We start from the raw sequence: 57,671 nt of genomic DNA, 5'->3' as shown, positions 1-57,671 counted from the left end.
GCGCATGCACGGCGGCGAAATCTTCGTGCCCAAGATTCCTTCGGTCCGTGTGGTGGATCTGGCCACGGCCATGGCGCCGGAGCTGGAGCAGCATGTCATCGGCATCCGCCCGGGCGAGAAGCTGCACGAAATCATGTGCCCGGCGGACGACAGCCACCTGACCCTGGAGTTCGATGATCACTATGTGCTGTCGCCGACCATCCGGTTCCACCGGGGCGACATCGACTATGCCGTCAACCGTATGGGTGAGAAGGGCACGCCGGTCGCGCAGGGCTTCGAATACAATTCCGGTTCGAACGAGATTTTCCTGACGCCGGAACAGATCGTCGAATTCAACCGCGCCGCCCTCGCGCGGGGCGCCTGATCGAATCCCTGTCACGCGGTCGAAGTCGGGCGGGGCGTGACGCCATTACCTGGCCGGATCCCGGGCCGGCTGGACTGCATCCAGCCGGCCCGGTTTTCTGTCTGACCGTTCCACGCCTGAGCGGAAGGCTCAGGCCGCGGGCTTGATGAACTCGAGGTGGTACAGCGAGGACGGGTTGAAGATGTTGCCGATGGCGGCGAAATCGTATTCCCGGCGCACCACGCGGATCTTCTTGTTGCGGTAGGCCTGACTGATGATGCTGGTCAGGTTGATGTTGTAGTCCAGCCGCCAGGACCACCAGGCCGCGTTCTCCAGCTGGCGCCGGGCGCTGAACACGTCCTGGGCGTTCAGCTTGCCGAGGTCCTCGAAGAAGGAGCCGTCCTTCTGCTTGCGCCGGGTGATCAGAATCGGGTCCCGCTGCCAGCCGGTCGGTTCGATGTGCACCAGGGTCACCTTGGCGCCCAGCTTGTGCAACATGTCATAGAGCTTCGGATCGATCAGATCGACCTGCTCGATGGAGTGCCGGGTGAAAACCAGCACGTGGCCCTTGGCCTCCTTGAGGAAGGAGATGTCCGGCTTGCGATAGTCGAAGCTGTGCGCGTGATAGTCGATGGCGCCGTCATGGGCGGCCAGGCGTTTGGCGGCTTCCTGCCCTTCATCCGTATATTCGGCGCCGTGGTAGGCGATGGTTCTGGAGCGCGTCCGGCCCAGGCCCACATAGATCTGGAACAGATTGACCGACCAGCCGCTGCCCAGTTCGACGATGGCGGTGGTGTCGGGCCGCACGCATCCCATCAGGTAGCGGATCGGGCTGATGGTGGAGGTGGAGTAGCGCCCGGCGATCACGTCCGGATAGTGGAAATTGTCGTCGTAGGTGCGGTCGATGGCGTCGAGGATGGCCTTGCCCAGCGGCTGCACCAGTTCGCGGGTCCGGTAGAAATGGTTGGGGTCCTTGCGGCCGATGTCCAGTTCGCGCAGGTCGGCCAGAAACGTGGCCAACTGGTCGTCGGGCCGCTTGGTGATGAACTCGTCGATCTTGTCCGAGATTTTCTGCCAGGCGACGCCCTGACTCTTCTTGGTCCTGCCTTTCGGCGCCGGGGCGGGCGTCGGCGTCGGGCTGACCTGCGGCGTCGGGTCGATGGTCTCAGTCACGAACGTCTCCAGCATGCGGATGTGGCGAAGGGCTTGCAGGGTCGGCGCCGGTCAGGTCGCGAACCCGCGCGGCGGTGATGACCGACGAGAAACAGGGAGGGCCGTACGGTGTGGTCATGGCGCGTGCGCGTTTTCCATACGGAAGCGGCCTCCCGCACCCCTTAACCGTTGAAGCTGTAGTTTAGGGCTTCCTCGCGCGTCAAGAACGGCGGGGACCAGAAGTCCCGGCGGGGCGGAAAATTCGCCTCGCTTCACCGCCGTTTACCCTGTATTCCCGCCTCGTCTCGCAATCCACCAGAGGGAACCTCATGTCGCGCTTTGTCGAGCTCACCCACGAAAACGGCAGCCCATTGTCAGTGAACGTGGATCTGGTTGTTTCCTTCGCGCCCCTGGGCGGCGACACCCTGCGCGGGACGGTGATCAGCTTCGGCTACAGCGCCGGCGACAAGAACATGACGCGCAACGTCCGGGTCGTCGATCCATACGAAGAGGTGACCGCCAAATTCTCGCAGGCTCGCTGACCCTGACGGATGGCCCCGCGCCAAGGTTACGGTTGCAAGCACGTCTGCCCCGTGCATCCTGAGCGAAACCCATAGGCGGTTCTGAATGGTGCTGACGGATCGGTTCAGGGATGACTTGCGGCAGGTTCAGGACGCCGGCCTGTCCAGCCTGCGCACCATTCACGGTCTGCTCCTTCGTGAGTCCCGCACCCGCTATGGCCGCCGCTCGGCCGGCTATGTCTGGGCGCTGATCTCGCCCATGATCCTGCTGGTGGTCATGATGGTGGTGTTCAGCGCCATCGCGCGTCCGGCGGGCGCGGGCGAAAGCCTGGTGGTGTTCTTTCTGACCGCCATCATACCCATCTTCTTCCTGCGCAACGGCATCACGCGGGGCGGGAACGCCATCCGGGCCAACCGGGTGCTGATGCAGTATCCGCAGGTGAACGCGTTCGAGGTGATCACCGCGCGCACCCTGCTGGAGGCGCTGACCTACTTCATCGTTCTGGTGCTGTTCGTCCTGATCATGTTCGCCTTCTTCGGCCTGCCGTTCACGGCCTGGATCGACCAGCCGCTGCCCATGCTGCAGGCGGGCGGGACCCTGCTGCTGCTGTGCTACGGAGCGTGTTTCCTGAGTTCGCAGATCGGGCGCGCCTTCGATCCCTGGAACGAGCTGACCGGCCCGATCGGCCGCATCCTGCTGCTCACCTCGGGCCTGTGGTTCACCCTCGGCAGCTTGCCGCCCGAGTTCCTGGCGATCGTCCAGTACAATCCGCTGGCGCATGTGGTCGAGTGGATCCGCGACGCCTCGATCCGCGATTTCCAGAGCGAACTCTACAATCCCTGGTATCCGCTCTCGTTGGGGGTGCTCTTTCTGGCCGCTGGTCTGTTCATCGACTGGCTCTACCGCATCAGCGGTTATGACCTGCAGCCCTGAGCCCGCGCCATGATCGAACTCATCGACGTCGAAAAGTCCTATCGCACCCGGTTCGGCAAGCGGCCGGTCATCCGCCCCACCAATCTGGTGTTCTATCGCGGATCATCGACGGCGGTGCTGGGCCTGAACGGGGCGGGCAAGTCCACCCTGCTGCGCCTGATCTCGGGCGTCGAGCGGCCGGATCGGGGCGAGATCCGGCGTTCGGTGACCGTGTCCTCGCCGCTTGGGCTGACGGGGGCGTTCCACCGCACCATGACCGGCGCGGAGAACCTGAAATTCGTCTGCCGGATCTATCGCAAGGACGTGGAGGAGGTCACCGCCTTCGTGCGCGAGTTCACCGAACTGGGCCCTTATTTCTACGAGCCCATCGACAACTATTCCTCGGGGATGCGATCGCGGCTGTCGTTCGCGCTCAGTCTGGCGGTGGACTTTCAGGTGTATGTGATCGATGAAGGATTGAGCGTGGGCGACGCCGCCTTCCGCAGAAAGGCGCAGGAAGCGTTCGCCGAGCGGCGGGCGCGGTCCGACATCATCATGACGTCTCACAGCATGTCGACAATTCGCGAATTCTGCACCCGCGCCGTGGTCATGGACCGGGGCGAGGCGGTGCCGTTCGAGAGCCTGGACGCGGCGGAGGATTACTACATGGAAATCGTGGCCAGAGGGCGCGCCGCATGACCACCATCGAGGTTCCGGCCAACAAGGGTCTGGACAAGACCCGCCGCAGACGGACGATCCTGGCGCGCTCGGCGATCCTGTTCATACTGGGGCCGACGATCCTGTACGCCCTGTATCTGCTCCTGCTGGCGCCGGCCCAGTATCAGACCTCGACCTCCTTCGCCGTGCGCGGCGCCGAGGCGGCGCCAATGGACGCCCTGGGCGTGCTGGGCATCTCGGCCCCCACGTCCAACACCCTGGATGCGCGGATAGTGGAGGAATACATCCGGTCCCACGCCATGGTGGAGGGCCTGCGCGAGCGCTACGCCTTCAACGAGGCCTACGCCCGGTTCAGCCTGGATCCGCTGTCGATCCTGCCGCCGGGCGCGGACCGCGAGCGGGCCACCCGCTTCTGGCGCGACAAGGTGCGGGTGCGCCACGACCCGGCGTCCCAGTCCGCCCATGTGGAGGTCAGCGCCTATACGCCGGAAGACTCCCTGCGCCTCAGCCAGGGCGTGCTGACCCTCAGCGAGGAACTGGTCAACCGCATGTCGGACCGGGCCATGACCGACCTGATCGAGGCGGCCGAGCGCGAGATCGAGCGCAAGCGCGAGGAATACGAGGCCGCCCGAGACAGACTGGCGGAATATCAGGGACAGCGGTTCTCGGGCGTCGATGTCGCCACCCCGGCCCAGCAGGCCATGGCCCTGGTGGGCAGCCTGGACAGCCAGCTGGCCCAGAAGCGCACTGAACTGGCCACCATGAGCCAGACCTACCAGCCCGACGCGCCCCAGCTGACCGGTCTGCGCCGCGAGATCGCCGCCCTGGAGGCCGAGCGCGCCCGCGCCGTGCAGCGCGCCATGTCCACGCCGGGGGAACAGGCCTCGGGCCGTCAGATCGAGGCCCAGGCGGTGCTGATGGACTATGAGTTCGCCCAGCAGGCCTACACCACGGCCCTTCAGGCGGCCGAGAGCGTGCGCCGCCAGTCCATCAACGACCGCAAATACGTGGTCGCCTATGTGCCGCCGCGCGAGCCGGAGCAGTCCAACTGGTGGCGGCGTCTGGGCAATGTCTTCGCCGTGCTGATCGGTTCGGCCCTGCTCTGGGGCGTCGGCGCCCTCATCTATTCGATCATTCGGGATCACATGGAATGACCGGTTCTCGCTTGCTGAAGATCGCGGCCCTCGTCGCCGCCCTCATGGCGCCGGCCGGTCTGGCCCAGGCCCAGACCGGCGCGGCGGCGCCGACACGCACGGCGCCGGAGCAGGCCGCGCCCCAGGGGCCCGAAGCCCTGGTCATCCAGGACCGTCGCGGCGAACGCCCGCCGCCGCTCGGCGCCGACATGTTCGGGGGCGAGGCTCCACAGGCCTCCTCCGCGGTGGTGGACCCCGACTACATTCTGCAGCCCGGAGACACGGTCCAGGTCACCCTGTGGGGCATGGTGGAGGGAAGCCACGAGCTGACCATCGACGCCCAGGGCAATGTGGTGGTGCCGGGGGTCGGCCCGATCCGGCTGGCGGGCGTGACCGCGGCCCAGGCGCCCGTGGTGGTCGAGCGCGCCAGCCGCCGCATCTACAATGAAGGCGTCCAGGTCTACGCCACGCCCATCACGACGGCCTCGACCCGGGTTCTGGTCACCGGCCCCGTGGAGCAGCCCGGCGCCTTCCCCGGCGCCTCGGACGACGCCCTCATCGTCTATCTGCAGCGCGCAGGCGGCATCGATCCGACCCGCGGCAGCTATCGACGCATCCGGGTGCTGCGCGGGGGCGAGGTGATCGCCCGCGCCGATCTCTATGACTTCCTGCGCGAAGGCATGCTGCCGCGGGTCAGCTTCCGCACCGGCGACGCCATCGTGGTGGAGGAGCAGGGCTCCATCGTCTCGGTCAGCGGCGACGTGCGCGCGCCGTTCACCTTCGAACTGGCGGGCCAGACCGGCCAGGGCGGCGAACTGATGCAGTTCGCCCGGCCCCAGCCCGGCGCCACCCATGCGGCGGTGTTCGGCGTGCGCGACGGCCAGCCCATCAGCGCCTACATCCCTCTGAACCAGTTCTCGGCCTTCACCCTGATGGACGGCGACCGGGTCCAGTTCGAATCCGACGCCCGCCCCGCCAATGTGCTGGTGCGGGTCGAGGGCGCCCATGGCGGCCCGTCGGTCTTCACCGAGGTGCGGGGGACCACGGTGGCCCAGGTCCTTGCCCAGGTGGCCATCGACGCGGACGCGGACATGGAGGCCATCCACCTGCGCCGCCAGAGCGTGCGCGAGGCCCAGCGCCAGACCCTGAACGAAGGGCTGGAGCGTCTGGAGCGCACGGTGCTGCTGTCGCCCGCCCGTTCGCCCGCCGAGGCCCAGTCCCGGGCCACCTCGCTGGCGTTCGTGACCGAATACATTCAGCGCGTCCGGCAGGTTGAACCGCTCGGCATCCTGGCCCTGGACGGTCAGGACCTGAACCAGGTGCGGGTGGAGACCGGCGACGTGATCGTCATTCCGCGCCGCTCGCAGGTGGTGACCATCGCCGGCGAGGTGAACGCGCCCCAATCGATCCTGGCCCAGTCCGGCCAGTCGGTGTCGCAATATGTGCGGGCCGCGGGCGGCTACACCCCCCGCGCCGACCGCCGCAATGTGCTGGTGTTCCGTCAGGACGGGCAGCTGCGCGAGGGCGGCCGGGCCATGCCGGGCGACCGCATCCTGGTCATGTCCAAGCCGGATTCGACCCTGCTGCCGTTCCTGCGCGACCTGACCCAGACCATCTTCCAGATGGCCGGCGTGCTGGTGGCGGTGGACCGGTTCAGCGACTAGGCCGGAGCGGCCGGGACACAGCGCCCGGCCGTTTCAGCCCGCCTTCTTCTTGCGCGCGCGGCGCTGGTCGCCGAATGCGCGCAGGGCGTCCAGCTCCCAGGACTCCCACGGCCGGACCAGGCGCAGGTGCATCTCGGCGGTCAGCCGTTCGTCGTCGGAGGCCTGGGCCAGATGTTCGGCGGCCAGGCCCTGTTCGGCCGGAGTGCGCCACACGCGCCGCCGGTCCGCGATCTCGAAGCCTGCGCCCAGCATCAGGGCCGTCCAGGCCGTAGGGGTCAGGAACCCGTAGCCGGGGGCGTCGGGTCGGGCGCTTCCGTCCCCGCAGCGCAGGCGCACCAGCATCTCGCCGCCGGGCCGCAGCAGGCCGTAAAGCTGGGCCAGGCGATCCTCCAGCCCCGCGAGCGGAACAAGGCCGTCCAGCTCGCGCCCCAGGATCAGATCGACCGAGCCTTCGTCCAGGGCGTCCAGGGGGGCGAGGCCGGTCTGAAGGTCCAGGCCCGGGATGTCGCGCGGCCGCCAGGTCGCCCCGTCGCCTTCGCCGCTCCAGTAGGCGTGCTGGTCGAGGCCGAGGGCGGACCGCGCCCGTCCCGTGGCCGCCAGCGCGCCCAGCAGGCGACCGTCGCCGCATCCCACCTCGAGCACGTCCGCGTCCTCGATCAGGGGTGAGAAGGGCGCGAACAGCGCGTTCCAGAGGGCTACCGCGTCTTCCCACGCGGCCTGGTCGGCCGGGTCCCTGTCCTCGGGCCGGGGCAGCACGACCTGACGGCCGGTGCGCAGGACTTTCTTCGCCTGGTCCAGCAGACTCATGCCTCGTCTCCGGATTTTCGCAGGATCAGCCGCAGGGTTCCCGTGGCCAGTTCAACCGGATCGTAGGCGGCCAGGCGGGCGGCATGCAGGTCGGCGTAGTCCCGGGGCAGGCTCTGGCCGCCGAAGCCGTCGGCGGCCTCCAGCGTCAGCCCGGAGGCGCGGATCAGCAGCATCCAGGCGGCGGCGGGCAGAGGCGCCCGGATCGGCAAATCCTCGCCCAGCTCCCCGGTGCGGGCCAGATGGGGAAACAGAAGCGAGTCGAACTCGGCGGCCACCGGGGCGGCGAGGGTGTCGATCGCGACGGCCAGAACGCCTGCGGGGGCCAGAAGATCGACCAGGGCCTCGAGGCGGTCCCGGACATGGGACAGGTCGCCGGTCTCCAGGCCTCCGCCCGCAAGGATCAGGTCGAAGGCGCCGGGCCGGGCGGCCGCGAGATCCGCCAGGGAGTCCGGCGCGGTGTCGAAGCGCGCGCGGGGCGGCGGACGGTCAGGGTGCAGCAGGGTCAGGGACCCGGGGGTCAGGGCCTCCTGGGCGGCGCGGGCCAGGTCCGGTCCCTGCGGGCCGAACGCCAGAACGACGCCGGCCCCCGAGGGCGCGCCCAGCGATTTCCAGGTCCTCACCAGCGCCTTGACGGGAGACAGAGCCGGGCTCATGCGGGCGTCGCCTTCAGGGCTTGCAGCAAGGCGGCGTCATAGCGTCTGACGGCCGAGGGGCGGAACCGTCGGGGGCCGCGCCTCTGCTCGACCAGCGGCTCAAACGCCTCCCGGGTCTCTGCCCAGGACCGAAGATGGCCGGGCGTGAAGGCCGAACGCGGATTGATCGCGGCCACGCCGGCGCGGCCCAGCCCGGCGATGAGGGCGGTCATCATCTCGACCTTGATCTCGTCCCGGTCGGCCAGAACCGGGAACCCGTGCGGACTGCGCTCCCAGCCGGCCTCGGCCCAGGCGGGCAGGCGGTCGGCCATGGCCTGGTTCCAGGCCTCCGCCTGGGCCGCCGAGCGGACCATGGACCTGCGCAACAACTCAATGGGTTCGATGCGGGCCGTGATCAGGCCGTCCGGGCGGGCCAGGGCCGCGGCTGCGGTCAGGTCCGAGGCCGCATCCGCCGCCATGGCGTCCGCGGCGTTCAGGGCGTGGCGCACCACCCGGTCCCTCTGATGGGCGGGGGTTGAAAGCGCCATGGACGCGGGAATGACCAGCAGGTCGTCATAGGCCGCGAAGGGGGCCGTTCTCCAGCGCATCCAGGCGGGCAGGCCCAGCTGTTCCGCCCGGTCCGCCAGCACCACCTTCACGCCCAGACGCCTGGCCTCGGCAAGGGTGTCCGCGCCCAGCAGTCCGGGGCCGAAGCTGAGGGCCCCGGGCGCCTCGCCGACGATGGATTCGTAACGGGCGCAAGCGACAGATGTGGCGGCGACGTCGTTCATCTCCGCCAGGTCGCCGGACAGGCCGCGCCACGGTTCGGGATTGACCATCAGCCCCAGCCCATGGCCCCGCTTTTTCAGGGTGTCCGTGAGGCGCCGGACCAGGTCGTCGCCCAGCGCTTCTCCGGCCAGGACATCAATGAAGAACAATCCCTTGAGAGCGTTCGCCTCGAGGGCGAGAACGACGCTTTCCACAGCCGCCGTTCCGTCTCCCGCCCACCACTGGCGCGCCGCCACGTCGCGAGGATCGGCCAGGGGCGCCAGGTCGGGCCGGGCCGTGACGTCCACGGCGATCAGGAGGGTGGAGCCGGTCGACACCGCCTCGGAAGCCAGCCGGTCCGGCCGTCCGGGCGCGTGACGCGCGGGCGCGCCCCGGATCGTCCTGGTCTCGTCGGCCGGCAGAGGCACGGGGCGCTCGGCGCGCTCGTCCGCCGCCACGATCATCGCGGTCCTGACCGCCAGGCCCTTGCGGTTGCGCCATCGGCCGCGAACCCTGGGCAGGATGTCGTACTCGAACTGACCGTCCCTGAGCTGGCCCGGAGGCAGCAGGAAGCGGGGCTCGGCCCGGACCATGTCCACCAGCGGGCGATCGACGTCGGGCTTTTTGACCAGCAGGCGATACTGGTCGGCGCCCGGCGCCGCATCGCCGATCAGCAGATCCTCGGCGGGCGTTTCGAAATCGTCGCCCAGCCGCGGGATCGGCGCATAGTCATGCAGCCGCGCGAAGCGCGCCTCAGGGTCATCGACGGGGCGGACCATGACGCGAAAGGCCAATTGGTCCGGCGTCAGACGGAAGTCGGGCGGCAGGCGGCATTCGGTGCGAAAGCCGTCATAGATCGACCGCCGCTCGCCCGTGTCCTGATTGCGGACAATGACGCGATACTGCTGGTTGGGCCCGGCGGGCTCCCAGCGAAGGACGGGATTGGCGGCGCGTCGACGGATGGTCTTCAAGCGGCCGGCTCCTGGGCTGGCGGACGCTGAGCACGCTCAGCGCCCGGCATGGCTGCGTCCAATGCGGATATCGACGGCCGCGCCCGGGGTCAATCAGAGCGACCCTGCCTCAGGCCGCCTTCAGCGCCCATTGGGCATAGAGATCGTCCAGGCTGGCGGCGGCCCGGGACCAGGTGAAGCGCCGCTCGACGTCGCGGCGGGCGTTGCGGGCGACGGCCATGGACCGGTCCGGCGTTCCCATCACCTCGCCCAGCAGGTCGGTCAGTTCGCCCACGTCGCCCTTGTTGAACAGGAAGCCGTTCTCGCGGTGGATCAGGGTTTCCGAGATGGCCGAGACGTTGGAGGCCACCACAGGCAGCTCCATGGCCATGGCCTCCAGCGGTTTCAGCGGCGGCACCAGCTCGGTGACCTGCGCCGGGCGCCGGGGATAGACCGCCACATTCATCAGCGAATACCAGCGCGGCGCATCGGTGTGGGGCACGCGGCCGGGCATGATCAGGTGGTCGGACACCCCCATGACGCGCGCGGCCTCGCGCACCTCGCGGAAGGCCGGTCCGTCGCCGACCAGCAGGGCGCAAACGTCCAGGCCGTCCTGACGCAGATGGGACAGCGCCGTGATCAGATCGACCAGGCCCTCATAGCCGGTCATGGAGCCCAGGAAGCCGAGCACGCGCCGGTCATCCAGGCCGATTTCGCTGGCCAGGGCCTGATCGCGCGGGCGCGGGCTGAAGACCTGAGGGTCCACGCTGTTGGGCACGACGGTGATCTTGCGGCCGTCGACCCCGCGGGAGATCAGCTCGTTCTTGAGGCCGTTGGAGATCGCCACGACCGCGTCGGCCTCCTGGGCTACACGGGTTTCCTGGCGGCGCTGGAACTCGAACCGTTCGGAGCCTTCCCAATGCGGCGTGCGCGCCGCGCTGGTCAGTTCCCAGAGCCCGCGCACTTCATAGACGAAGGGCAGCCCGGCCTTGCGTGCGGCCATCAGGGCGGGCGCCGCGTTGACGTGGTTCGAAGCGGCCTGGACCACGGACGGCCGGACCTTATGGATATGCTCCAGCAGGGCCTGACCCGCGTCGTCGCAATAGCGATCGAACGGCGTGGCGTTGGACGGCGGCCCGGCAAGGCGGGAATAGACGACGCCGTCGACTTCCTGTGCGCCCAGCCGCCCGGTCACATGCTGGGCGTCGTTGCGGTCGGCGGGATAGCCGGGCCGGGTCACGGCCTCCACGCGCCAGCCCTGGCGGCTGACCGCCTTGATCAGGGAGTGGGTCCGCGCGGCGTAGCCGGTGACGTGATGGGGAAAGGAGCTGGCCGCCACATAGAGCAGGGAACGGTCCTTGACCGGCTTGATGGCGCGTCGCGCCGGGACCGCCAGGCCGGACCGCTGGATGCGGGCCAGGCCTTCGATCAGATCGCGACGCAGCCGGGCGTTGGCCGGCATGGTGACGTGGGCCTCGTCGAGCCGGCGGTACAGCGCCAGCGGCTCCTCGATCATGCCCGCATTGTAGAGGATTCCGGCCAGCCACAGAATCCGGTGCGGGCTGGGATCGTGCTCCACCGTACTGCGCGCGAGGGCGATGCTCTTGTCGAAGTCGACCAGCTGCAGCGACATGGACAGGTCCGCGACCAGGCGCATGGCGACCTTGGGATCGCGGCACTCCGCCAGGGCGGCTTCGATGATCTCGTCGGCGCGCATGTCGAACACACGCAGGCTCAGCTGCTGGAGGCGCACCGCCGTTTCGGGATTCAGATTGGGGTCGCGGACCGCTGACCGGCCGCGCCGCTCCAGCGACTGGCGGCGAAGACGCAGCAGTCCGGCCGGCAGATCGACCAGCCCCCGCCAGGTCTTGGCCCGGATCAGCAGATTGCCCAGCTGGAACGAGATGGTGTCCTTCAACCGCTCGTTCTCGGCGGACAGGGTCATCACCTTCAGGCGAAGCTGAGCGGCCTCGGCCGCCAGTTTCATCATGTGTTCGCTTGAAACGTCGATGGACGGACCCGCGGCAGCGCCTGACACCGATTCAGGGAGCCGATCTCTCACGAAGGCCGCAGAACGGTGAATGCTGTCGGGCAAGCCGCGCCTCGCAGGAAAAGTTCTTAACGTATCGGTTGTGTCACACGAAAGCGTGATTGACCACCGGCAGACGGCCCCGGGCCTGTATTGGCTTCCGGCCTGTGCCACCCACGCCACGCCGTTGGCGAGCAAAACCGTTCAGGAACAGGATGTCCTAAAAGGTTCCTGAGGCGGCAAGCCAAATTTCAGCGGGTTTCGTCCGCCGTTTCGAGCGTGATGGGCCGGGGCTCTCCAAGCGGACGCACCTCAGCGTAAAGACCCGCGCCACGACCCTGGTCACCGTAAAAGCGATCCCCCGAACGCTTTTCCCTGAACCGCTGGTTGGCTCCAGGCCCCTTGAGGTCCTGACTGGTTTCCATCGTCACGGCTTCCCCTCCCTCTGACTCCGGATCCGACGGGGCCGGACTCTTAGTGATCTGGTAAGGATGCGCAAGCATTTATCGCGCCACCGCAAGTCTTCGTCAGGCAGGCGAATCCGAAATCAGGATTTCAGGATTTTTGCGGCCCGGTCGAGGTCGTCCGACGTGTCTACGTCCACCGACCGATGCTGGTCCATGACGTGATAGGCCGTATCCGGAGCGATGAAGGCGCCGCCGATATTGAGGTGGTCCCATTTCAGCACATAGACCGCGCCATTGAGGATGAGGGGGTGTCCATATTCGGACGCGGGGCGCAGCACGCCGCCCTGACCGATCATGAGCACATCCGGCTTCGGCGCGGGGGTCACGCTGACGGCCGTCGACCGGTCCTGATCGCGGCACAGGGTCAGGGTCTGGTCGATGTCCCCGGCGGTGCGTAGCGGCGAAGTGGGCTGGAGCAGGACCAGATGGGAGAAGGCGCCGGGCTCGTCCTGGTCCGCCCAGTCCATGGCGTGGCGCACCACGTCCAGGGAGGACGCCTCGTCCGTGGCCAGTTCGGCGGGCCGCAGGAAGGGAACCTCGGCGCCGCCCGCGCGGGCCGCCTCGGCGATGGCGGGATCGTCGGTGGAGACGATCAGGCGGTCTATGCCTCGGGCCGCCAGCCCCGCATCGATGGCGCGCTGAAGCAGGCTGCGGCCGTGCAGGTCGGCCAGGTTCTTGCCGGGCAAGCGTTTGGAGCCGCCGCGCGCGGGGATCAGGCCGAGGACGCGGCTTCGGCTCATGTGGCCGCGGCGGCGAACACCGCCTCATAGTCGCTGCGCGCCAGCTCGAAGTCCGGCGGACGGCCGATGTCGATCCAGTATTCGTGAATGGGGAAGGCGCCGACGGTGTCGCCCCGGTCCGACAGGGCGGCCAGCAGGGTGGGCATGTCATAGTGGCCGGTGTCGGGCACCTGTTTCAGGGCGTCGGGGCCCAGCACATAGATCCCGGCGTTGGCGAACCAGCGGAAGGTGGGCTTTTCGCGGATGGAGACCAGACGGTGGCCTTCGGTCTCCACCACGCCGAAGGGGGCCTCGAACCGATGCTCCCGCACGCAGACGGTGGCGGCGGCCTCGTGATCGCCGTGGAAGTCCAGAAGCTGGGCGAAGTCCAGCCGGGTCAGCACGTCGCCGTTCATGACCAGGAAGGGCTCCTCGATGGGCTCGTCCAGCAGGGCCAGGGCTCCGGCGGTGCCGCGCGGTTCGGTCTCGCGCAGATAGGAGATTTCGACGTCAAAAGCCGAGCCGTCGCCGAAATGGCCCTCGATCACCTCGGCAAGATAGTTGACCGCCAGACGGAAGCGTCCGAAGCCCTGATCGCGCAGGCGCTCGATGATGGTCTCCAGCAGGGGCCGCCCCGAAATGGTCAGCATGGGCTTGGGGGTGTGGCGGGTCAGGGGGGCCAGCCGCGCGCCGCGTCCGCCGGCCATGATGACCACCAGATTGTCGCGCCGGCCCGCGTCGCCGTAGTGCTCGGGATACAGGCCCACCACCCGGCCCGCCCGGTCGATGACGGGGGCCTGGGTCGCGCCGCGCACCTCCAGTTCCGCCTGGATCTCGGCGGGGTTCTGGCCCCGGCGCACGGCCACCGGCTCGGCGTTCATGGCCGTTTCGACGCCCGCCTCCATGGGCGTCATGCGCAGCAGGGCCCGACGCACGTCGCCGTCGGTCAGGGAGCCGCGCAGCCGCCCGTCCTCGTCGATGACCACCACCAGCTGGCCGCGCACGGCGTCCAGCCGCTCGATGGCCTCGCGCAGGGTGGCCTGATCGGACAGCAGATAGGGGGCCAGTTCACGACGGGTCATGATGGGCGCTCCTCGGGAAAGGATTTTTGTCTGAGGCGGTCGTCGATGGGCTCGGCGGCCAGGCGGGCGGCGATGCGCGGGCCTGCGCGGCCGTCGCCGTAGGGATTGGCCACGCCTGTCAGGCTGGATCGGAAGGCCGGGTCCAATGCGCGGGTGAGGGCCTGCCGCACGGCGACGGGATCAGCGGCGGCGTCGAGGACGTTGGCGCCCCGGTCACGGCCCTTCTGGCGGTCGCCCACATTGACCACGGGCAGGGCGAAGGCCGCCGCCTCGATGATGCCGCTGGACGAATTGCCCGCCATCACCGCCGCGTGGGCGAGGGCCGGGGCGTAGAGGGTGCCTAAACTGGGGATCAGGTGAATGGCCGTCTGCCCCTCGGCCCAGTTGCGGATGCGCGCCGCCTGTCCCGCCCCGCCGGGGTCGGCGTTGACGCCGGTGAACAGGACCGGGCGCCCGGTTTCCGACAGGGCGGTCAGCAGGGCCTCAAGCCCCGCCGCGCCCCCGTCCGCGGTCAGGGTCTCCGGGTGCCAGGTGGCGAGGATGAATTCGCCCGGATCGGCCATCTTCAGGGCGCGGAACAGGTCCGCGCGCGGCATGGGCGGCGCCGACATCAGCAGGTCCAGCCCCGGCGCCCCGGCGAGGGTGATGCGCCAGTCCTCCTCCCCCATGCGGATCAGGCGCGCGGCTGCGGCTTCGGTGGCCGGAAAGTGCAGATGGGACAGTCTGGTGATGGCGTGGCGGAAGGCGTCGTCCATGGCGCCGAGGGTCAGTTCTCCACCGTGCAGGTGGGCGATGACCGCCCCCGCCAGCGAGGCCGCGCCCGCCGCCGCCAGGGTCTCGTAGCGATCGCCGGTCAGGACGATGATGTCGGGTCGCTCCTCGGCGAAAACCCCGGCGAAGGCGGCGGTGAGGGCGCCCATGCGGCGGCCCAGATCGGCGGGGCCGTCCCCGTCCATGTGCGCCGGAATGCGACGGGTGGGCACGCCGTGATCCTCAATCTGGCTGTCGGGGCCGAGCGGATCGTCCACGACGATCGCCACGGCCTGAACCCCCGCGTCCTCCAGCGCACGGCCCACCACCGCCGCCATGGCGCGGTCGGCGCGGGAGACGGAGACCACGCAGACCGTTCGCGTCATGTCCCTGCGGGCTCCACATCGGCCCAGGACACGGGCTCGTCGGGCTGCAGCGCGCGGGTCAGGCGGTGACCGATCAGGCGCGGTAGATCGTCGGGCGGAGCGCCGGTGCCCGGACGCTTGCAGCCCAGATGGGCGGCGGTCAGCACGGTCCCGGCGGGCAGGGCGTCCAGCGCCACCACGCTGCGCCGGATGCCGCTGATGTTGGCGGCCTCGGACGGGCGGGGGCGCTTGACGCCATCCCCCAGCATGGACTCGATCCGGCGCACAGCGCGGACCAGAGCCGCGAAATCGTCCGGCGCCATGGAGGCGGCGTGGTCGGGCCCGGGGGCCTTGGTGTCCAGCGTCAGGTGCTTTTCGATCACCCGGGCGCCCATGGCCGTGGCGGCGACGGCAGCCTCGGCGCCAAGGGAATGATCCGACAGGCCGACCACGACGCCCAGATCGTCGGCCAGGGTGGTCAGGGCGCGCAGGTTCATCTCCGCGTCCGGGGCGGGATATTCGGAGACGCAATGGAGCACGCACACCGGCGGATCGCCCTCGGCCCGCACGGCGGCGAGGGCGTGGCGGGCTTCGTCCAGGGTGCTGGCGCCCGTGGACAGGATCACCGGGCGGCCCGTCTTGCCTGCGGCGGTCAGGAAGGCGGAATGGTTGACCTCGCTGGAGCCGATCTTGACCACGGCCATGTCCAGATCGCCGGTCAGATAGGCCAGGGTGTCGAAGCCCTCGGGCGTGGACATGAACATCACGCCCGCCGCCTCGCACGCGGCCTTGAGCCGGGCGGTGTCCTCCAGCCCGATGCGCAGGCGCTCCAGCAGGTCGTAGAAGGTCTCCTGAACGCCGGTGGTGCGCTCCAGATAGTCCACCTTGTGACTGAACCGGCCGACGATCTCGCCCGGCAGCCAGGTCTGGAACTTGACCGCATCGGCGCCCGCCCCGGCGGCGGCCTCGATCAGGGCGAAGGCCTTGTCCATGTCGCCGTCGTGATTCACCCCCGCCTCGGCGATGATGAAGACGCGGTCGTCCCAAGGGGCGTTTCCGGGCGCGCGCATCATGTGGCGTAATCCTGCGGGCGGTACAGATGCAGGTTGTCGCGGATGAAGGCGACGGTGCGCTCAAGTCCCTCCTCCAGCGACACGCGCGGCGCCCAGCCCAGGGCCTCGCGGGCCTTTGAGGCGTCGGCGATCAGGCGGTCCACCTCGCTGCCTTCGGGGCGCAGGCGCTGCTGGTCGGTGACGATCTCGATGTCGCGGCCCGCCGCCCGGCCGATCATCAGGGCCAGGTCGCCGATGGACACCTCGCGACCGCCGCCGAAGTGCAGGGTCATGCCCTCGATCCCGGGCACGGCGGCGGCGCCCAGGAAGGCGTCGGCGGTGTCGTCCACGAAGACGAAGTCGCGGGTGGGGCGGGTCGCGCCCAGATTGACCGTGGTTCCGCTGAGCGCCTGCACCGCCACCGCCGGGATCACCGCCCGGGCGCTCTGGCGAGGGCCGAAGGTGTTGAAGGGGCGCAGGGTGACGGCCGGGACGCCGAACGACAGGTGGAAGGACTCCACCAACTTGTCCGCGGCGATCTTGGAGGCCGCATAGGGGGATTGGGCCTGGAGCGGATGCTCCTCGGTCATGGGGGTGAAGCGGGCGGTGCCGTAGACCTCGCTGGTGGAGGTGTTGACCATACGGGCGACGCCGCACTCGCGCACCGCCTGCAGCACATTGAGCGTGCCCAGGGTGTTGACCCGCACATAGCTTTCGGGCGCGGCGTAGGAATAGGGAATGGCGATCAGGGCGCCCAGGTGCAGGACGATTTCGCAGTCCCTGACCGCATCCATGACCGAGTCCCGATCGGCCAGATCGCCGCGCCGGATGTCGACCTCGGCGCGGACGGGCGAGGTGTCCAGCCACTCGGCCGTGCCCGACGAGGTGTAGAGCACCAGCGCGCGCACATCGGCACCGGCCTCGACCAGCCGCTCGCAGACGCGGCTGCCGATGAAGCCGCCGCCGCCGGTGACCAGCACCCGCTTGCCCTTCAGGGAAGCGATGGGATCGACCATGTGAATTACGCCCCGGACCGCGAATCGCCTTGGGTCAGTCTAGCCCGGCGCCTCCCCACACAATCCTTAACGGGGCGCCGACGAGGTCCTATTTCGCAGGTGCGAAGAAAAATGCCCCCCAAGGGGTCAACTTCGGGGGCGGTCACGCGTTAGGGTGCGGGGACAAGCCAGACAGTTCATGAGGATCATGCTGACCGACGCCGCCCATGCCGTGACGCCCCTGTCGCCGCCGCCCGCCTTGCCGCAGCGGCCGGCCCTGTTTCTGGACATGGACGGGGTGTTGGCGCCCATCACCGCGACCCCCGAGGGCGTCGGACCCGACGGCCGTCGAACCCGCGTGCTGGGCCGATTGCTGGAACGGCTGGATGGCCGGCTGGCGGTGGTGAGCGGACGCACCATCGCCGAGATCGACCGCATCTGCGAAGGCGCCGTGCCTTGTGTCGCCGGGATTCACGGGCTGGAACGGCGCGGCGCCGACGGGCAGGTGCGGCGGCTGGCGCCCCATCCGGACATGGCGCAGGTGCATGAGGCGTTGGTGGCATTCGCGCGCGACCGGCCGGGGGTCCTGATCGAGGACAAGGGGCTGGGCGTGACCCTCCACTACCGTCAGGCGCCGGATCAGGCGGACGCGGCGCGCGATCTGGCGCGCGCCCTGGCCGAGCGCCACGGCCTGACCCTGCAGCCCGGCGACATGGTGCAGGAGCTGAAGACGCCCGGCGCCGACAAGGGCCGCGCCCTGGCCGCCTTCATGGAGGAGGCGCCGTTCAAGGGTGCTGTCCCGGTGATGACCGGCGATGACCTGACCGACGAGTTCGCCTTCACCGCCGCCGCCGGACGGGGCGGGTTCGGGGTGCTGGTGGGCCCGCCGCGCGAGACAGCGGCCCTGTACGGCCTGAACGGCCCCGAGGCGGTGATGGACTGGCTCGAAACCCTGGCGGAGCGCGCATGAACGGCAACCGACCCAATCTGGACCTGGCGCCGATCGGCAACTGCGCCGTCTCCAGCCTCATCGACCGGCAGGGGCGACACGTGTGGTCGTGTGCGCCGCGCGTGGACGGCGATCCGGTGTTCTCGGCCCTGATGGATGGGGACGACCCGCAGCACGGCTTCTGGTCCATCGAACTGGACGGCCAGAAGCATGTGGAGCAGGCCTATGTGCGCAACACCCCGGTGCTGCGCACGGTGCTGACCGCCGAGGACGGGGCGGCGCTGGAGATCATCGATTTCGCGCCCCGCCACGCCAAGCACAGCCGCACCTATCGCCCCATCGCCCTGGCCCGCATCATCCGGCCGCTGCACGGCGTGCCCCGCGTCACCATCCGCATGCGGCCCGCCCGCGACTGGGGCGCGCGGCCCGCGCCGACCACTTCGGGCTCGAACCATATCCGCTATCACTGCACGGACCTGACCTTCCGTCTGACCACGGACTGTCCTGTGTCCCATGTGCTGGACGAACGCACCTTCCGGGTCGAGCGGACCCTGTCGTTCTTCTTCGGCCCCGACGAGGGCTATGATCAGGAAGTGGGGGCCGGCGTCGCCGCCGCCCGCGAACGGACCGAGGACTACTGGCGACAGTGGGTGCGGACCCTGTATCTGCCGCTGGACTGGCAGGAGGCGGTGATCCGCGCCGCCATCACCCTCAAGCTGTGCGCCCACGAAGAGACCGGCGCCATCGTCGCGGCCCTGACCACCTCGGTGCCGGAGTTTCCCGAGAGCGGGCGCAACTGGGACTACCGGTTCTGCTGGATCCGCGACGCCTATTACACGGTGCGGGTTCTGACCCGGCTGGGCGCCATCGACATCCTGGAGAACTACCTCGCCTATCTGCGGAACCTGGTGGACAACGCGGCAGGGGGGCACGTGCAGCCGGTCTACGGTGTCGGGCTGGAGGGCGCGATCACCGAGCGCATCGTCGATACGGTCGAGGGTTATCACGGCATGAAGCCGGTGCGGGTGGGCAACCAGGCGCACGAACATCTGCAACATGACGTATACGGACAAATTGTCCTGCCGCTGGTGCAATCCTTCTATGACCAGCGCCTGCTGCGCCCCGGGTCGGTGGAGGATTTCCACGCCCTGGAGCAGGTGGGCGAGCGCGCCTTCGCCGTGCACGACCAGACCGACGCGGGCCTGTGGGAGTTCCGCACCATTGCGCGGGTGCACACCTATTCCTCCATGATGTGCTGGGCCGCGTGCGACCGTCTGGCCAAGGCTGCGGACCAGTTGAAGCTGCACGATCGGGCCGAGGTCTGGCGGGAGCGCGCCGGGATCATCCGTGCACGGATAGAGAAGGAAGCCTTCGTGCCTGAGGAGGGCCGCTTCGCCGCCAGCTTCGGCGGGACCGAGCTGGACGCCTCGCTGTTGCAGATGGTGGAGCTGGGCTTCCTCGATCCACAGGACCCGCGTCAGGTGGCCACCTTCGACGCCATCGAGCGTGACCTGAAGAAGGGGCCGTATCTGTTCCGCTATGTGGAGCCGGACGACTTCGGCGAGCCGGAGACGGCGTTCAACTTCTGCACCTTCTGGTTCATCGAGGCCCTGCACATGAACGGGCGCGCGGACGAGGCGCGCGAGATGTTCGAACAGATGCTGAGCCGCCGCACCAATGCGGGCCTGCTGTCCGAGGACATCTCCCTGGGCGATGACGAACTGTGGGGGAACTACCCGCAGACCTATTCCCTTGTGGGGATCATCAACTGCGCCGTGCTGTTGAGCCGTTCCTGGACGGATGTGAGATGAGTCGCCTGATCGTCGTATCGAACCGTGTCTCCGCGCCGAAGGATGCGGGGGAGAGCTCCACCGGCGGGCTGGCTGCGGCCCTGTCGGCGGCGCTGCGGCGATATGACGGCATCTGGTTCGGCTGGTCCGGGGAGACCACCGAGACCTTCACCGGCGAACTGAAGATGGAGGATCGGGCCGGGGTCACCGTGGCCCTGGTGGATCTGGAGGCCCAGGATGTCGAGGAGTATTACAACGGCTACGCCAACAAGACCCTGTGGCCGCTGTTCCACCACCGGGTCGACCTGACCGCCTATGAGCAGTCGTACGGCCAGGGCTATGAGCGGACCAACGCCCGCTTCGCCGAGGTGCTGGCGCCCCTGATCCAGGACGACGACATCGTCTGGATCCATGACTATCACATGATCCCCCTGGCCCGGGATCTGCGGCGGCTGGGGATCAGGAACCGGATCGGCTTCTTCCTGCACACGCCCTGGCCGGTGCGCCAGTTGCTGGTGACCCTGCCGTTTCACCGCAGGCTGGTGGAGTCCCTGTTCGACTACGACCTGCTGGGATTTCACACCCAGGAGTGGCTGGACCTGTTCCGCGACTACGTGACCTCCGAGGCCGGCGGACGGCAGGTCGGCGACAACGGCATGGAGGCCTTCGGCAAGACGGTGCAGGGCGGGGTCTTCCCCATCGGCATCGACGTGGACGGCTTCATCGCCGCGCGGGACTCGGCGCTGGGCCAGCGCACCTATGACCGCATGGCGGCGTCCTCGGCGTTCCGATCGATGATCGTGGGCGTGGACCGGCTGGACTACTCCAAGGGGCTGGAACAGCGGCTGCTGGGGTTCCAGCAGTTCCTCGAGGACAACCCCTCCATGCGCGGCGAGGTGTTCCTGCTGCAGGTGACCCCCATCTCGCGCGACGAGGTGGACACCTATCAGGACCTGCGGGCGCGGCTGGACGCCCTCGCGGGCCACGTGAACGGCGCCTATGCAGATATGGACTGGGCGCCCGTGCGCTATCTCAACCGCACCTATCGCCGGGATCAGCTGGCGGGCATCTACCGGGCGGCCAGGGTGGGGCTGGTGACGCCCCTGCGCGACGGGATGAATCTGGTGGCCAAGGAATATGTGGCGGCCCAGAACCCGGAGGACCCGGGCGTGCTGATCCTGTCGCGCTTCGCCGGAGCGGCGGAGGAACTGCGCGAGGCCCTGATCGTCAATCCGTTCGCCCGGGAGGAGGTGGCCCAGGCCATCCACCGCGCCCTGACCATGTCGCGGGATGAACGCATCGAACGCTGGACCGCCCTGATGGCGGCGGTGCGGGCCTCGGACGTGGCCATCTGGCGCGACGATTTCGTCCGCACCCTCACCGCCCTGCCGGGCAAGGGCGAGGCCGCATCGGATCCGGACTGAAGCGGTCAGTTCCCCGCTATGATGCGTAGCTGCTCAGACGTGTTTTGATTTATGCGCAGTGAAAGCGTGTCGTAATCAGTCCACCACGCTTCTGAATCCTCATTTCTTTCAACTTCAGAAGCGGCCCTGATCAGCAAATTTTCTCCTTGCTGAACAAGGATAAACGCCTCTCTTTTCAATGGAACGAGCCTGTCGATCAGGGCCGCCTGTTCGACGTCTGTGGTCCCTGTGAGGATTTCTCGCTCCAGAGCAGCCAGCCCCTCCTCCACATTTGCGGCGATGCTCTCCGCGCGGCTGCGGATTTCGTCACGTGCTTGTCTTTGGGGAACAAGTCCGTTCAGAGCCTTGAGTTTAAATGAGACACCTTCCGTGAGCGCAGCTGAGGCATAGGCCAGATGTTGCTGCGATTGTCCCGGCGGGAACATTGCGGCCTGCGTGCGGAGAGAGAGCGCCTGTCCATCCATCATCAGCACAGGCCCATGAATCAGGGCCTCGATCCCCCGGTCAACAGCCCCCCGTTCTCCCGCTTCCAAAGAATCCGAGACTTCGATAAGCGACACCAACATTGCTTCAGCGGTGTCGGCCTGCTCGCTCAGCGTGTCGACAAAGCTGTTGATCTGGCGATCGGAGAGTTCGTTTCCAGACGCCCTCAAACCTTGAATCTCGACGGAGGCTTGCCGGATGACGGCGAGGGTCTGATCAATCTCGGGGCGACGAGCCCGGAGCGTATCCCTCCAGAGTCTGGCGCTGGCGTCCGGTTCAATGAACTGACTGGAGAAAAGACTTCCCAACGCGGTCTGTATTTGCAGCCCCGCGTCCAGCAATCTCGCCATGACCGCGCCCTGGTCCGCAAGCGTGCGCTCCTGGGCTGCGGCCCGAGCCATCATTGGCGCCGGGATACTGACAGTCCCAAGAGCCACTATAAAAATTGCTAGAATGACCTTGCGCATGACCGCCCCCCCAACTGCTCGCAGCGACCTTACCGCATCGTCGGAATGACGAAACTGGAGTCCGCGTGCTCCAGCTCCGAGTCCGGCCAGCGGGCGGTGACGGTCTTGGTCTTGGTCCAGAAACGGACGCCTTCCATGCCGTGCTGGTTGGTGTCGCCGAAGGCCGAGCGCTTCCAGCCGCCGAAGGTGTGATAGGCGACCGGCACCGGGATCGGCACATTGATGCCCACCATGCCCACATTGACCCGGGCGGCGAAGTCGCGGGCCGCGCGGCCGTTCTGGGTGAAGATGGCCACCCCGTTGCCGTACTGGTGCTTCGAGGCCAGCGACAGGGCCTCCTCGAAGTTCTCGGCCCGCACGATCTGAAGGACCGGGCCGAAGATTTCTTCCTTGTAGGACTCCATGCCCGGCTTGACGTGGTCGAACAGGGACGGGCCGATGAAGTAGCCCTTCTCATGGCCCTGCAGGGAGAAGCCGCGGCCGTCGATGACCAGTTCGGCGCCGTCCTTGACGCCCTGGTCGATCCAGCCCTCGACGCGCGTCTTGTGGGCGGCGTTGACCACGGGGCCGTAGTGGGCCTCTGCGTCAGTGGAGACGCCGACCCTCAGTTTCGGGATTTCCGCGACCAGCCGTTCGCGCAGGTCGTCGGCGGTCTTCTGGCCCACGGGCACCACCACCGGCAGGGCCATGCAGCGTTCGCCCGCGCTTCCGAAAGCGGCGCCGGTGAGGTCCTTGACCACCTGGTCCATGTCGGCGTCGGGCAGGATGACGCCGTGGTTCTTGGCCCCGCCCATGGCCTGGACGCGCTTATGGTTGGCGGCGCCGGTCTGGTAGACATAGTGGGCGATGTCGGACGAGCCGACGAAGCTGACGGCATGGACCAGCGGATGGGTCAGGATGGCGTCCACCGCCGTCTTGTCGCCGTGGACCACGTTCAGCACCCCGGCGGGGGCGCCCGCCTCCATCATCAGTTCGCCCAGACGGACCGGCACCGACGGGTCGCGCTCGGACGGCTTGAGGATGAAGGTGTTGCCCACGGCGATGGCCACGCCGAACATCCACATGGGGATCATGGCCGGGAAGTTGAAAGGCGTGATGCCCGCCACCACGCCCAGCGGCTGGCGCATGGAATAGACGTCGATGCCGGGGCCGGCGCCCTGGGTGTACTCGCCCTTCAGGGCGTGGGGGATGCCGCAGGCGAACTCGATGACCTCAAGGCCGCGCTGGATGTCGCCTTTGGAGTCGGCGATGACCTTGCCGTGCTCGGACGACAGCATTTCGGCCAGCTCGTCCATGTTCGCCTCGACCAGGCGCTTGAATTCGAACATCACCCGGGCGCGGCGCTGGGGATTGGTGGAGGACCACGCTTCGAAGGCGTTCTGGGCAGCCTGGACGGCCTTGTCGACTTCGCCTTCGGTGGCCAGCTGGACCCGCGCCTGCACCTCGCCGGTGTTGGGGTTGAAGACGTCCCCGAAGCGGCCCGAGGCGCCCTCGAAGGAAGCCCCGTCGATGAAGTGGCGAATGTCGCGCATGTCCTGAGTGTTCCCTGATCTGGTTGTTTGGCGTCGTCTTAAACCCGCCAGGCGCCCGTGGCCAGCGGAGCGGCTGAGGAAGACCCGCATGGCGGTTTGACACGGCCGGGCGGCGCGGGTTCAGTGCCCGCCGGGGATGGAGGGGACGAATGCGGGATCAGGTCGATTCGACCGGGCAGGGGCGCGCGCACCGGCGCCGGCTGCTGTTCATTCCCGGCTACGACCCCCGTTCTCCCGCCGCCTATCACCGCATGTGGACCGAGGAGGCGCCGAAGCAGGCGGCGGTGTCCGGCGCCGTGATCGCGGTGGAGCGCAAGCACGCCGACGGCGATCATGCGCTGGGCTGGACGGTGCAGACGGTGATGGACGGGCGCGCGGCGGAGACCCGGGTCACCCTGCTGCGCTGGGACGATCTGGTGCGGGCCTGGTGGCTGAGAGGCGAGCGGCGGGTGATCATGGCCATGCCCCGTTGGGTCGCGGCCATGGCCGGGGCGGGGCTCTATGGCCTGACGCGGCGACAGGCGCGGGCGCTGTGGCTGTGCCTGATGACGCCGCCGGTGATCCTGGGCGGGCTGATCGGGCTGATGGCTCTTCTGGCGCTGGCGGCGGGATTGATCACGCCCTGGGCGGCGCTCCCGGTGGTCGCCGCGGCGCCCTTCGTCATCGCCTGGCTGTGGCGGCGCATCGACGCCAAGGTGAACTGCGGCTGGGTCAGCCAGTGCTTTTCCTACATGGCGCGCATCGCCGCCGATCCGCCGCCGGAGCAGGCCGCGCGCTGCGACCTGTTCGCCGAACGCCTGATCGCCGCGGTGGACGAGGGCTGGGCCGACGAGGTGGTGCTGGCGGGCTTCAGCCTGGGCGGCAACCAGGCGGTGCGGGTGCTGGCCCGGGCGCTGGAGATGCGGCCCGATCTGGGACGCGGGACCACGGCGGTCAGCCTGCTGACGCTGGGGCAGGGCCTGTGCATCCAGGCGGCGCTGGGGGACGAGACGTTCCGGGCGGCCTTGAGGGCCGTGGCGGCGGCGCGCTCCGTCGGCTGGGTGGACGCCACCTCGGCCTCGGACCCGGCCTCGGCCTGCACGCTCCATGCGCTGCACGGGGTGGTCCCCGCGCCGGATCCGGACCGGCCGGAAAGACGGGCGCCGCGCTTCCACAAGCTGCTGACGGACGAGCATTTCCGCGCCATCCGCCGCGATCCGCTGGCGTTCCATTTCCAGTACCTGAAGGCCACCGATCTGCCCGGCGGCTACGACTGGTTCGCCCTGGCGGCGGGGCCGGACTTTCTGATCGAGCGGAGCCCGGCATGAGTTTGTTCACCCCGCCGCGCCCGGCCACGGCGCCGGAGAAGCGCTCGACCCTGACCCAACGCATCGCCCTGTTGCGTTCCGGGCTCGGGACGTTCCGCGAGGGCAGCTACGGCCAGAAGATGGGCCGCCACGGGTTCCGCACCCTGCCCTTCTTCAAGCGGCGCTGGATCTTCACTGTGCGCGATCCGGATCTGGTGCGCGAGGTGCTGGTCAGGCGGGCGGAGGACTTCCCCAAATCCGGCCTGATGGACGCCATGCTGCGGGCTCTGACCGGCTATTCCATCTTCGTCAGCAACGGCGAGATCTGGGGGCGGCAGCGGCGGCTGATCGATCCGGCGCTGGAGCAGGCGCGGGTGCGCGACGTCTTCGCCCGCATGCTGGAGGCGGCCACCGTGGCCACGGCGCGCATGGAGGCCCTGGCCGACACGGGCGAGCCGGTGCGGGTGGACATGGAGATGACCCGCTTCGCCGCCGACGTGATCTTCCGCACCATCTTTTCGGAGCCCATTTCGGACGCGGCGGCCGAGCGGGTGATCGCCGCCTTCGAGGTGTTCCAGGGGGTGGCCTACGCCCACGGCATGCTGGGGCTGGCCAGGGCGCCGTCCCGCATCCTGCCCGGATGGGGCCGCGCCCGGCGGGCGGCGCGGATCATCCGCAAGGCCATCGACGAGCCGCTGCGGCGGCGGCTGGCGGACCATGCGGCCGGACGGCCGACGCCGGACAACGACATCCTGGCGGCCCTGATCGGCGGGGTGGACCCGGTGACGGGCACCTCGTTCGACGGCGACGAACTGCTGGACCAGATCGCCATGCTGTTCCTGGCCGGGCACGAGACCTCGGCCAGCGCCCTGGCCTGGAGCCTGTATCTGATGGCCGAGGCGCCCGAGGTTCAGGCGCGGGTGCAGGCCGAGGCCGACGCGGTGCTGGGTGACGATCAACCCGCCTTCGAGCACATGAAGCGGCTCGGCTTCACCCGCGACGTGTTCCGCGAGGCCATGCGGCTGTATCCGCCCGTGGCGTTCCTGGCGCGGGACTGCCCGGCGGGGGACCGGCTGGGCAAGAGGGACATTCCCCCCGGCTCGGTGGTCATGGTCTCGCCCTGGCTGAGCCATCGGCAGGCCGAGCGGTGGACCGAGCCCCACGCCTTCGACCCGGACCGGTTCGGCTGTCCCGAGGGCAAGGCGGCCATGGCGGGCGGCTATTTCCCCTTCAGCGTCGGGCCGCGCGTGTGCCCCGGCGCCGCCTTCGCCCTGCAGGAGGCGGTGCTGGTGCTGGCCATGCTGAGCCGCCGGCTGCGGTTCGAGGCCGACCCGGCCTGGACCCCTGTGCCGGTGGCCCGGCTGACCCTGCGGTCCGCGAACGGGGTGCAGCTGAGGGTGTTCAGGCGGGGCGGCGGGTGAGACTCCGGGACGGAAAAACAGTGCAATGAGAGTCTCACTTTTGCGGAATTGTTGAGCAGAAACAGCGGCGCTGATTTTTGTGAGTCTCATCAGGCTTCTTGCCGCCGGGCGACTGGACGGAAGGGCGGGGTGCTGTTTTCCGACTCCGCGTCCGCCATCTGGACCCCAGCCTTCGCTGGGGTGAGCGGTGGCCCCTGGTGAGACTCCGGGGCGAAAAAACAGTGCAATGAGAGTCTCACTTTTCCGGAATTATTCAACGAAAACAAACCAGTCGGAATTTCGCTGAGGTGTGGAGTCTCATTCGGGGCCTCTCCTGTTCATCGCAGCGCGAGATCGCTGCAGAGGCAGTGTAGGCGCGCTGGAGGGAAGGGGGACGAAACAGGGGCGCCCGCAGCGGCGAGGCCTTGCACGGCAAGGGACTGGATGCAGGAAATGGGGGATTAACGGGCGGGCCGACGGCCGATCGACCAACCCCCGTCATGGCCGGGCTCGTCCCGGCCATCCATACGCGCGCTTCAGCAAGCGGAACCTCGGTGGTCCCGTCGCCGGGTCCACCCCACAGGTCCGGGCGTATGGATCACCGGGACAAGCCCGGTGATGACGACGGAGAGAGCGTGGGCGCCTATTCCGCGTCCTCGCCGAGGTGGCGGTCCAGCCAGCCGAACACCTCGGTGTGCCAGCGCAGGCTGTTGCGGGGCTGGAGCACCCAGTGGTTCTCGTCGGGGAAGTAGAGGAACTGGCTCTCGATGCCGCGGCGCTGGAGTGCGGTGAAGGCGGCGATGGACTGGTCGGTGGGCACCCGGTAATCGCGGCCGCCCTGGATCACCATCATGGGGGTGCGCCAGTTCTGTACGTGGTTGACCGGATTGAAGGTCTCGTAGGTGGCGCCGGACTCCCACGGCGTGCCGCGGTTCTCCCATTCGGTGAACCACAGCTCTTCGGTGGAATAGCCCATGAAGCGGGTGTCGAAGACGCCGTCATGGTTGACCATGCACTGGAAGGCGTCGGGCCAGTTCCCGGCGATCCAGTTGATCATGTAGCCGCCGTAGGAGGCCCCCAGCGCACAGGCGCGGTTCCCGTCGAGGAAGTCCCAGGTCTCCAGCGCATGGGCCCAGCCCTTCTGCAGGTCCTCCAGCGGGCGGTCGCCCCAGTGACCGGAGATGGCGTCGGTGAATTCCTGGCCGTAGCCGACCGAACCGTGGAAATCGATCATCACCACCGCATAACCCGCGCCCGCATAGGTCTGGGGGTTCCAGCGGTAGGACCAGTAGTTGCCGAATGAACCCTGCGGCCCGCCGTGGATCAGGAAGGCGACCGGATAGGTCCCGCCCTCCACATAGTTTGCCGGCTTGATCAGATAGCCGTGCACCGTATTGCCGTTCCAGCCCTCGAAGGTGAACTGCTCGGCCTCGCCGAAGGCCAGATCGGACAGTTGCGGATTGGGGTCCAGCACCAGCCGGGGCATTTCGCGGCCCCGGTAGGTCTTGGCGTAGAGGGCGTTGGGGTGGGTCAGGCTGTCCAGGGCCAGGATGAAGCCTGACGGGGTCTGCTGGACGGCGGCCACATGGCCCTCGCCGGTGATGGGGATGACCGAGCCGGAGGTGACGTCGATCTCGAACAGCCGGACCTGACCGGTGTCATAGGCGGTGGCGTACAGGCTGCGGCCGTTGGCGGACCATTGCAGGCTGTCGGGCGACCGGTCCCAGTTGGCGGCGACCTGGCGCACCTGGCCGGTGGCCACGTCGCGCAGCATGATCTTCCACTGATCGGCCTCGAAGCCCGGGCGGCTCATGGCGCGGTAGGCCATGGTGCGGCCGTCGGGCGAGAACACCGGGCCGTCGTCCCAGGCGGGGTTGTTGTCGGTCAGATTGACCCGCTCGCCCAGGCCCTCGGCCGCGATGGGCTGGAGATAGATGTCGAAATCGGTGGACCAGGGCTCGCTGGTCCCGGCCTCGCGGGCGGCGAAGACCACGCCGTTGCCGTCGGGGGTGAAGGTGAAGGCGCTCTCGTCGCCGAAGGGGCGCGAGGGGGTGTCGCCGTCGAAGTCGCGGGTGGCCCAGATCGGCTCGCCGTCGGCCACGCCCTGACCGCTCAGGTCCAGCACGAAGACGTGGTTGCGCGTGCCGTCGCTCCACTGGTCCCAGTGGCGCACGAACAGCTGGGTGTAGAGGGTTCCGGAGTTGTCCGGCTCCTCGTCCAGGCGGGCGGCGGTGCAGGCCAGGTCCGGGCAGTCGGGGAAGACGGCGGCGGCCACGGCGATGCGGTCGCCCGCGGGGCTGAGGCGATAGGTCTGGACGTCCACGGGCAGGTCTGTGACCTGGACCGCGAGGCTTCCGTCGGCGTCGGTGCGCCAGACCTGCGACGAGCCCGAGCGGCTGGACAGGAAGAACAGCTGGCCGTCGGCGCTCCAGCGGGCGGTGTTGGCGCCCTCGTCGGAAATGGGCAGGCGGCGCGGTTCGGCCTCGCCGTCCAGATCCAGGATGTAGAGGCTGGTGGAGCCCCCGGCCAGCGGGGTGGCGCGCAGGGCGTAGACCACCTGGGAGCCGTCCGGCGAGACGCGCGGATCGGACAGGCGGTTGGCGTTCAGCATGTGCTCGTAGGTGAAGGGCTGCTGCTGCGCCGCGGCGACGGCGGGCAGGACGAGGGCCGCAACGGCGGCGGCGCAGACGAGGGCGGTTGGACGCATGACGATTTCCCCAGAGCCGGATGTGCGGCCACGGTTAGCACGGGGGTGCGCCCGGCGGAAACTGGACTCGCCCTGTCCACCCTCCGCTCATCCCCGCGTTGGCTGCCACGCGCCGCCCTTCGGGTCGCGGGGATGAGCGGAAATAAAGAGGCGATTCCCCCGCTTGCCCCGGCGCACGGCAAAGGCGAAACTTGCCGCCTCATGGTTCTCGCCGCCGCCCCCCACATCGTTGACCAGCTGATCGCCGAGCGTGCGCCGCGGCTGACCCGGTCGCTTGTCTGGCCGGTGGTCAAGCCGGTCCTGTACGGGCTGCTCAGCTATGCCCCCGCGCGCAGCATGGCCGATGCGGTGGCGGTGCGGTCGGGCGTCGATGCGCTCGCCTATGTGGCGGACCTGCTGGATCTGGAGGTGTCGGCCCTGCTGCTGGAGCGGCTGCCGCAGACGGGGCGCTGCATCGTGGTGGCCAACCATCCCACCGGCATCGCCGACGGACTGGCGGTGCACGAGGCGGTGCGGCGGGTGCGGGACGACGCCATCTATTTCGCCAATGCCGACGCCCTGCGGGTCTCGCCCCGTCTGGGCGAGGTGGTCATTCCGGTGGAGTGGGTGGAGACCAAGCGCACCCGCGAGAAGACCCGCGCCACCCTGGAGGCCGCCCGTCGCGCCTTTGAGGAGGAGCGCTGCGTGGTCATGTTCCCGGCCGGACGGCTGGCGCGGGTCAGCAAGAACGGGTCGCTGACCGATCCCCAATGGGCGGCCACGGCGGTGTCGCTGGCGCGCAAATATGAGGCGCCGATCATCCCGATCCATGTGTCGGGGCCCTATTCGAAGCTGTTCCACCTGTTCGACCGCTATTCGGCCGAGATGCGGGACATCACCCTGTTCCACGAGATGCTGAACAAGCGCGGCAAGCCCTATCGTCTGATCGTGGGCAAGCCGGTGGACGCGCGGCGGCTGGACACCGATGCGGCGCGGGCGACCTACGCCCTGAAGGCGTTCACCGAACGGACCCTGGCCAGCCAGCCGGATGCGGACTTTGCCTGAGGCCCGCCGGATCCTGCTGGCCGACGCGGAGGCCACGACGCGTCTGGGCGCGGCCATCGCGCCGATGCTGAAGCCCGGCGAGGCGGTGCTGCTGTACGGGCCGCTGGGCATGGGCAAGTCGACCCTGGCCCGGGGCCTGATCCGCGCCCTGACCACGCCGGACGAGGATGTGCCCAGCCCCACCTTCACCCTGGTGCAGTTCTATGAGAGCGAGCCGCCGGTCGCGCACTTCGACCTGTACCGGCTGACCCGCCCGGAGGAGGTGCTGGAGATCGGGCTGGACGACGCGCTGGATACGGGCTGCGCGGTCATCGAATGGCCGGAGCGGCTGGGGGACGATCCGGCGGAATTCCTCGGGCCGGACCGACTCGTCATAGAGATCGCCGAGGATGGGGACGGCCGGGTTGCGACCGTTTCCGGCGCAGGCGCGTGGAAGGACAGGATCCAGCATGTCGGATCGTGAGGCGGAACGGATCGAATTTCTCAAGGGCGCGGGCCTGGCCGACGCCCGGCGCGACCCCTTGCCCGGCGACGCCTCCACCCGCCGCTATGAGCGCCTGACCACGCCGACGGGCGCCAGCCTGATGCTGATGGATCAGGCCCCGGCGGCGGAAAGCCCGCCGTGCGACCCCGCCTGGACGCCGCAGCAGAGGCGGGCGGCGGGGTGGAACGCCACCGCGCGCCTGTCGGCCGGGCGCATCGAGGCCTTTGCGGCGGTGTCGAACCTGTTTCGCGGCGCGGGCCTGTCGACGCCGGAGATCATCGCCGTGGACGCGGGGTCCGGCTTTGCGGTGATCGAGGATTTCGGCGACGACCTGTTCGCGCGGGTGATCGAGGACGGGGAGCCGGCCGCGCCGCTGTATCTGGCGGCGGTGGAGGCGCTGGCGAAGCTGCATCTGAACGCGGTCATGCCCGACGTGCTGAGCGGGCCGGGCGGGGACTGGCCGCTGCTGACCTATGACGCCGTGGCGCTGCAGGGCGGCGCGGACCTGTTCGTGCAGTGGATGCCGAAGTTGAACCCGGCGCTGGATTTCGGCGCAGCGGCGCTGGCCGAGTGGGACGCGGCGTGGGCGCCCATCGCGGCCATGGGCGAGGCGAAGGCCTGGTCGGTGGCGCACCGGGACTATCACGCCGAGAACCTGATCTGGCTGCCGCAGCGGTCGGGCGACCGGCGGGTGGGCATGATCGACTTCCAGGACGCGGTGCTGGCCCATCCGTCGTGGGACCTGCACTCGCTGTTGCAGGACGCGCGCCGGGACGTGGCGCCGGAGCTGGAGGCGGTGGCGCTGGACCACTATTTTGCGTGCATGCCGGGCGTGGACCGCGAGCCGTTCCTGGCCGACTACGCCGCCCTGGCGGCCCTGAACGAGGCGCGCATCCTGGGGGTGTTCGCCCGGCTGATCGCGCGGGACGGCAAGCCCCGCTACCGGGCCTTCATGCCGCGCATGTGGCGGCATCTGGAGGCCAATCTGCAGAAGCCGGGCATGGAGGCGGTGCGCGGCTGGTTCGCGCGGCATGTGCCAGTGGAGGTCCGGACATGACGGGACCCAAGACCGCCATGGTTCTCGCCGCCGGCCTGGGCACCCGCATGCGGCCGCTGACCGACGACCGGCCCAAAGCGCTGGTGGAGGTGGGCGGCAAGGCCCTGATCGACCATGTGCTGGACCGGCTGGGCGCGGCGGGCGTGGAGCGGGCGGTGGTCAATGTGCACTGGTTCGCCGAGCGGCTGGAGGCCCATCTGGCGGCGCGCACGGGCGGGCCGGAGATCATCATATCCGACGAGCGGGCCGAACTGCTGGAGACCGGCGGCGGGCTCAAGAAGGCGCGGGGTCTGCTGGGCGATGACCCGGTGTTCGTGGCCAATATCGACAGCGTCTGGACCCAAGGTCGTCGGGATCCCTTGGCTAATCTCGTAAGTCTGTGGAATTCGAACTCTATGGATGCGGCTCTTCTGCTCGCCCGAAGGGAAGGGGCAATTGGCTTCGAGGGCCCTGGCGATTTTTCCATAGGCTTCGACGGCCATCTGCTTTTCCGAGGCGACAGACCGACCGTTCCGTATGCCTACATGGGCGTGCACATCACGAGACCTGATTACGCAAGTCAGGGACCAGATGGCCCGTTTTCCTTGAGCACCCTGTGGCGTCGATCGGAAAGGGAGTCGCGCCTTTACGGCTGCGTGTTGGACGGGGACTGGATGCATGTGGGCGACCCGGGCGCGCGGGATGAGGCCGAGGCCCGGCTGACGACCGCATGAGCCGCTTCGACCCCTTTGCGGGCGCCGGGGCGCGCTGGTGGTCCATCGAGGCGCACCGGCCGTTTCTGGAGGATCTGGCGGCGGGGGTGCTGGACTGGCTGGGCGAGGACGCGCCCGAGACCCTGAGCGACGCGGTCATCCTGCTGCCCAACCGGCGCGCGGCGCGGGCCTTCACCGAGGCCCTGACCCTGCTGTCGGGGGACCGGCCGGTGCTGCTGCCGCAGGTGCGGCCGCTGGGCGATCTGGAGGAGGACGAGCCGCCGTTCGCGCCGGGCGAGCTGGAGCTGGACCTGAAGCCGGCCATCTCGCCGCTGAAGCGCCGGTTCGAGCTGGCGCGTCTGGTGGCCGCCCACCACGGCGGGGCGGTGGAGCCCTTGCGCGCGCTGGAGATGGCCGAGGCGCTGGCGGCGTTTCTGGACTCCTGCCAGATCGAGGAGGTGGCCGACCCGGGCCGGGTGGCCGATCTGGTCGAGGCCGATCTGGCCGAGCACTGGCGTTCCACCGCCGCCTTCCTGGCCGTGGCGGTGGAGGCGTGGCCCCGGCGGCTGGAGGAGCTGGGTCTCAGCGACCCGGCGGCGCGGCGGGTGACCCTGCTGAAGCGGCTGGCCGAGGCGTGGGAAGACAGGCCGCCGGCCTTCCCGGTGATCGCGGCGGGCTCCACGGGCACCGTGCCCGCGGCGGCGGCGGTGCTGGGAGCCGTGGCCCGGGCGCCGTCGGGCTGCGTGGTGCTGCCGGGACTGGACCGAGACCTGTCCCAGACGGCGTGGGACCAGATCGCCGACGACGACGGGGAGCAGCATCCGCAGGGGGCGCTGAAGCGCCTGATCGGGCGGCACGGCATCGACCGGGCCGAGGTGCGGGCCTGGCCCGCGCGGGACACGGGCGAGAGCGCGCGGCTGGGCCGGGCGCGGCGCCGGCTGATCGCCGAGGCCCTGAAGCCGCCGGCCTCCACCGCCGACTGGACCAAGGCCATCGACGAGATGCGCAAGGGCGGGGGCGACCCCATCGCCGAGGGGCTGGAGGGCCTGACCGCCGTCACCGCCCGCACCGAGGAGGCCGCCGCAGCGCTGGCCGCCGTGCTGATGCGCGAGGGGGTGGAGACCGCAGGTCAGACTGTGGCGCTCGTCACGCCCGATCCGCTGTTCGCGCGGCGGGTGCAGGCGCGGCTGGGGCGATGGGGCCTGATGGCCGACTCCTCGGCGGGCTCGCCCCTGTCGGAGACGCCGGCGGGCGTGCGGCTGGCCCAGCTGGCGCAACTGGCCAAGGCCTTCGGAGCGGTTCCGCTGCTGGCCATTCTGAAGCATCCGTGGACCACGCTGGCCGGGCCGGACGAGATCGAGGCGCTGGAGCGCGAGGGTCTGCGCGGGGCGGGGCCCGCCGACTGGGACGCGGTGCGGCGTCGGCTGGAGGCCAACCGGCATCGGGCCGGCAAGCGCCGCAAGGACGAGGATCAGGCGCGCATCGATATGGCCCACGGTCTGGTGGACCGGCTGGAGGGCGTGCTGTCGGCCCTGACCGGCATGGACGACGCGACGCCCGCCGAGTGGGCGCGGGTCCTCTGCGAGGCGGCGGAGGCCTTGGGCGAAGGCGTTGAGGTCTGGCGCGGGCCGGACGGGGCGAGCGCGGCGCGGCTGATGGCTGCCCTGATGACCGAGGGCGCGGAGGCGGGTACGCTGAACGCCTCGGCGTTCGCCGAACTGCTGGGGCGGCTGATGGGCGCCGAGGTGGTGCGCACGGGCGGCGACGCCCACCCGCGCCTGAGAATTCTGGGGGCCATCGAGGCGCGGCTGGTGCGGGCCGACCGGGTCATCCTGGCCGGGCTGGAGGAGGGGGTGTGGCCGCGCGGCGGGGGGACCGATCCGTTCCTGTCGCGGCCCATGCGCAAGACCTTGGGCCTGCCGCCGCCGGAGCGCCGCATCGGCCTGTCGGCCCATGATTTCGCCCAGATCGCTTGCGCGCCGGAGGTCTATCTGCTGCACACCGAGCGCCGGGACAATCAGCCGTCGGTGAAGTCCCGCTGGCTGTGGCGGCTGGAGACGCTGGTGCGCGGGGCGTTCCCCGATGCGCCGCGCCTGCCGCAGCGGGCGGACCTGCACGGACTGGCCCGGCGGCTGGACGCGCCCGACGCCGATCCGCCGCAGACCCTGAAGCCCGCCGCGCGGCCGGCCCCGACGCCGCCGGTCGCTGCGCGGCCGACGAAGATGTCGGTGACGCGGGTGGAGGAATGGGTGCGCGATCCCTACGCCACCTACGCCCGCTTCGTGCTGAACCTGCACCAGATGGAGCGGCCCGACGAGCGGGTGGACGCGCGCCTGCGCGGCACGGCCATCCACAATGCCCTGGAGGTGTTCGCCCGCGAGTGGGAGACCCTGGGTGAGACCGGGGCGCAGGACCGGTTCCTGAACCGCTATCTGGCCGAGCTGGAGGCGGCGGGCATGACCCCGGCCGCGCTGGCCCGGGAGAAGGCGCTGGGCGCGCGCATGGCCGACTGGGTGACCGGGTTCGAGCGCGACCGCCGGGCGAAGGGGCCCCATGTGGCGCTGGAGGCTTACGGCCAGTGGTCGCCCATTGAGGGCTTCCTGCTGACCGCCCGGGCCGACCGCATGGAGGTGGCCGAGGGCCGCCTGTCGGTGATGGACTACAAGACCGGCGCCCCGCCGACCAAGAAACAGGTGGAGAGCGGGTTCAGTTCGCAGCTGTCCCTGACCGCCGCCATCGCCCGCGAGGGCGGGTTCGGGGCCGTGCTGAAGGCCGAGCCCGACGACCTGCTGTATGTGCGGCTGACCGGCCGCGACCCGGCGGGCGAGATCATGGACCGCAACGGCGACGCGGGCGCCGCGGCCCTCGCCGACGAGGCGGTGGAGGGTCTGAGGAAACGCATCCGCCAGTACGCCAGCCCGAGCCAGCCCTATCGTTCGCGCATCGCGCCGCAGTTCGCCCAGGCGCGGGTGTCGGACTATGACCATCTGGCCCGGGTGGCGGAATGGTCCACGGCGGCGGAGGGGGACGAATGATGGTCGGTTCGAACATCCTCCCCCGCTCGCGGGGGAGGGGGACCATCCGAAGGATGGTGGAGGGGGCGACTCCATCCGCCGGGTCCGGGGTTCGCCCCCTCCACCGCCTGCGGCGGTCCCCCTCCCCCATACGCTTCGCTTTGGGGGAGGATTAGATGCGCTCCCCCCAGGCCATCGCCGCTGATCCGGCGGTCAACGCCTTCGTCATGGCCAACGCGGGTTCGGGCAAGACCACGACCCTGGTCAACCGGGTGGCGCGGCTGCTGCTGGCCGGGTCGGCGCCGGGCGCGATCCTGTGCCTGACCTTCACCAAGGCGGCGGCGGCGGAGATGCAGCGGCGGCTGTACGAGCGGCTGGGCGACTGGGCGGTGGCGGGGGACGCGCGGCTGCGCGACCAGCTGGCGGCGCTGGAAGAGCGCGCGGCCGACAGTTTCGACGCCCATGACCTGTCCCGGGCCCGCGCCCTGTTCGCCCGGGCGCTGGAAACGCCGGGCGGGCTGAAGATCCAGACCATCCACGCCTTCTGCGAGCAGCTGCTGCGGCGCTTTCCGGTGGAGGCGGAGGTGTCGCCCCTGTTCCGGGTCATCGACGAGGCGGAGGCCGCCGACATCCGCCGTCGGGCGCGCGACCGGGTGGCGCTGGCCGACGACATTCCGGGGCTGGCGACCGCCTATCTGCACATGGCGGGCAAGCTGTCCCAGCCCGACTTCGAGGCCATGTTCGACCGCTTCGAGGCGAAGCGGGCGGAGCTGACCGACTATGTGGCCCAGGACGGCGGCGCGGCGACCCTGCAGGACCGGGTGGCGGCCTCGGTGGGGCTGGACGCATGGATCGAGCCGGAGGCGGCGGAGCGGGCGGCGGTGACGGCGCCGGGCTTCGACGCAGCGGCCTGGCTGAACGCGGCGGCGGCCTGCGCCCGGGGCGGCGAGAAGGGCGACCAGCCCATGGGGCTGAAGCTCCAGGCCGTGGCCGAGGCGGTGCTGAACGGCGACGCGCCGGTGGATGCGGTGCGGGAAATCTTCTTCACCGGCGCGGGCGAGCCCCGCAAGCGACTGGGGACCAAGGCGGTGGACCCCGCGACCCTGGACTGGCTGGCGCGCGAACAGGCGCGGCTGGTCGAGATCTTCGAGCGGGCGCGGGCGGCGCGGGTGGCGCTGGATACGGTCTCGGCGCTGGTGCTGGCCTACGCCTATGGCCGGGCCTATGAGGCGGCCAAGGCTGTGACCGGGGCGCTGGACTTCGCCGACCTGATCCAGCGGGCGCGCCATCTGCTCACTGACGGGCCGGGCGCGGCCTGGGTGCTCTACAAGCTGGACGGCGGCGTCGACCACGTGCTCGTGGACGAGGCCCAGGACACCTCGCCCGAGCAGTGGACCATCGTGCGGGCCCTGACCGCCGAGTTCTTCACCGGGGCCGGTTCGCACGACGGGGCCGCGCGCACCGTCTTCGTGGTGGGAGACGAAAAGCAGTCGATCTTCTCGTTCCAGGGCGCCGCGCCCGAGCGGCTGGCGGCCGAGGCCCAGGACTATGACCGGGCCATTACCGGGGTGGGCGGGGTGTTCCAGGGCGTGGAGCTGCTGCAGTCGTGGCGCTCCACCGCCGAGGTGCTGGCCGCCGTGGACGCGGTGTTTGCCGAGCCGGACCTGGCCCGCGCGCTCAGCCCCGGCCGGGGCGAGTCGGGGGAGGGCGCCGCGGCCCTGATCCGGCACCAGGCCGCCCGCGCCGACGGGCTGGCGGGGACGATCGACCTGTGGCCGCCGCTGCAGGACGAGACCGACGAGGAGCGCCGCGCCTGGGACGAGCCGCTGGACGCCTCCACCGCGCGGGGCGCCCGCCGTCGCGTGGCCGAGCGCATCGCCGACGAGATCAAGGCCTCGGTGGAGGCCGGGCACGCGGTGCACGACAAGAAGGCCGGGCTGCGCCCCATGGACTGGGGCGATGTGCTCATTCTGGTGCGTAAGCGCGGGCCCATGTTCGAGGAGGTGCTGCGGGCGCTCAAACAGCGGGGCGTGCCGGTGGCGGGGGCGGACCGCCTGACCCTGTCGGCCCATCCGGTGTTTCAGGACTTGCTGGCGCTGGGCCGGGTGGCCCTGCATCCCGCCGACGATCTGACCCTGGCCGGGGTGCTGCGCTCGCCCCTGTGCGACCTGTCGGAAGAGGCCCTGTTCGATCTGGCCCACGGCCGTGAGGGTTCGCTGTGGCGCGTGCTGAACGGGCGGGCTGAACTTGATCCGGCGCTGGCGGCGGCGCGGGATCTGATCGCCGATTTCCGCGATGCGGCGCGCAGCCTGACGCCGTTCGACCTGTACGGGCGCTTGCTGAACCGGCTGGACGGGCGGTGCCTGAGCGTGCGCCAGCGGTTCCTGACCCGGCTGGGGTCCGAGGCGGCGGACGCCATGGACGCCTTCCTCGATCAGGCCCGCGCGGCGGAGGGGCGCGGTCCGGCGGATCTGGAGCGGTTCTGCCACCTGCTGGCGTCGCTGGACCAGACCATCAAGCGCGAGATGGACGAGCCGCGCGGCGAGGTGCGGGTGATGACGGCGCACTCGTCCAAGGGGCTGGAGGCGCCGGTGGTGATCCTGCCCGACGTGATCTTCGAGGAGCCCCGTGGCGACGCCCTGCTGGAGACGGACGCCGGCGCCTTCCTGTGGTGCGGCTCGTCCGGCGAGGACTGCGCCGCCTCGCAGACGGCGCGGGACGCGCGCAAGCGGCGGGGCGAGGAGGAGTCGCTGCGGCTGCTGTACGTGGGCCTGACGCGGGCGCGGGACCGGCTGATCGTCACGGGACGCTACGCCTCCAACCGCAAGCTGGAGAACCTGAAGGCTTGGTGGGCGCCCATTCTGGCCGCGTTCGAGCGGCTGGAGGGGGTGCGCGAGGTTGAGACGGCCACGGGCGCGGCCCGGCGGTACGGGGCCGACCCGGTGGCCATGGCCCGGAGCGCTGCGCCGGCGATCACCGCCGCCCCGCCGCCCGCCTGGCTGACCACTGCGCCGCGCGCCGAGGCGTCGGAGCGTCGCATGGCCCCGGGCCGGATGGAGGACGCCGCGCGCACGCCGGCGCCGTCGCCCCTGTCGCGGGTCGGCGGGGGGCTGGGCCGCTGGCGGCGCGGGGAGCTGATCCACCGGCTGCTGGAGCGGCTGCCCGACGTGGCGCCCGAGCGGCGGGATGCGGCGGCCGTGACGCTGCTGGCGCGCGAGCCGGATCTGGACGACGCGCAGAAGGCCGAGATGGCGGCGGCGGCGCTGGGGGTGCTGGACGACGCGCGTTTCGCCGAGGTGTTCGGCCCGGCCTCGCGGGCGGAGGTGGCGCTGTCGGGATCGGCGCCGGAGCTGCCCCCGGGGGTGGTGGTGTCGGCGCGGCTCGACCGGCTGGTTGTGACGCCCGAGCGGGTGCTGGTGATCGACTTCAAGACCAACCGCCCGGCGCCGGACCGCATCGAGGAGGCGGACCCGGCCTATGTGCGCCAGCTGGCGGTCTATTGGGCGGTGCTGCGGCGGCTGTATCCTGACCGGACGGTTGAGGCCGCGCTGGTGTGGACCGACGGGCCGCGCCTGACGCCGGTTCCGGAAAGCCTGATGCGGCAGGCGCTGGGCGAGGCCCGTGGTTGACCCGGGGCTCCGGCGTCCCCACATCGTGACCCGCGCCGGAATCGCCTTAAACTGACCGGCCGCTCAGGAGATTGTTCATGCCCACCCTCAAGGTCACCGACGACAGCTTCGAAGCCGACGTCCTGAAAGCGTCCAAGCCCGTGCTGGTCGATTTCTGGGCGGAATGGTGCGGTCCGTGCAAGCAGATCGGCCCGGCGCTGGAGCAGATCGCCGACGACTACGCCGAGCAGCTGACCGTGGCCAAGATCAACATCGAGGACAGCCCCATGACCCCGTCCAAACTGGGCGTGAAGGGCATTCCGACCCTGATGCTGTTCAAGGACGGCCACATGGCCTCCATGAAGGTCGGCGCCATGCCCAAGCAGAAGATCATGGAATGGCTCGTCGAGGCCGGAGCCGCGAAGCCGGCGGAATAAGCGGCTGGAAACGGTCGGCCCGCCCCGCTAAGGAGCGGGCATGACCCTTCCCCCCATCCGATACGACGTCTGCGCCGTGGGCAACGCCATTGTGGACGTGCTCGCCCCGTGCAGCCCCGAATTCCTGTCCGCGCGCGGGCTCCAGCCCGGCTCCATGCAACTGGTGGACGAGACCCAGAGCGCCGCCCTGTACGACGACATGGCCGCGGGCGTGGAGGCGTCGGGCGGTTCGGCGGGCAACACCGTGGCGGGCGTCGGCTCCTACGGCGGGCGGGCGGCCTATATCGGCAAGGTGTCCGAGGACACCCTGGGCGACGTCTTCGCCCATGACATCCGTGCCGCGGGCGTGGCCTTCGACACCCCGCGTCTGGGCGAGGGGCCGTCCACGGGCCGCTGCCTGATCAACGTCACCGACGACGGCCAGCGCACCATGTGCACCTTCCTGGGCGCGGCCAACCAGCTGACCGCAGACGACATCGACCCGGAGATGATCGGCGAGAGCGCCATCGTCTATCTGGAAGGCTATCTGTTCGACCCGGCGCCCGCCCGCGCCGCCTTCGAGCGCGCCGCCGACATCGCCCACCGGGCCGGGCGCAAGGTGGCCATCACCCTGTCGGACACCTTCGTGGCGGCCCGCTGGCGCGCGGAGCTGCTGGCGTTCATCGAACAGTCCGCTGACATCGTGCTGGCCAATGAGGCCGAACTGGGCGCGCTGTACGAGACCGAGGACTTCGACGCCGCCTGCAGCCGGCTGGCGGCGATGGTCGAGGTGGCCGCCGTGACGCGCGGGGCCCAGGGCTCGGTGGTGATCAAGGGCGACCAACGGGTGGCGGTCGACGCCTTCCCCGTGGACAAGGTGGTCGACACCACCGGCGCCGGGGACCAGTACGCGGCGGGCTTCCTGCTGGGGCTGGCGCGAGGCCTGTCGCTGGAGGAGTGCGGCAGGCTGGGCTCTCTGGCCGCCGCCGAAGTCATCGCCCACTGGGGCCCGCGTCCCATGACCAGCCTGGCCGATCTGGCCAAGGCCCGGGGCCTGAAGCTCTAGCGCTCGGCGAACGCCACCCGGGCGGCCCCCAGCAGGGCGGCGTGCTTGTGGGTGATCACCCAGGTCGGAATGTCGGCCATATAGTCCTGGAACCGGCCCTTGCGCTCGAACCGTTCGCGGAAGGGGCTGGCCTTCAGGAAGGGCAGGATGCGCGGGGCGATGCCGCCCGCGATATAGACCCCGCCGCGCGAGCCCATGGTCAGGGCGATGTCCCCGGCCGCCGCGCCCAGAATGGCGCAGAAGCGGGCCAGGGTCGCGCCGCAGACGCTGTTCGGGTTCTCCAGCGCCGAGCGCGTGATCTCGGCCGGATCGTCGATGTGGCTCTCGCGCCCGTCGATCTCGGCCAGGGCCCGGTGCATGTTCAGCAGGCCCGGCCCGCAGATCAGCCGCTCGATGGAGACCCGCTCATAGCGGCGGCGCAGGATGCGCAGGATTTCGTCCTCGACGGCGTCGCCCGGGGCGAAACAGGCGTGGCCGCCCTCGGACGGCAGGGCCATTTCATTGCCGTGGGTGTCGCGCGCCAGCCCGGCCACGCCGAAGCCGGTGCCGGGGCCCAGCACCGCGATGGCCGAATGGGCGTCGCCTTGCGCGGGACCGCCCAGGCTTTCCAGACAGTCGTCCGGCACGATGGGCGCGCCCCAGGCGAGGGCCTCGAAATCATTGATCAGGCGGATGGGGTCCAGACCCAGGGTCGCCAGCTCGGCCTCGGACACCTGCCAGGGCGAGTTGGTCAGGTCGATGGCGCCGTCGGTGACCGGCCCGGCCACCGCGATGATCCCGCCCGTGGGCTTGACCTCGCAGCCGTCGATGAAGGCCCGCACGCCCTCCAGAAAGGTGGGATAGTCGGCGCCGAGGAAGCTTTCGTGATGCTCCAGCACCGGGCGCCCGTCGGTCCAGCGGGCGATGGCGAAGCGGGCGTTGGTGCCGCCCACGTCCCCCACCAGCAGGGTGCGGTCATCGGTGCGGGTCGGACTGGACGGGATCATCAGGCGTCCACCGTGCGGTCAACCAGATTGGGGTCCTGCGGGGTATCGTCGCGCGCGGGTCCGCCTGTGGCGAAGTCGAAACAGACCGAGGCGCCGTCCTCGGCCGCGCCCACCACATGGCGGAACGCCGCGAACAGCTCGCGGCCATAGCCCCAGGCCGAGCCCTCGGCATAGGCCTGCGGGCGCGGGGCCATCGGGCGATCCTCGAAGCCGTCGGCTCCGACCACGGTCAGGACCCCGTTCTCGGCGTCCAGCCGGATGACGTCGCCGTCGCACACCTTCGCCAGGGCGCCGCCGTCCAGCGCCTCGGGGCTCAGGTGGATGGCGGCGGGGGTCTTGCCCGAGGCGCCGGACATGCGGCCGTCGGTGACCAGCGCTACCTTGAACCCGCGATCCTGAATCACCGACAGGGCCGGGGACAGGCTGTGCAGCTCCGGCATGCCGTTGGCCTTGGGTCCCTGAAAGCGCAGCACCACGATCACGTCGCGGTCCAGCTGTCCGGCCTTGAACGCCTCCAGCACGTCTTCCTGACTGTCGAACACGGCGGCGGGGGCCTCGACGATCCGGTTCTCCGGCTTGACCGCCGAGACCTTGATCACCGCCCGGCCCAGCGCGCCCTTGACCAGCCGCAGGCCGCCGTCCTTCTGGAACGGGTCCGAGGCGGGGCGCAGGATCTCGGGATCCAGCGTCTCGGTCACCCCGTCCTTCCAGACCAGCACGCCGTCCTCCAGCATGGGCTCCTGAAAATAGGCCTCGATGCCCCGGCCCATGATGGTGGTCACATCGCTGTGCAGATAGCCGGCCCGGGCCAGTTCGCGGGTGACGAAGGCCACCCCGCCGGCCGCCTGGAACGCGTTCACGTCGGCCGAGCCGTTGGGATAGACCCGCGCCAGCAGGGGCGTGACCGACGACAGCTCGTCCATGTCGGTCCAGTTGATCAGCACGCCCGCCGCGCGCGCCATGGCCACCAGATGGATGGCGTGGTTGGTGGAGCCGCCGGTGGCCAGCAGGGCCACGATCATGTTGACGACGGACTTCTCGTCGATGACGTCGGCCATGCGGCTCTGGCCTTCGCGGGCCAACTCGACCGCCCGTTTCGCCGCCGCCGCCGTCAGGGCGTCGCGCAGGCCCGTCTCCGGGTGCACGAAGGCGGTCGACGGCAGGTGCAGGCCGCCCACCTCCATCATCATCTGGTTGGAATTGGCCGTGCCGTAGAAGGTGCAGGTGCCCGGCGAATGGTAGCTGCCGATCTCGCTTTCCAGCAGGGTCTGGCGCTCCACCTTGCCCTGGGCATAGAGGGCGCGGACGCGGGCCTTCTCGGCGTTGGGGATGCCCGACGGCATGGGCCCGGCGGGGGCGAAGACCACGGGCAGGTGGCCGAACGCCAGGGCGCCCATGAACAGGCCCGGCACGATCTTGTCGCAGACGCCCAGGCACAGGGCCGCGTCGAAGGCGTCGTGGGTCAGGGCCACGCCGGTGGACATGGCGATGACGTCGCGGCTGAACAGGGACAGCTCCATGCCCGGGCGTCCCTGGGTGACGCCGTCGCACATGGCCGGGACCCCGCCCGCCACCTGGGCCGTGGCGTTGGCCGCGCGCGCGGCCTCGCGCACGATGTCGGGGAACCGCTCGAACGGCTGGTGGGCCGACAGCATGTCGTTGTAGGCGGTGACGATCCCCACATTGGGCTGGCTGCCCGACATGGCGTTCAGCTTGTCCTTGACCGGGGCGCCGGCGAAGGCGTGGGCCCAGTTGGCGCAGGACAGCTTGGCCCGGCCGGGCGTGTTGCCGGCGGCCCAGTCCATGCGGCGCAGATAGTCCGCGCGGGTCTCGCGGCTGCGTTCGATGATCCGCTGTGTGACGGCGGCGGTGACGGGATTGAGGGGCATCAGCTTACTCTGTCCAGAGGACCTCGAGAGGGGCGCCGCTCGCGATCAGGGCGGCGATGGGCTGGACGGCGGGATCGCCCGCCGCCTCGGCCTCGAAGACCGCGCGCTTCTTCGCGCCGGTCAGGGCCAGCACCACGCGGCGGGCGCGGGCCAGATAAGGGATGTTCAGGCTGATCCGCTCCTGCGGAGGGGCCATGCCGTCGCGGCCGGGCGGCACGCCGAAGACGGCGGGCTCCAGCGCCGTGGTCAGCAGGGTCTTCAGGGTCGGACTGCCCGGAAACATGGAGCAGATATGCCCATCCTCGCCCATGCCCAGCAGCACGGCGTCCAGCGGCCCCTCGGCCTGCAGCGCGCGGGCGGCCAGGGCGGCGGCGCGGTCCACGGTCACAGCGGCATGGTGCAGGGGGATGAAGCGCGCGGCGGCGGCCGGGCCGGTCAGCAGGGTCTCGCGCATCAGCCGGGCGTTGGAGTCCGGCGAGCTTTCCGGCACGTGGCGTTCGTCCACCAGGGTGACGGCGACCTTCGACCAGTCCAGATCGGCCTGGGCCAGACGGCGATAGATGGGCGAGGGCGTCGACCCGCCCGCGCCCGCGAACAGGGCCTTGTCGCCTTCGCCCAGCGCAGCGGACAGGGCGTCCGACAGACGTCCGGCGCAGGCGTCGGCCCAGCCGTCCTTGTCCGGGAATATCTCGATCCGGATATCACTCATTCCACGCCCGTCCGTTACGGCTCATCAGATCGAAGGCGCCCGACGGCCCCCAGGTTCCCGCCTCATAGGGCTCGGGCTTCATCTCGGCGGCGCGCCAGGCGGCCGAGACCCCGTCGACCCACTCCCACGCCTTCTCCGCCTCGTCCCGGCGCACGAACAGGGTGGAGTCGCCGTTCAGGGCGTCCAGCAACAGGCGCTCATAGGCGATGCGGCGGCGCGGCGGGCGGCCGCTCTTGCCCTCCATGCCCCAGGACAGGGACATGCGGATGGGCTGCAGCCGCATCTTCGCGTCCAGTCCCGGCGCCTTGTTCATCACCGACAGGGACACGTCCTCGTCGGGCTGCAGGGCGATGACCATGCGGTTGGCCACGATGTCGCCGCGCCCGTCGCCGTCGAAGATGGAGTGGGGCACCGGCTTGAACTGGATGACGATCTCGGTGCGCTTGTCGGGCATGCGCTTGCCGGTGCGCATGAAGAACGGCACCCCGGCCCAGCGCCAGTTGTCGATGTCGGCGCGCAGGGCGACGAAGGTGTCGGTGTCCGACGCCTGGCCGCGCTCCTGCTCGTAACCCTTGACCGGCTGGTTCTCGACGCTTCCGGGCGTGTACTGGCCGCGCACAGTGACCTTCTTCGCGGCCGCCTTGGTGATGGGGCGCAGGGACCGCAGCACCTTGACCTTCTCGTTGCGCACCGAGTCCGGGTCCATGTCCGAGGGCGGCTCCATGGCCACCAGACACAGCAGCTGCAGCATGTGGTTCTGCAGCATGTCGCGCAGGGCGCCGTACTCGTCATAGTACGGCCAGCGGTCGCCCACGCCCGTGGTCTCGCCCACGGTGATCTGCACGTGGTCGATGGACAGGTTGTTCCACAGGGGCTCGAAGATCACGTTGGCGAAGCGCAGCGCCATCAGGTTCTGGACCGTCTCCTTGCCCAGATAGTGATCGATGCGGAACACCCGGTCCTCTGTGAAGGCGGCGGCCACCGCCTGGTCGATCTCGCGGAAGGTCTTCAGGTCGCGGCCGACGGGCTTCTCCAGCACGATGCGGGTCATGGCCCCGGTCATGCCGATGGCCTTCAGCGCATTGACGATGGGCGCGTACAGCGACGGCGACACGGCCAGGAAATAGGTGAGGTCCTCGGTCCCGGCCCTGTCCCTGAGCGCAGTCAGGCTGTCGGGATCGGTGGCGTCCATGGCCAGATAGTCGATCCGCTTCGACAGCCGGTCGAAGGCCTTGGCGCTCCACTGGCCGTCGGCCTCGGCGCGGGGCTGGACCCACTCGCGCACGCTGGCCAGATAGGCGTCGCGGCTGTCCTCGCTGCGCGCGGCGGCGATGACCGTCAGCCCCTCGGGCAGCAGGTCGTCGTGCTCCAGAAAGTACAGCGACGGCAGCAGCATGCGCAGCGCCAGATCGCCGCCTCCGCCGAACAGAACGAGCGTCGGCATTCGCGCCTCACCTTCACCAGTTGCGTGGATGGACCCGTCTTGGGGGATTTCCACGCCCGCGCCAACCGGACCAATCGGCTTTGAAACATCAGTTTATGCGCTGACACCGGTTTCCGTGAGCCCGCAGCGCAAGATTTCGCTCAATCTGGATCAGTAGGTGAGCCGCAGCCCCGCACGCACGGTGCGCGGGGGGCCATAGCCGGGCACGCCGTCGCCGGTGCGGGCGACCTCCACATCCTCGTCGAACAGGTTGTCGGCGGCCAGATAGAGGACGGTGCGTGTGTTGGCCCGCCACTCCGCCCGGGCGTCCAGAACCAGGGCCGGGTCCAGTTCGCGGCTGTTCAGATCATCGTCGAACCGGCGGCTCTCGTAGCGGGCGCGGGCCGACAGACCCAGGCGGTCGGACGCACGCCAGTCGATCCCGGCGGTGGCGCTCCAGATGGGCGCCTGGGCGGGACGCAGCCCGGTCAGCTGGGGCGCGTCGGTCCCGCCGTCCATGCGGGCGTCGGTGGCCGACAGGGCGCCGGACAGGGTCACGGTCTCCAGCCGCCAGCGGGCCTCCACCTCGACGCCCGTGGCCTCCACGGTCCCGGCGTTGCGGCGCTGGCGCAGCACACCGCCCGCGGGCACGAAGCCCGCCACGGGGAAGACGCCGGGTCCCTCGCCGATGGTGACGTTGACGATGGCGTCCTCGATCTCGTTGTGGAACACCGTGGCCGTCAGATCGACCGCGCCGCCGCTCCACGCCAGACCCGCCTCGACGCCGCGCAGCACCTCGGGCTCCAGCTCGGGATTGGCTTCGGTGATGTCGTTGCCGACGCGGAAGGGCCGGTGCAGCTCGTTCAGGGTCGGGGGCCGGAAGCCGGTGTAGGCCGCCGCCCGCGCCGCCCAGCCGCCGCCCAGATCCCGCCGTGCGGCCAGACGGGCGCTGACCACCTCGCCGTCGCGGTCGGGCGAGCGCTGGTCCAGCAGCACCACATCCGTCGCCGTGTTGGTCTCCAGCCGGCGGCCGTTCTCGTTGCTCCATCGGTCGGCGCGCAGCCCCCCGGCGACCAGCCAGGGTCCGCCGGTCCAGGAGCCCTCGGCATAGGCCCCGGCGATCAGGGTCTCGCCGCCCGCGATGCGCTGGCGGTTGAACGCGTTCACCTCGCGCACCTCGCCCTCGGTGCTGCGGACGTCGGCGCCCACCTCCCACTCCAGCGATCCGCCCCAGCGCTCGGCGGCGCGGCGCAGGGCGAAATTGGCGCCCAGCCCGGTGGCCGGGGTGGCGTACTGATTGTTGGCCAGCGACGCGCTCGACCGGTCGTCGGCCACCGACACGAAGGTGTTGCTGAGATCGCTGTCGTGACGCCACATCTGCGCCCGCCAGCCGAGGCGGTCGGCGGTGGGCTGGCGCGCCGCCGTCAGGCTGTAGATCTGGCCGCTGGATTCCGCCCGCGCCCCCTCCAGCCCGGCGCCGCGCTCGTCCTCCCAGGCCCCGAAGCGGGCCGAGACGGCGATGTCGTCCGTGGCCGCCCAGTCGGCGCGCAGGGCCCCGCCCAGGCTCTCCAGATCCGTCGGCGTGTCCGCCGCGCCCCGCTCCGGGCCGCGCACGGGCACATAGCCGTCGCTGTGTTCGTACAGCCCCGAGGCGGTCAGGGTCAGCCGGCCGAACCCACGCGATCCCGACCCGGACAGGCGCGCGCCGCCGCGTTCGGCGACCGAGGCGTCCAGCACGGCCCCGGACTCGCGCTCGCGCATCACGATCACCCCGGTCAGGGCCCCGGCGCCGTAGGGGCCCGCGCCGGACCCGCGCACGATGTCCAGACTGTCGAGGGACTCCGGCGCGATCTGCGACCAGATCACCCAGCCGCCGAACGGGTCGTTCAGCGGCACGCCGTCCATGGTCACCAGGGTCCGGCCCGCGCCGGACGGGGCGATGGACCGCAGGGATATGCCTTGCGTCGTCGGATTGGCCGACAGGCTGGACGTGCGGCGGAACAGCGACACGGCGGGCACGCCGGTCAGGGCCTCGTCCACCCGCTGGCTGGCCTCCAGGTCGTCCTGATCCAGCCGGATGACCGCAAAGGCGGCGTCGCCCGCGGCGGGGGGCAGGCGGGCGGCGGTGACGACGATCTCGTCAACGGTGCCGGGCGGGGCGGGCGGGACGTCGGCTTGAAAAATGACGGGCTCCGTCGGGAAGGCTGGATGTGAGGGTGACCTGTCGAACAGATGGAACGGACGAGCGTTCCCTCAAGTCCCGGCGTCGAGGCGCTTCAGCAGGTCGGCGGCGAACTCGGACAGGGTGTCGTCCCGGGCGCCCATGATCAGGATGCGGTCCCCGGGACGGGCCATCCGGATCAGGCGCTCGCCGCAGGCCGCGCGGTCGGGCAGGGCCTCCGCATGACGGCCCGCCGCCGCGATGCCGGTCGCGATGTCGCCCGAGCCGACGCTGCGATCGGTGGTGCCGCCGTAATAGACCGGCTCGGGCATCAGCAGCACGTCGTCGGGGCTCATCAGCCGCGCGAAGACGTCGATGAACTCGGCCTTCATCAGCTTCAAAGGGCCGAAGCCGTGGGGCTGGAACAGGATCAGCAGGCGGCCGGGAAAGGCGTGCAGGGTGTTCAGGGTGGCGGTGATCTTGTCCGGGTTGTGGGCGAAGTCGTCGATCACGGTGACCCCGCCCGCCTGACCGGCCACCTCCAGACGACGGCGGATGCCCGAGAAATCCTTCAGCGCCGCCACCGCGTCGGCGACCGGCACGCCCAGCGCCTTGACCGCGCCGACGGCCGCCAGCGCATTGGCCGCATTGTGGGCGCCCGGCACGCGCAGCTCGGCGTCATGGGCCGCGCCGTCTTTCTCGATCAGCCGGAAGGTCATGCCGCCGGCGGTGGGCGCCAGATCCACGGCGCGCAGGTCGGCCCCCGGATGGTCCAGCGCGAAGGTGATTGTCGCCGACGCCTGTTTCGCCACGGCGGGCGTTTCGGCGTCGTCCAGGTTCAGCACCGCCGTCGCCGCCCGGCCCGCGAAGCCGCCGAACAGGGCGCGCAGCTCGTCCATGGACTTGTGATCCAGCGAGACATTGGAGATCACAGCCACGGTGGGTTCATAGCGGGCGATGGAGCCGTCGGACTCATCCACCTCGCTGACGAACAGGTCCGGCCCGCCGATCAGGGCGCTGGCGAAGGGCTGGTCGGGCTGGACGAAATTCTTCATCACCGCGCCGTTCATGACGGTGGGCGCGCGCCCGGCACGGTGCAGGATCCAGGCGATCATGCCGGTGATGGTGGACTTGCCGCTGGTGCCCGCCACGCCGACGCTGGTCCCGGCGCCGTTGAACAGCTCCGACAGCAGCTGGGGCCGGGTCAGGATGCGTGCGCCTGCGGCCTTCGCGGCGCGGATGTCGGGCACCGTGTCCTCCACCGCCCCGGTGGCCACCACCACCTGACCGGCGCGCACGCCCGATCCGTCCTGGGGATGCAGGGTGAAGCCGTGGCCGCGCAGCCAGTCGAACTTCTCCGGCGTCCGGCCTTGATCCAGCGCCCGGTCGGAGCCTTCCACAGCGGCCCCGCGCGCCTTCATGATCAGGGCAAGCGGCAGCATGCCCGAGCCGCCGACGCCGCAGAAGAAATAGGACTGGTCTTGATTCATGCGCCGCGAACCCCGAAGGCTTGAAGCGCCTGACTAGCACGGCGCGCCCGCAGCGCCAGAGGATTGCGCGACAGAACATGGCCACCCCGAACAAGCCCTTCCGCATCGGCGTCGTGGCCGCCAGCTCGCGCTTCGAGCGGGAGACCGCCGTGCTGGCGCAGGAGATGGTGCGCGCGCTGCATCCCGACGGCTCGGTCGAACTGAAGTTCCACCCCGCGTCCTTCGGCAAGCACGGCCATTTCGCGGGCGACGACGCCGGCCGGGCCAGGGCTGTTCTGGAGATCGCCAACGACCCGACCCATGACGCGGTCTGGTTCGCCCGAGGCGGCTATGGATCCTGCCGCATCGCCGAGGCGGTGATGGCCGGGGTCAACGATGCGGCGCGCAAAAAGACATACATGGGCTACTCCGACGCCGGATCGATTCTGGCGGGGCTGTACCGGCTGGGGTTCGAGCAGGTGTTCCACGGGCCGATGGTGCAGGACCTGCGCCGGTCTGACGGCAAGATCGCCTTCGCCCGCGCCCTCGACTGGCTGGTGCGGCGGGACAAGGCGGCGCTGGAGCCCGCCGTCCTGACCGGCGGCGCGCCCACGGCGGCGTTCAACATCACCATCCTCAGCCAGCTGCTGGGCACGGCGCTGGAGCCGGACCTGACCGGCCATGTGCTGATGCTGGAGGAGGTGGGCGAGGCCGACTACCGCACCGACCGCGCCATGTTCCACATCACCGGCCAGCCCGCGATCCGCCGCGTGGCGGGCATCCGCCTGGGCCGGGTCAGCGACGTCACCCCCAACGACCCCGACTTCGGCCTGACCTCGGAGCAGATCGTGCGCTACTGGTGCGACCGCTCGGGCATTCCTTATCTTGGCCGCGCCGACATCGGGCATGATTCCGCCAACCGCATCGTGCCCTTCGGACCGTTGACCTGAGCCCTTCCAGGGTCGATCAGGGGAGATCGCAATTTGAAGGGGCGAGCAGGCTTGGCCGACTCCCGCAAGGACAGAAAGGGCGCCGTCACCATCCATGACGTGGCGCGCCGCGCCGGGGTTTCGCCCATGACCGTGTCGCGGGTCATGAACGAGGCGCCCGGGGTCAAGGACGCCACCCGCAAGACGGTGCAGGACGCGGTGGAGGCCCTGGGCTATGCGCCCAACGCGGCGGCGCGCAGCCTGGCGCGTCAGGGCGGCGGACGCATCGGCCTGCTCTACTCCAACCCGTCCGCCGGCTATCTCAGCGAGTTCCTGGTGGGGGCCCTGGACGGCGCCCAGAAGACCGGCGCCCTGCTGCTGATCGAGAAGTGCGACCCCAATCCGGAGAGCGAGCGCGCCGCGGTGGGCCGCCTGATCGCGGGCGGCGCCTCCGGCGTGATCCTGCCGCCGCCCCACGGCGAATCCTACGCCGCCCTGTCGGAGCTCAAGGACGGAGAGGTGGCCGTGGTGGCTGTGGCCGCCGGGCGTTTCCGCTCGGACGCCAGCGCCGTGCGCATCGACGACTTCGCCGCCGCCGCCGAGATGACCCGGCACCTGCTGGAGCTGGGCCACCGCCGCATCGGCTTCATCAAGGGCGCCTCCAACCAAACCGCCAGCGCCGAGCGCCTGCTGGGCTTCGAGACCGAGATGCGCGCGGCCGAGCCCGCCGCCACCGCCCTGATCGAGGCGGGCGAGTTCACCTATCGCTCCGGCCTCGAGGCCGCCGAGCGCCTGCTGTCGGCGCGACGGCCCCCGACCGCCATCTTCGCCTCCAACGACGACATGGCCGCCGGTGTCCTGACCGCCGCCCACCGCAAGGGGCTGGACGTGCCGGGCGCGCTGACCGTGGTCGGTTTTGACGACACCTCCATCGCCACCGCCGTCTGGCCGGAGCTGACCACCGTCCGCCAGCCGGTGGCCGAGATGGCCGAGGCCGCCGTGCGCATCCTCAGCGACGACATCCGGGGGCGGGGCCAGGCGCGGAGCGACGCGCCCGTCGACCGGCTGGTGACCCACACCCTGGTCGTGCGCGACTCCTGCGGGCCGGCGCCGACCGCCGACTGACCCCCTGATCGGGCCGCCGCGTGATGGCTCTTGACACCGACGGTCAGCCCTTTGATGTTACCGCTAACAGAAACGACCGCGCCGGTGGGCTCGCCCACCTCACGCGACGGCGGGGGAAATGACCAGTATTGTTGAATGCCTTGCGGCGGATTGGGACGCCGCGACCCTGATCGGACGGATCGAACTGCCCGAAGGCCCGACGCCCGTACGCGTCCGCGAGGGCCGGGTTCAGGACATTTCCGGTTTCGCCCCCACCTGCGCCGACGCGCTCGCCCGCGCCGATGACCTCGCCGCCTTTGAGGGCCGCGATCTCGGCGCCCTGGCCGACATGGAGTTCGCCACCGTCTGGGGCGGGCCGTCGCCCGATGCGGTCAAGCTGCTGTCGCCGGTCGATCTCCAGTGCGTGAAAGCATCGGGCGTGACCTTCGCCGTCTCGGCCGTGGAGCGGGTGATCGAGGAGCGCGCCCGCGGCGACGCCGCCGCCGCCGACGAAATCCGCAAGGCCCTGAAGGACAAGGTGGGCGCCGACCTGTCGGCCGTGAAGCCCGGCTCGGAACAGGCCGCCGCCCTCAAGACCGCCCTGATCGCCGACGGCCTGTGGTCCCAGTATCTGGAGGTCGCCATCGGCCCCGACGCCGAGATCTTCACCAAGGCCCCGATCCTGTCCTCGGTGGGCTGGGGCGACTATGTGGGCGTGCGGTCGGACTCGGCCTGGAACAACCCCGAGCCCGAGGTGGCGGTGGTCTGCGATTCCACCGGCCGCATCCTCGGGGCGACGCTGGGCAATGACGTCAACCTGCGCGACATCGAGGGCCGCTCGGCCCTGCTGCTGGGCAAGGCCAAGGACAACAACGCCTCTGCGGCGCTGGGACCGTTCATCCGCCTGTTCGACGACGGCTTCACCCTCGACGACCTGCGTCAGGCCACCATTTCTCTGGAGGTGGTCGGCGACGACGGCTTCGTCATGAAGGGCGAAAGCTCCATGAGCCTGATCAGCCGTGATCCGGTGGAGCTGGTGGGCCAGACCATCGGCAGGCACCACCAGTATCCCGACGGCCTGATCCTCTATCTGGGCACCATGTTCGCCCCTATCGAGGATCGCGATGCGCCCGGCGGCGGCTTCACCCACAAGCCGGGCGACCGGGTGCGGGTGTCCTCGCCCCGTCTGGGCGTTCTCGACAACAAGGTGACCACCAGCGACCAGGCCCCGCCCTGGACCCTGGGGGTCTCCGGACTGATGCGTAATCTGGCCTCCCGCGGCCTGCTTGGAGGCGCGCGATGAGCGAAGCGATCTATCCCTCTCTCAAGGACCGGCTGGTGGTCATCACCGGCGGCGGCTCGGGCATCGGCGAGGGTCTGACCGAGGCCTACGTCCGGCAGGGCGCGCGGGTGGTGTTTCTGGACATCGCCGAGGCGCCGTCCCGGGCGCTGGAGGCGCGTCTGGCCCATCAGTCTCCCGCGCCGGTGTTCCGGCCCTGCGACCTGACCGACCTGGACGCGCTCAAGGCCTGTTTCGCGCGCATCGAAGCCGAACACGGCGAAGTGGACGTGCTCATCAACAACGCCGCCAACGATGATCGTCACCGGGCCGACGCCGTCACGCCCGCCTACTGGGACGAGCGCATGGCGGTGAACCTGCGCCACCAGTTCTTCGCCGCCCAGGCGGTGGCCCCGGCCATGCGTCGACGCGGCAAGGGCGTGATCCTGAACCTGGGCTCCATCTCCTGGCATCTGGGGATGCCGGACCTGTCGCTGTATGAGACCGCCAAGGCGGCCATCGAGGGCATGACCCGCGCCCTGGCCCGCGAATGGGGCCCGGACGGGGTGCGCGTGGCCTGCATCGTGCCGGGCAATGTGAAGACCGAGCGCCAGATGAAGTGGTACTCGCCCGAGGGCGAGGCCGAGATCGTGGCGGCTCAATGCCTGACGCTGAGAATCGAACCCAGGGACATCGCCGCCATGGCCCTGTTCCTGTCGTCTGATGACGCCCGCGCGATCACCGGGCATGAGTATTTCGTGGACGCAGGCTGGAGATAGCCAGGCGTCTCAACCGGGGTCGGGAGAACCCCATCGGGAGGACTGAGGCATGACGGATGTAAATCAGGCGGGGGCGCCGCCTTCCGCCGAACTCGAGCGAACGAACATGGGGCTGGTCATCCTCACCGTGCTGGTGGCGACGATCGGCGGCTTCCTGTTCGGCTACGACAGCGGCGTCATCAACGGCACCGTGGAGGGCCTGCGCCAGGCCTTCAATTCCGAAGAGGTGGGCACCGGGTTCAACGTGGCCTCCATGCTGCTGGGCTGCGCCATCGGCGCCGCCTTCGCGGGCCGCGCCGCCGACGTCTGGGGCCGCCGCACCATGATGATCGTGGCGGCGGTGCTGTTCATCGTCAGCGCCTGGGGTTCGGGCATCGCGGGCACCTCCACCGAGTTCGTGATCTACCGCATCCTCGGCGGTCTGGCCGTGGGCGCCGCCAGCGTCATGGCGCCCGCCTACATCTCCGAGATCGCCCCCGCCCACATGCGCGGCCGCCTGACGACGATCCAGCAGATCGCCATCATCTCGGGCCTGTTCTTCTCGTTCCTGGCCAACTACCTGCTGGCCAATACGGCGGGCGGATCGACCACGGAATTCTGGCTGGGCTTCACCACCTGGCGCTGGATGTTCTGGGTGGAGCTGATCCCCGCGGTGATCTTCTTCTTCGCCCTGTTCCTGATCCCCGAAAGCCCGCGCTTCCTGGTCATCAAGGGCAAGCACGAAAAGGCCACCGAGGTGCTGGGCCGCCTGTTCGGGCCGAAGGCCGCCGGCCTCAAGGTGGCCGAGATCCAGCAGTCCCTGACGGCGGATCACAAGCCCCGCCTTTCGGACCTGATCGACCGCAACAAGGGCGGCATCCGCATGATCGTCTGGGCCGGCATCGGCCTGGCGGTGTTCCAGCAGCTGGTGGGCATCAACATCGTCTTCTACTACGGCGCGGTGCTGTGGCAGTCGGTGGGGCTGAGCGAAAACGACGCCCTGATGATCAATGTGCTGTCCGGCGCCCTGTCCATCGCGGCGGTGGTTCTGGGCCTGCTGGTGATCGACAGGCTGGGCCGCAAGCCCATGCTGCTGGTCGGCTCGGTGGGCATGGCCATCACCCTGGGGCTGGTGGCCTACGCCTTCTCCACCGGGACCTTCATGGCCTCGGGCACGGTGCTGGAAGCCGGCACGGTGCTGAACAACGGCACGGTCTATGACGCCCAGACCACCCTCTCATCCAGCTTCCTCGACCTCACGCCCCAGATGGGGCTGCTGGCGCTGGTGGCGGCCAATATCTATGTGATGTTCTTCAACTTCAGCTGGGGTCCGGTCATGTGGGTCATGCTGGGCGAGATGTTCCCGAACCAGATCCGCGGCTCCGGCCTGGCGGTTTCGGGCTTCGCCCAGTGGATCGCCAACTTCGGCATCACCATGAGCTTCCCGATCATGGCCGCCGGCATCGGCCTGACGCTGACCTACGGCTTCTACGCCCTCAGCGCCCTGGTCTCGGTGTTCTTCGTCCTGGCCCTGGTCCACGAGACCCGCGGCAAGGAACTGGAGCAGATGACCGGCTGAGCCGCCGGTTATCGACACGAACGGGCGGGGCCGAACGAATTCGTCGTTCGGCCCTCGCCTGATTTTGGAATGTACTGAAGGCCCGCGACCTCCCCGGCGCGGGCCACAAAGGAGACACGCCATGTCCGACACCCTCGAACTCTCCCACTGGATCAACGGCGAGAAGGTTTCGACGGACCGGCCGTCCGAGAGCCTGAACCCGTCCGACACCCGCGACGTGGTGGCCCGCGTCCCCGACGGCGGCGACGCCGAGGTCAATGCGGCGGTGGACGCCGCGCGCGCGGCCTTCGGCGGCTGGGCCGACGCCTCGCCCGAGGTGCGCTCGGACGTGCTGGACAAGGCGTCCAACATCCTGATGGAGCGCCGCGAGGAAGTGGGCCGTCTGCTGTCGCGCGAAGAGGGCAAGACCCTCGCCGAGGGCATCGGCGAAACGGCGCGCGCCGCCCGCATCCTGAAATTCTTCGGCGGCGAGGCCCTGCGTCTGCACGGACAGAACCTGATGTCGACGCGGCCGGGCGTGGAGGTCCAGACCTACCGCCAGGCGGTGGGCGTCTACGGCCTGATCACGCCCTGGAACTTCCCCATCGCCATCCCGGCCTGGAAGATGGCCCCGGCTCTCGCGTTCGGGAACACGGTGGTGATCAAGCCCGCCGGCCAGACCCCCGCCACGGCCGAGGCGCTGGTGGCCATCCTCCATGAGGCGGGCCTGCCCAGGGGCGTGGTCAACATGATCATCGGCCGGGGCCGCGTGGGTCAGGCCATCGTGGACCACACGGGCGTGGACGCCATCAGCTTCACCGGCTCGCAGGGCGTCGGCGCGGGCGTGGCCCTGGGCGCGGTCAAGCGTCAGGCCCGGGTGCAGCTGGAGATGGGCGGCAAGAACCCGCTGGTGGTCATGGACGATGCAGACCTGGACCGGGCGGTGCAGATCGCCCTGGACGGCTCCTTCTTCGCCACCGGCCAGCGCTGCACCGCCTCCTCGCGCCTGATCGTGCAGGACGGCATCCACGACAAGTTCGTCGCGGCCCTGGCGGAGAAGGTGAAGGCCCTGCGCGTGGGCGACGCCCTGGACCCGGAAACCCAGATGGGTCCCGCCGTCTCGGAGGACCAGATGGAGACCTCCTACCGCTACATCCAAGTGGCCAGGGGCGACGGCGGCCGCGTCGTCACCGGCGGCGACCGCATGCAGCTGGAAAAGCCCGGCTGGTACGTGCAGCCGACCCTGATCGCCGACACGGCGACGGACATGCGCATCAATCAGGAGGAGGTGTTCGGCCCCGTCGCCTCCACCATTCGGGTGAAGTCCTACGAGGAGGCCCTCGAGGTCGCCAACGGCGTGGAGTTCGGCCTGTCCGCCGGCATCGTCACCACCAGCCTGAAGCACGCCCGCGACTTCCAGCGGAATGCGCGCGCCGGCATGGTGATGGTCAATCTGCCCACCGCTGGGGTGGACTATCACGTGCCCTTCGGCGGCTCGAAGAAGTCCAGCTACGGCCCGCGCGAGCAGGGCTTCGCGGCGGTGGAGTTCTTCACCCAGACCAAGACCGCCTACTCCTGGAGCTGACGGTGTCGGCGCCCGAACTGATCTGGGACCTCAGGGCCGAGCTGGCCGAGGGGCCGGTGTGGGATGCGGACCGGCGCTGCGTCTGGTTCGTGGACATCAAGGGCCGGACCCTGAACCGCTACGGCGTCGATGACGCTGGCAAGCAGAGCTGGTCCGCGCCGGACCAGATCGGCTTCGCCCTGCCGGCCGAGGACGGGTCGCTGATCTGCGGCGTGCGCGGCGGCCTGTACCGGTTCGACGTGGCGACGGGCGCGTTCTCCCTGCTCCAGACCGTGGAGCAGGACCGGCCCCGGAACCGCCTGAACGACGGCTTCGTGGCCCCGGACGGATCCCTGTGGTTCGGCTCCATGGACGATTCCGAACAGCAGAAGACCGGCGCCCTGTATCGCTGGGCGGCGGGTGCGCTGACGCTCATGGACGACGGTTACGGCGTCAGCAACGGCCCGGCCCTGAGCCCGGACGGGACCGTGCTCTATCATCACGACACCCTCGACAAGGCCGTCTACGCCTTCGACCACGCCGACGGCGCCATCGCCAACAAGCGCCTGTTCGCCACGACCGTTGACGGTTACGCCGACGGCCCGTCGGTGGACTCGGCGGGCGTGCTGCACGTGGGCCTGTTCGGCGGCTGGGGCGTGGGCCGCTGGGCGCCCGACGGCGGCTATCTGGGCAAGATCGACTTCCCGGTCTCGGCGGTGACCAAGGCCACGTTCGGCGATGACGACCTGAAGACGCTCTACTGCACCACCGCCTGGCTGGGGCAGGACGACGAGACCCGCGCCGCCCAGCCCGCGGCAGGCGGTCTGTTCCGCCTCCGCGTGGACACCCCCGGCCTGCCCCAGAACCGGATCCGCCTGGGCTGACCGCCCTAGTGATTATCCCTTGGCGCGGGCGCGATGGTGTCGACGATGCGGTGGTATTTGACGCTGTTCTCGAGGGTGGCGCCGGTCTCGAGCTGGCCGGTGAGGCCGCGCTGGATCTCCTGCCAGGGGGTCTGGGAGGCGGGATAGGCATAGCCGCCGGCGGCCTCCAGCGCGGCCTTGCGCGCGGCGATCTCGGCGTCGGGGACCATCAGGGTGACGGTGGAGGTGTTCAGGTCCACCCGGATGCGGTCGCCGGTCTTCAGCACCGCAATGGTCCCGCCCGCCGCCGCTTCCGGCGAGGCGTGCAGGATCGAGGGGCTGCCCGAGGTGCCCGACTGGCGCCCGTCGCCGATGCAGGGCAGGGCGGTGACGCCCGCTTTGATCAGGTGGGCGGGCGGACGCATGTTGACCACCTCGGCGGCGCCGGGATGGCCGATGGGCCCCGAGCCGCGCATCACCAGCACCGAGCGTTCGGTGATGCCCTCGGCCGGGTCGTCGATGCGGTGGTGGTAGTCCTCG

The 57,671-nt window shown here is 69.9% G+C and carries 46 protein-coding genes (1 of these 46 running past the window's edge); 26 read left to right on the top strand and 20 right to left on the bottom strand.

Going from position 1 to position 57,671, the window contains the following annotated elements; all coding sequences use genetic code 11:
- Positions 1-364: the 3' end of a UDP-N-acetylglucosamine 4,6-dehydratase (inverting) gene (gene pseB / locus IWC96_RS01865; protein WP_196838254.1), read on the top strand. It extends 647 nt beyond the left edge of the window; only the last 364 of its 1,011 coding nucleotides appear in the window; its start codon lies off the left edge, out of view; it ends in the stop codon at positions 362-364.
- Positions 365-493: 129 nt separating this feature from the next.
- On the opposite strand, the gene IWC96_RS01860 is transcribed toward pseB, so the two are convergent.
- A complete protein-coding gene (locus IWC96_RS01860) occupies positions 494-1,516 on the bottom strand; it encodes a hypothetical protein (protein WP_196838253.1) in 1,023 nt (340 codons plus the stop codon).
- Between the two features lie 308 nt (positions 1,517-1,824).
- Between IWC96_RS01860 and IWC96_RS01855 the strand changes: the two genes are divergently transcribed.
- The 5 genes from IWC96_RS01855 to IWC96_RS01835 all read left to right on the top strand — a co-directional run bounded on the left by IWC96_RS01855 (position 1,825) and on the right by IWC96_RS01835 (position 6,404).
- Positions 1,825-2,037, top strand: coding sequence for a hypothetical protein (locus IWC96_RS01855; RefSeq protein WP_045319134.1), 213 nt, complete (start codon positions 1,825-1,827; stop codon positions 2,035-2,037).
- Positions 2,038-2,122: 85 nt separating this feature from the next.
- Positions 2,123-2,950 (top strand): ABC transporter permease, encoded by an 828-nt coding sequence (locus IWC96_RS01850; protein ID WP_021697717.1) that lies wholly within the window; start codon positions 2,123-2,125, stop codon positions 2,948-2,950.
- 9 nt (positions 2,951-2,959) lie between these two features.
- Positions 2,960-3,628: an ABC transporter ATP-binding protein gene (locus IWC96_RS01845; RefSeq protein ID WP_021697718.1), complete on the top strand. Its 669-nt coding sequence runs from the start codon at positions 2,960-2,962 to the stop codon at positions 3,626-3,628.
- Complete coding sequence (locus IWC96_RS01840; RefSeq protein WP_021697719.1) at positions 3,625-4,761, top strand: capsule polysaccharide export inner-membrane protein; 1,137 nt, start codon at positions 3,625-3,627, stop codon at positions 4,759-4,761. The genes IWC96_RS01845 and IWC96_RS01840 overlap by 4 nt, the downstream gene beginning before the upstream one ends.
- Entirely contained in the window at positions 4,758-6,404 is a 1,647-nt protein-coding gene (locus IWC96_RS01835) for an SLBB domain-containing protein (protein WP_196838252.1), read from the top strand. The genes IWC96_RS01840 and IWC96_RS01835 overlap by 4 nt, the downstream gene beginning before the upstream one ends.
- Positions 6,405-6,437: 33 nt before the next feature.
- On the opposite strand, the gene IWC96_RS01830 is transcribed toward IWC96_RS01835, so the two are convergent.
- The 9 genes from IWC96_RS01830 to IWC96_RS01790 form a co-directional block, all read right to left on the bottom strand.
- The gene (locus IWC96_RS01830) at positions 6,438-7,211 is read right to left on the bottom strand and encodes a bifunctional 2-polyprenyl-6-hydroxyphenol methylase/3-demethylubiquinol 3-O-methyltransferase UbiG (protein WP_021697722.1); all 774 of its coding nucleotides are present in this window, start codon (positions 7,209-7,211) and stop codon (positions 6,438-6,440) included.
- Complete coding sequence (locus IWC96_RS01825; protein WP_021697723.1) at positions 7,208-7,864, bottom strand: hypothetical protein; 657 nt, start codon at positions 7,862-7,864, stop codon at positions 7,208-7,210. Before IWC96_RS01825 ends, IWC96_RS01830 begins: the two co-directional genes overlap by 4 nt.
- The gene (locus tag IWC96_RS01820) at positions 7,861-9,582 is read right to left on the bottom strand and encodes a hypothetical protein (protein ID WP_021697724.1); all 1,722 of its coding nucleotides are present in this window, start codon (positions 9,580-9,582) and stop codon (positions 7,861-7,863) included. The genes IWC96_RS01825 and IWC96_RS01820 overlap by 4 nt, the downstream gene beginning before the upstream one ends.
- Positions 9,583-9,691: 109 nt before the next feature.
- Entirely contained in the window at positions 9,692-11,551 is a 1,860-nt protein-coding gene (locus IWC96_RS01815) for a glycosyltransferase (RefSeq protein ID WP_045319135.1), read from the bottom strand.
- A 586-nt stretch (positions 11,552-12,137) separates the two neighbouring features.
- The gene (locus tag IWC96_RS01810; RefSeq protein ID WP_196838251.1) at positions 12,138-12,797 is read right to left on the bottom strand and encodes a cytidylyltransferase domain-containing protein; all 660 of its coding nucleotides are present in this window, start codon (positions 12,795-12,797) and stop codon (positions 12,138-12,140) included.
- Positions 12,794-13,858 carry a nucleotidyltransferase family protein gene (locus tag IWC96_RS01805; RefSeq protein WP_021697728.1) on the bottom strand — a complete coding sequence of 355 codons (1,065 nt, stop codon included), beginning with the start codon at positions 13,856-13,858 and terminating at the stop codon, positions 12,794-12,796. Before IWC96_RS01805 ends, IWC96_RS01810 begins: the two co-directional genes overlap by 4 nt.
- The gene (gene neuC, locus IWC96_RS01800; RefSeq protein WP_021697729.1) at positions 13,855-14,994 is read right to left on the bottom strand and encodes a UDP-N-acetylglucosamine 2-epimerase; all 1,140 of its coding nucleotides are present in this window, start codon (positions 14,992-14,994) and stop codon (positions 13,855-13,857) included. The genes IWC96_RS01805 and neuC overlap by 4 nt, the downstream gene beginning before the upstream one ends.
- On the bottom strand, positions 14,991-16,046 hold the full coding sequence (locus IWC96_RS01795) for an N-acetylneuraminate synthase family protein (protein WP_021697730.1): 1,056 nt from the start codon (positions 16,044-16,046) through the stop codon (positions 14,991-14,993). Before IWC96_RS01795 ends, neuC begins: the two co-directional genes overlap by 4 nt.
- Positions 16,043-17,041, bottom strand: coding sequence for an SDR family NAD(P)-dependent oxidoreductase (locus IWC96_RS01790; protein ID WP_196838250.1), 999 nt, complete (start codon positions 17,039-17,041; stop codon positions 16,043-16,045). The genes IWC96_RS01795 and IWC96_RS01790 overlap by 4 nt, the downstream gene beginning before the upstream one ends.
- Before the next feature lie 187 nt (positions 17,042-17,228).
- Between IWC96_RS01790 and otsB the strand changes: the two genes are divergently transcribed.
- Genes otsB through IWC96_RS01775 form a run of 3 tightly spaced genes read left to right on the top strand, consistent with a single transcriptional unit; the run spans position 17,229 to position 21,183 of the window.
- On the top strand, positions 17,229-17,990 hold the full coding sequence (otsB, locus tag IWC96_RS01785; RefSeq protein WP_148291490.1) for a trehalose-phosphatase: 762 nt from the start codon (positions 17,229-17,231) through the stop codon (positions 17,988-17,990).
- Positions 17,987-19,780: a glycoside hydrolase family 15 protein gene (locus IWC96_RS01780; protein WP_021697734.1), complete on the top strand. Its 1,794-nt coding sequence runs from the start codon at positions 17,987-17,989 to the stop codon at positions 19,778-19,780. Before otsB ends, IWC96_RS01780 begins: the two co-directional genes overlap by 4 nt.
- Positions 19,777-21,183 carry a trehalose-6-phosphate synthase gene (locus tag IWC96_RS01775; protein WP_196838249.1) on the top strand — a complete coding sequence of 469 codons (1,407 nt, stop codon included), beginning with the start codon at positions 19,777-19,779 and terminating at the stop codon, positions 21,181-21,183. Before IWC96_RS01780 ends, IWC96_RS01775 begins: the two co-directional genes overlap by 4 nt.
- 5 nt (positions 21,184-21,188) lie before the next feature.
- Here IWC96_RS01775 and IWC96_RS01770 read toward each other — a convergent pair whose 3' ends face one another.
- Entirely contained in the window at positions 21,189-22,133 is a 945-nt protein-coding gene (locus IWC96_RS01770; protein ID WP_148291488.1) for a hypothetical protein, read from the bottom strand.
- Positions 22,134-22,162: 29 nt separating this feature from the next.
- The gene (locus tag IWC96_RS01765; protein ID WP_196838248.1) at positions 22,163-23,665 is read right to left on the bottom strand and encodes a CoA-acylating methylmalonate-semialdehyde dehydrogenase; all 1,503 of its coding nucleotides are present in this window, start codon (positions 23,663-23,665) and stop codon (positions 22,163-22,165) included.
- Positions 23,666-23,814: 149 nt separating this feature from the next.
- On the opposite strand from IWC96_RS01765, the gene IWC96_RS01760 reads away from it, so the two are divergent.
- Positions 23,815-24,972 carry a hypothetical protein gene (locus IWC96_RS01760; protein WP_196838247.1) on the top strand — a complete coding sequence of 386 codons (1,158 nt, stop codon included), beginning with the start codon at positions 23,815-23,817 and terminating at the stop codon, positions 24,970-24,972.
- Positions 24,969-26,372 (top strand): cytochrome P450, encoded by a 1,404-nt coding sequence (locus tag IWC96_RS01755; protein WP_196838246.1) that lies wholly within the window; start codon positions 24,969-24,971, stop codon positions 26,370-26,372. Before IWC96_RS01760 ends, IWC96_RS01755 begins: the two co-directional genes overlap by 4 nt.
- Before the next feature lie 622 nt (positions 26,373-26,994).
- Here the strand turns inward: IWC96_RS01755 and IWC96_RS01750 are convergent.
- Entirely contained in the window at positions 26,995-29,058 is a 2,064-nt protein-coding gene (locus IWC96_RS01750; protein ID WP_021698685.1) for a S9 family peptidase, read from the bottom strand.
- A gap of 201 nt (positions 29,059-29,259) precedes the next feature.
- Here IWC96_RS01750 and IWC96_RS01745 point away from each other — a divergent pair, with 201 nt between their 5' ends.
- The 8 genes from IWC96_RS01745 (at position 29,260) to IWC96_RS01710 (ending at position 40,439) form a co-directional block, all read left to right on the top strand.
- Positions 29,260-30,102 (top strand): 1-acyl-sn-glycerol-3-phosphate acyltransferase, encoded by an 843-nt coding sequence (locus tag IWC96_RS01745; RefSeq protein ID WP_021698686.1) that lies wholly within the window; start codon positions 29,260-29,262, stop codon positions 30,100-30,102.
- Positions 30,086-30,565 carry a tRNA (adenosine(37)-N6)-threonylcarbamoyltransferase complex ATPase subunit type 1 TsaE gene (gene tsaE / locus IWC96_RS01740; protein WP_045319444.1) on the top strand — a complete coding sequence of 160 codons (480 nt, stop codon included), beginning with the start codon at positions 30,086-30,088 and terminating at the stop codon, positions 30,563-30,565. The genes IWC96_RS01745 and tsaE overlap by 17 nt, the downstream gene beginning before the upstream one ends.
- Positions 30,552-31,643, top strand: a complete 1,092-nt coding sequence (gene amgK / locus IWC96_RS01735; protein WP_021698688.1) for an N-acetylmuramate/N-acetylglucosamine kinase AmgK — start codon at positions 30,552-30,554, stop codon at positions 31,641-31,643. Before tsaE ends, amgK begins: the two co-directional genes overlap by 14 nt.
- Positions 31,640-32,356 (top strand): N-acetylmuramate alpha-1-phosphate uridylyltransferase MurU, encoded by a 717-nt coding sequence (gene murU / locus IWC96_RS01730; RefSeq protein ID WP_021698689.1) that lies wholly within the window; start codon positions 31,640-31,642, stop codon positions 32,354-32,356. The genes amgK and murU overlap by 4 nt, the downstream gene beginning before the upstream one ends.
- Positions 32,353-35,370, top strand: coding sequence for a double-strand break repair protein AddB (addB, locus tag IWC96_RS01725; protein ID WP_196838245.1), 3,018 nt, complete (start codon positions 32,353-32,355; stop codon positions 35,368-35,370). The genes murU and addB overlap by 4 nt, the downstream gene beginning before the upstream one ends.
- Before the next feature lie 155 nt (positions 35,371-35,525).
- The gene (addA, locus tag IWC96_RS01720) at positions 35,526-38,978 is read left to right on the top strand and encodes a double-strand break repair helicase AddA (protein ID WP_196838244.1); all 3,453 of its coding nucleotides are present in this window, start codon (positions 35,526-35,528) and stop codon (positions 38,976-38,978) included.
- A 77-nt stretch (positions 38,979-39,055) separates the two neighbouring features.
- Entirely contained in the window at positions 39,056-39,394 is a 339-nt protein-coding gene (gene trxA, locus IWC96_RS01715) for a thioredoxin (RefSeq protein ID WP_021698130.1), read from the top strand.
- Between the two features lie 40 nt (positions 39,395-39,434).
- Positions 39,435-40,439 (top strand): adenosine kinase, encoded by a 1,005-nt coding sequence (locus IWC96_RS01710; RefSeq protein ID WP_021698129.1) that lies wholly within the window; start codon positions 39,435-39,437, stop codon positions 40,437-40,439.
- Here IWC96_RS01710 and glk read toward each other — a convergent pair.
- From glk to IWC96_RS01680, 6 genes are all read right to left on the bottom strand, one after another.
- The gene (gene glk, locus IWC96_RS01705) at positions 40,436-41,425 is read right to left on the bottom strand and encodes a glucokinase (RefSeq protein ID WP_021698128.1); all 990 of its coding nucleotides are present in this window, start codon (positions 41,423-41,425) and stop codon (positions 40,436-40,438) included. The two genes, IWC96_RS01710 and glk, sit on opposite strands and share 4 nt — an antisense overlap.
- Positions 41,425-43,314, bottom strand: a complete 1,890-nt coding sequence (gene edd, locus IWC96_RS01700) for a phosphogluconate dehydratase (protein WP_021698127.1) — start codon at positions 43,312-43,314, stop codon at positions 41,425-41,427. The genes glk and edd overlap by 1 nt, the downstream gene beginning before the upstream one ends.
- A gap of 4 nt (positions 43,315-43,318) precedes the next feature.
- Entirely contained in the window at positions 43,319-44,023 is a 705-nt protein-coding gene (gene pgl / locus IWC96_RS01695) for a 6-phosphogluconolactonase (RefSeq protein WP_021698126.1), read from the bottom strand.
- A complete protein-coding gene (gene zwf, locus IWC96_RS01690) occupies positions 44,016-45,467 on the bottom strand; it encodes a glucose-6-phosphate dehydrogenase (protein ID WP_196838243.1) in 1,452 nt (483 codons plus the stop codon). Before zwf ends, pgl begins: the two co-directional genes overlap by 8 nt.
- Positions 45,468-45,617: 150 nt before the next feature.
- Positions 45,618-47,630: a TonB-dependent receptor domain-containing protein gene (locus IWC96_RS01685; protein WP_196838263.1), complete on the bottom strand. Its 2,013-nt coding sequence runs from the start codon at positions 47,628-47,630 to the stop codon at positions 45,618-45,620.
- Positions 47,631-47,699: 69 nt separating this feature from the next.
- Positions 47,700-49,097, bottom strand: coding sequence for a Mur ligase family protein (locus IWC96_RS01680; RefSeq protein ID WP_196838242.1), 1,398 nt, complete (start codon positions 49,095-49,097; stop codon positions 47,700-47,702).
- A gap of 77 nt (positions 49,098-49,174) precedes the next feature.
- On the opposite strand from IWC96_RS01680, the gene IWC96_RS01675 reads away from it, so the two are divergent.
- From IWC96_RS01675 to IWC96_RS01645, 7 genes are all read left to right on the top strand, one after another.
- Positions 49,175-50,026 (top strand): LD-carboxypeptidase, encoded by an 852-nt coding sequence (locus IWC96_RS01675; RefSeq protein WP_021698121.1) that lies wholly within the window; start codon positions 49,175-49,177, stop codon positions 50,024-50,026.
- Positions 50,027-50,077: 51 nt separating this feature from the next.
- Positions 50,078-51,130 (top strand): LacI family DNA-binding transcriptional regulator, encoded by a 1,053-nt coding sequence (locus IWC96_RS01670; RefSeq protein WP_021698120.1) that lies wholly within the window; start codon positions 50,078-50,080, stop codon positions 51,128-51,130.
- Between the two features lie 118 nt (positions 51,131-51,248).
- Complete coding sequence (locus tag IWC96_RS01665) at positions 51,249-52,412, top strand: fumarylacetoacetate hydrolase family protein (RefSeq protein WP_021698119.1); 1,164 nt, start codon at positions 51,249-51,251, stop codon at positions 52,410-52,412.
- Positions 52,409-53,167, top strand: a complete 759-nt coding sequence (locus IWC96_RS01660; RefSeq protein ID WP_021698118.1) for an SDR family NAD(P)-dependent oxidoreductase — start codon at positions 52,409-52,411, stop codon at positions 53,165-53,167. The genes IWC96_RS01665 and IWC96_RS01660 overlap by 4 nt, the downstream gene beginning before the upstream one ends.
- 49 nt (positions 53,168-53,216) lie before the next feature.
- A complete protein-coding gene (locus tag IWC96_RS01655; RefSeq protein ID WP_021698117.1) occupies positions 53,217-54,725 on the top strand; it encodes a sugar porter family MFS transporter in 1,509 nt (502 codons plus the stop codon).
- Between the two features lie 121 nt (positions 54,726-54,846).
- Positions 54,847-56,289 (top strand): aldehyde dehydrogenase family protein, encoded by a 1,443-nt coding sequence (locus IWC96_RS01650; protein WP_021698116.1) that lies wholly within the window; start codon positions 54,847-54,849, stop codon positions 56,287-56,289.
- A 2-nt stretch (positions 56,290-56,291) separates the two neighbouring features.
- Positions 56,292-57,152: an SMP-30/gluconolactonase/LRE family protein gene (locus tag IWC96_RS01645; protein ID WP_021698115.1), complete on the top strand. Its 861-nt coding sequence runs from the start codon at positions 56,292-56,294 to the stop codon at positions 57,150-57,152.
- 5 nt (positions 57,153-57,157) lie between these two features.
- Here the strand turns inward: IWC96_RS01645 and IWC96_RS01640 are convergent.
- Positions 57,158-57,671, bottom strand: a 514-nt coding sequence (locus IWC96_RS01640; RefSeq protein ID WP_196838241.1) for a dihydroxy-acid dehydratase, incomplete at its 5' end; no start/stop codon positions are given.

It is taken from the genome of Brevundimonas sp. BAL450 (genome assembly GCF_015767455.1).
Lineage (GTDB): Bacteria > Pseudomonadota > Alphaproteobacteria > Caulobacterales > Caulobacteraceae > Brevundimonas > Brevundimonas abyssalis.
The sequence above is the reverse complement of the archived record's forward strand: the minus strand, read 5'-3'. Positions and strand labels throughout refer to the sequence as shown.

Bases quoted from the DNA above. Each gene is read 5' to 3' on its own strand.
- IWC96_RS01855 (WP_045319134.1), top strand. From the start codon at position 1,825: ATGTCGCGCTTTGTCGAGCTCACCCACGAAAACGGCAGCCCATTGTCA.
- IWC96_RS01850 (WP_021697717.1), top strand. From the start codon at position 2,123: ATGGTGCTGACGGATCGGTTCAGGGATGACTTGCGGCAGGTTCAGGAC.
- IWC96_RS01845 (WP_021697718.1), top strand. From the start codon at position 2,960: ATGATCGAACTCATCGACGTCGAAAAGTCCTATCGCACCCGGTTCGGC.
- IWC96_RS01840 (WP_021697719.1), top strand. From the start codon at position 3,625: ATGACCACCATCGAGGTTCCGGCCAACAAGGGTCTGGACAAGACCCGC.
- IWC96_RS01835 (WP_196838252.1), top strand. From the start codon at position 4,758: ATGACCGGTTCTCGCTTGCTGAAGATCGCGGCCCTCGTCGCCGCCCTC.
- IWC96_RS01830 (WP_021697722.1), bottom strand. From the start codon at position 7,211: ATGAGTCTGCTGGACCAGGCGAAGAAAGTCCTGCGCACCGGCCGTCAG.
- IWC96_RS01825 (WP_021697723.1), bottom strand. From the start codon at position 7,864: ATGAGCCCGGCTCTGTCTCCCGTCAAGGCGCTGGTGAGGACCTGGAAA.
- IWC96_RS01815 (WP_045319135.1), bottom strand. From the start codon at position 11,551: ATGATGAAACTGGCGGCCGAGGCCGCTCAGCTTCGCCTGAAGGTGATG.
- IWC96_RS01810 (WP_196838251.1), bottom strand. From the start codon at position 12,797: ATGAGCCGAAGCCGCGTCCTCGGCCTGATCCCCGCGCGCGGCGGCTCC.
- IWC96_RS01805 (WP_021697728.1), bottom strand. From the start codon at position 13,858: ATGACCCGTCGTGAACTGGCCCCCTATCTGCTGTCCGATCAGGCCACC.
- neuC (WP_021697729.1), bottom strand. From the start codon at position 14,994: ATGACGCGAACGGTCTGCGTGGTCTCCGTCTCCCGCGCCGACCGCGCC.
- IWC96_RS01795 (WP_021697730.1), bottom strand. From the start codon at position 16,046: ATGATGCGCGCGCCCGGAAACGCCCCTTGGGACGACCGCGTCTTCATC.
- IWC96_RS01790 (WP_196838250.1), bottom strand. From the start codon at position 17,041: ATGGTCGATCCCATCGCTTCCCTGAAGGGCAAGCGGGTGCTGGTCACC.
- otsB (WP_148291490.1), top strand. From the start codon at position 17,229: ATGCTGACCGACGCCGCCCATGCCGTGACGCCCCTGTCGCCGCCGCCC.
- IWC96_RS01780 (WP_021697734.1), top strand. From the start codon at position 17,987: ATGAACGGCAACCGACCCAATCTGGACCTGGCGCCGATCGGCAACTGC.
- IWC96_RS01775 (WP_196838249.1), top strand. From the start codon at position 19,777: ATGAGTCGCCTGATCGTCGTATCGAACCGTGTCTCCGCGCCGAAGGAT.
- IWC96_RS01770 (WP_148291488.1), bottom strand. From the start codon at position 22,133: ATGCGCAAGGTCATTCTAGCAATTTTTATAGTGGCTCTTGGGACTGTC.
- IWC96_RS01765 (WP_196838248.1), bottom strand. From the start codon at position 23,665: ATGCGCGACATTCGCCACTTCATCGACGGGGCTTCCTTCGAGGGCGCC.
- IWC96_RS01760 (WP_196838247.1), top strand. From the start codon at position 23,815: ATGCGGGATCAGGTCGATTCGACCGGGCAGGGGCGCGCGCACCGGCGC.
- IWC96_RS01755 (WP_196838246.1), top strand. From the start codon at position 24,969: ATGAGTTTGTTCACCCCGCCGCGCCCGGCCACGGCGCCGGAGAAGCGC.
- IWC96_RS01750 (WP_021698685.1), bottom strand. From the start codon at position 29,058: ATGCGTCCAACCGCCCTCGTCTGCGCCGCCGCCGTTGCGGCCCTCGTC.
- IWC96_RS01745 (WP_021698686.1), top strand. From the start codon at position 29,260: ATGGTTCTCGCCGCCGCCCCCCACATCGTTGACCAGCTGATCGCCGAG.
- tsaE (WP_045319444.1), top strand. From the start codon at position 30,086: ATGCGGACTTTGCCTGAGGCCCGCCGGATCCTGCTGGCCGACGCGGAG.
- amgK (WP_021698688.1), top strand. From the start codon at position 30,552: ATGTCGGATCGTGAGGCGGAACGGATCGAATTTCTCAAGGGCGCGGGC.
- murU (WP_021698689.1), top strand. From the start codon at position 31,640: ATGACGGGACCCAAGACCGCCATGGTTCTCGCCGCCGGCCTGGGCACC.
- addB (WP_196838245.1), top strand. From the start codon at position 32,353: ATGAGCCGCTTCGACCCCTTTGCGGGCGCCGGGGCGCGCTGGTGGTCC.
- addA (WP_196838244.1), top strand. From the start codon at position 35,526: ATGCGCTCCCCCCAGGCCATCGCCGCTGATCCGGCGGTCAACGCCTTC.
- trxA (WP_021698130.1), top strand. From the start codon at position 39,056: ATGCCCACCCTCAAGGTCACCGACGACAGCTTCGAAGCCGACGTCCTG.
- IWC96_RS01710 (WP_021698129.1), top strand. From the start codon at position 39,435: ATGACCCTTCCCCCCATCCGATACGACGTCTGCGCCGTGGGCAACGCC.
- glk (WP_021698128.1), bottom strand. From the start codon at position 41,425: ATGATCCCGTCCAGTCCGACCCGCACCGATGACCGCACCCTGCTGGTG.
- edd (WP_021698127.1), bottom strand. From the start codon at position 43,314: ATGCCCCTCAATCCCGTCACCGCCGCCGTCACACAGCGGATCATCGAA.
- pgl (WP_021698126.1), bottom strand. From the start codon at position 44,023: ATGAGTGATATCCGGATCGAGATATTCCCGGACAAGGACGGCTGGGCC.
- zwf (WP_196838243.1), bottom strand. From the start codon at position 45,467: ATGCCGACGCTCGTTCTGTTCGGCGGAGGCGGCGATCTGGCGCTGCGC.
- IWC96_RS01680 (WP_196838242.1), bottom strand. From the start codon at position 49,097: ATGAATCAAGACCAGTCCTATTTCTTCTGCGGCGTCGGCGGCTCGGGC.
- IWC96_RS01675 (WP_021698121.1), top strand. From the start codon at position 49,175: ATGGCCACCCCGAACAAGCCCTTCCGCATCGGCGTCGTGGCCGCCAGC.
- IWC96_RS01665 (WP_021698119.1), top strand. From the start codon at position 51,249: ATGACCAGTATTGTTGAATGCCTTGCGGCGGATTGGGACGCCGCGACC.
- IWC96_RS01660 (WP_021698118.1), top strand. From the start codon at position 52,409: ATGAGCGAAGCGATCTATCCCTCTCTCAAGGACCGGCTGGTGGTCATC.
- IWC96_RS01655 (WP_021698117.1), top strand. From the start codon at position 53,217: ATGACGGATGTAAATCAGGCGGGGGCGCCGCCTTCCGCCGAACTCGAG.
- IWC96_RS01650 (WP_021698116.1), top strand. From the start codon at position 54,847: ATGTCCGACACCCTCGAACTCTCCCACTGGATCAACGGCGAGAAGGTT.